The organism is Burkholderiales bacterium (genome assembly GCA_015075645.1).
GTDB lineage: Bacteria > Pseudomonadota > Gammaproteobacteria > Burkholderiales > Casimicrobiaceae > VBCG01.
Map to the genome: position 1 here is coordinate 1 of JABTUF010000004.1, position 56009 is coordinate 56009.

The following is a 56009-nucleotide window of genomic DNA, read 5'->3' on the forward strand; positions in this document are numbered from 1 at the left end:
TGCGAGGCCACGACGCGGATGACTACGAGCGCCGTTGGCGTGCCGGAGCGGCCGGGGTGCGGCCTGGATCGGAGGCACCGTGGCGCGGCAAGCGGTCACCGTTCGCTACAGCTCCATCGCGCCGACGCTCGCCGCGCGGGCGAACTCGCGAACACGTGTGATCGAGCGCGATATGCAACGATTCTCGCGCCCTAACGTGACAGGTAACCGGCGCGCCGCACCGGTCGTCGCCAAAACTCAAGTCGCATCTCGGCGCGTCCGGTTGACCGGCAGGTTAGCCGTCGTCAGGGAATGCGAACCTCGACATAGCTGCCGGGCTCGCAGCCGGCAATCGTTTCCGCGACACCAACGGCGACGCGCTGAATCCGGGGCCAACTCGTCGAAAGCAAACATACGATTGCGATCCTTCGACCTGCCAGATTCTGCTGGTATCGAAGTCGGGCATCCGTGGTAACGAAGACCTCGAAGCCCTCCCGTTCAGCCGCGTCGAGCAGCTCGCCGTTCGTCAGCTTCGACCAGCCGCGCTCATAGGCCGTCGATACGTCGTGCCGCCGCAGCGATTCACGCAACGGAGCCGGTGTACCTTGATCGAAAAGGACTCGCACTCAGACCGGAGCGAGTGCACTACGCGCGGCGTGCTCGAGGACCGCCCGTACCTGATCTAGCGATACGCCTGGAAAGAGCTCAACAAACTGGCTGGCCGACACACCGTCCTCGAGATTCTCGAACAGGGCCGATACGGGCACGCGCGTACCACGAAACACCCACGCCCCGCTAACGCGATCAACATCGCGCTCGACGGCCGAGCAGGAGGACCAATCGATCATCCGGCAATCCTAGCACTCCCGCGGCAGGACAGCTAATGTTTCCGTTCAGCGGCGCGCCGCTTGCGGCGCGTCCGCTGCAGCGGATTGTTCGGCGTCTTCGCCATCATGAGTGGTCGCGTTCAACGGCGAAGCGCTCGCAAGCGGTGCTCGGACATCGGGCGCCGGAAGCATGCTGAAGAAAGCGTCGCCCCGCTTGACCAAAGTATCCAGAGCGTCGCACTCGAAAACCTCGTTAAGTATCAGCCGGCACCCTTCGCGTGTAAGGGCGTCAATCGCTGTCAATTCCCATGGGCGCTTGCATGGCCATGCACGCAGCACACGCGCAGTTGGAGCTGCAGTCCGGTGCTGCGATAGTCTCTGCTCCAAGCTCTCTGCGAACCCGAGCTTCAACCTTTTCGGGTCAAGGTCCGGCACGAGCTGAATGACATAGAAAACGCCAACATCAGAGATGGCGACCACCGTCGATGCGGTAAAACCCTTATCCGCTCTCAGTGACACGATTTCGTCAGCCTCGGCGTTCGTCACGCAGAGCGTCAACTGGCTTCCCGAATCAGGAGTCCGCCGCTTGTGGAACGAATAGCCGAGCTTCATGACATAGCGACGCGCATGGGAACGGTCCATCCCCAAGCGCTTCGCAAGGTCCTTGATCGACAGGTAATCGTCGCTCACCACTTCAGGCCTCAAGACGCCGAACGCTCAAGGTGACCGGCGCGCCGCCACCGACGCGAACGAGGAAGAAGCCGCGTACCGGCGCGTCCGGTTGACCACCCTGTTAGGGCGCGATAGTTGCACGGCGACATCGTGCACCGAAGGCTTTCCCTTCGCAATGCACGACCGACGACCGGACCCGCGCGCCACCGCGTGGTGTGATGCCACCCGAAGCCACCGGCGCGCCGCCGCGCGGGACCTGCATGGGGGCGAGCTCTGGTGATCGCGAGGCCACGACGCGGATGACTACGAGCGCCGTTGGCGTGCCGGAGCGGTCGGGGTGCGGCCTGGACCGGAGGCACCGTGGCGCGGCAAGCGGTCGCCGTTCGCTACAGCACCATCGCGCTGACGCTCGCCGCGCGGGCGAACTCGCGAACACGTGTGATCGAGCGCGATATGCAACGATTCTCGCGCCCTAACGCAAAGTAGGTCGTTTGGATGATGTGTACCCGGTTAGTCTGCGCCGGACAATCGGAGGCGGTCAACGGACAACCCCCCGTCCCGACACGATTCCAGCCTTCCGATATGGCCGGGCGAGACGATACGTACGATCGCGGCCAGCCGCGCCCCGCCCGGGCGCCAGGTCCCGCCTTTTCGCCGCGCGCCGCCGTGGCACTACCTCCCGCCGTGGCACCGCCTCCTGCCGCGGCCCCGCCCGCACGCCCCCGCCTCCTCGACCAGGTTCGCGACGCGATCCGCTACCGGCACTACAGCTACCGCACCGAGCAGGCGTACGTCGAGTGGGTGCGGCGCTTCGTGCGCTTCCACCGGTTGCGGCATCCAACCGAGATGGGCGCGGAGGAAGTCGTCGCGTTCCTGTCGCATCTCGCGATCGAGCGCAGCGTGTCCGCGTCGACGCACCAGCAGGCGCTCTCGGCGCTGCTGTTCCTCTACCGCGACGTGCTTTGCGTCGAGTTGCCGTGGCTCGGCGAGATCGAGCGGCCGAAGACGCCGCGCCGCCTGCCGGTCGTGCTGTCGCGCGAGGAGACGCGAAGGCTGCTCGCGCACGTCGACGGCGACCACCGGCTGATGGCCCGCCTGCTCTACGGCACCGGCATGCGCCTGATGGAGGGCCTGCGCCTGCGCGTGAAGGATCTCGACCTCCGCCGGCGCGAGATCACCGTGCGCCAGGGCAAGGGCGGACGCGACCGCGTGACGATGGTGCCCGGTTCGCTCGCGGACGAACTCGCGGAGCAGGCCTCGCGCGCCCGCGAGCTGTGGTCGCAGGATCGCGCCGAAGGCGCTCCGGGCGTCGAGCTGCCGTTCGCGCTCGACCGCAAGTATCCGAAGGCGGGAGAGGCCTGGGGCTGGTTCTGGGTGTTCCCGGCGCGCACGCCGTCACGCGATCCGCGTTCGGGCATCGTGCGCCGGCACCACGTGCACGAGGACGGCCTGGGACGCGCGATCAAGCGTGCGGCGCGTGCGGCGGGCATCGCCAAGCCCGCGACCGCGCACACGCTGCGGCACGCGTTCGCGACGCACCTCCTCGAGTCGGGCTACGACATCCGGACGGTGCAGGAACTGCTCGGCCATCGCGACGTGTCGACGACGATGATCTACACGCATGTGCTGAACCGCGGCGGGCGCGGTGTCGTGAGCCCGATCGACGCGCGCCAGGACTGAGAAGCTGTGAAAGAACCCTGCAGCCCCGCGGTCGAGGCACCGGCCATCGCCGCGCCCGGCAGATGCCGCGATTCGGCGATGCCCTGCGCTCGCGGCACGATCCGCGCCCGCGCGGTCCATGCGGCGCGCGAGGCTCCCGCAGACAGCCGCGCGGGCCTTCAGTGCGCCATGAGCACCGGCACGGTCATCGAATCGAGCATCGTCGCGGTCACGCCCCCCCAGATGAGGCGCGACAGGCGCGGGCGGCTGTAGCCGCCCATCACGATCATGTCGGCGCCGAAGTCGGCGGCGCGCGACAGCAGGTACTCGCCCGCGGCGATGTCCTGCGCGGTCGAACGCTTCACCGTCGCATTGACGCCGTGGCGGCGCAGGAAACCCTCGACCGCCTTGTCCGAGATGAACTCCTGCACCGTCTCGTCGGCGCGCGGCGTGACGGCGACCGCGAGCACCTCCTTCGCGTCCTTGAGGAAGGGCAGCGCGTCGGCGACGGCGCGCGCCGATTCGCGCGAGTCCTTCCACGCGATCATCACGCGTTCGCCCAGCGTGCCGCCCGCGCCGATGTAGGGGACCATGAGCACCGGCCGGCCGGATTCCATCACGATCGCGTTGGCGAGTTCGGTCTGGAAGCCCGTGTCCGGGTTCCTCGGCGCCGGCTGACCGACGATGGCGAGGTCCGCGTAGCGCGCGCGGACCACGGCGGACTCGATCGCGTCTCCCGCCGGCGCCATCCACGTCGATGCGGAGACTCCGCCCTTGCCCATCGCGGCGCGGAAGCGCGCCTCCGCGTCCTCCTGCGCCTTCAGCGCCGAGGCGCGGTGCGACGCGACGATCTCGGGAGGCATCAGCGCAGCCTCGGTCACGCCGAGGTCGCGCGTCGACACGACGTAGGTGCCGAGGATCTCGGCCGGATAGCGCCGCGCCAGGCGCACGGCCACATCGAGGCGTTGGCCGGACTGCGTGGAGTCGTCGACGTGGACGAAGATCGAGCGGTAGGTCATCGCGAGCTCCCGACGGAAGAAGGATGGCCAGAGTGTGCACCCATGCGGCACTACCCGGGGTTAACCCGCGTCAACTCCGATGCGAATGGGGGAGCGAAGCGCGTCGGACCCCTGGGTACACGACTGCGCTCCGTGGCGCCGGAGTCCGTAGTCGACCGGCCCGGCCGGGCAACCGGCATCCAGGTACAGGCACGGGTCGCGAGGTCGCGGAAAGCGCCGCCTCGTGAATGCCGCCGCGGCCGGTAGCGTGCGCGTCGCGGAACGCGCTGCCGCCCACGCGGGGGATCATCCGCGTGCGGCGAGCGCCGCCACCTCGGCCCGCGTCGGACAGCCGGCGCGTCCGCCGGTGCGCGTGCACTTGATCGCCGCGGCGAGCGTGGCGAAGCGCGCCGCCGACGCGACGTCGCGGCCCTCCGCGATCGCAAGCGCGTAGGCGCCGTGGAAGACGTCGCCGGCGGCCAGCGTGTCGACCGCCTGGATCGGCGGTGCGGGCAGGTGCAGCGGGCCCTCGTCTGTGAGCCACCAGGAACCGCGCTCGCCGAGCGTGACCGCGCAGGCGCGTGCGGCGCCGCCTGCGCGCATCGCGCGCCAGGCGCGTTCGAACGCCGCGCGGAGTTCCGCCTCTCCCGCGCCGGATGACAGCGACGCCCAGCGCGCGAGCCCCGGTTCGGAGAAGACGACGTGGTCGGCGAGCCGCATGAGTTCGTCGATCACCACGCCGTCCGCGACGTCGGCGTCGAGCACGCGCGGAACGCCGGCTTCGCGCGCCGCGCCGAACAGGGCGCGCGCGCCGGCAGGCCAGCGCACGTCGGCGAGCACCGCGCGCGCGTCGCGCAACTGCGCGAGCGGCAGCCACGATGCGTCGTCGGGCACGTCGCCGTAGTGGGAGACGATGAGCCGCTCGCCGCGCGCGTCGACCACGATCGCCGACTGCGACGAACGGCAGCCGGGGAGCCGCCGGAACGCGCTCGCGTCGACACCGTAGGACGCGAACTCCTTCGCCATCGCGGCGCCCGCGGCGTCGTCCCCCGCCCGCCCCCAGAACGCAACGCGACCGCCGAGTCGAGCGATCGCGCAGGCCGCGTTCGCGGCCATGCCACCTCCGACCTCGCGGAACGCGCTCGCCCGCACCTTGGTCGGCGTCGACGGAATCGCGTCCACCGTGTAGACGCGATCGAGCGCGGCGTGGCCGAGGCAGACGACATCCATGGCGTCGACGTAGAATCGGGAGACCCCGCGAGTTTACGGCCCCGGCCGACCACACGCGCCGGCGGATCGCCCGTCGCGCATTTCCGGAAGCCCCGTCATGACCACACCTCCCCCGATCGACATCGTCCACAACACCGCCGCCCGGCGTTTCGAGGTGGTCCAGGACGGCGCGCTCGCGCGCTGCGAGTACCGCCGCGTCGGCAACGTGCTGCAGCTCCACCACACCGAGGTGCCGAAGGCGCTCGAAGGCCGGGGGATCGCGGGCAGGCTCGTCGCCGCCGCGCTCGACTGGGCGAAGGCCGAGGATCTGCGGATCGCGCCGTACTGCTCGTACGTGCGCGCGTACATGAAGCGCCATCCCGAGACGCAGCCGCTGCTCGCGCCGGGCCAGGAGGTCTGAACCGCCGCCACTCCGGCGTCACGCGCCGGCGAGGAAGTCGACGAAGGCGCGAACCTTCGCCGACAGGTGCCGCCGCGACGGATAGGCGGCATGGATGGCGATCGACGGCAGCGTCCAGTCCGTGAGGATCGGCACGAGCGCGCCGCGCTCGAGGTCCGGCGCGAGGATGAAGTCGGGCTCGCAGACGATGCCGGCGCCCTCGATCGCGAGCGCGCCGAGCATCCGGCCGTTGTTCGCGTGCAGCGGGCCGCCGATGCGCACGACCTTGTCGCCGCCGTCGGCGCCGATGAACCGCCACTGGTGACGCGTAGCGGCGTACTCGTAGGTCAGGCACGAGTGGCGCGCGAGGTCGTCGGGCGTGCGCGGCGTGCCGTGGCGTTCGAGATAGGAGGGCGCCGCGCAGCACACGAGCGAGGTCGCGCCGATGCGCCGCGCGACGAGGAACTGGCTGCGGATCTCGCCGATGCGCACCGCGAGGTCGAAGCCCTCGTCGACCAGATCCACGACCCGGTCCGACAGGTCGACGTCGACGCGCACCTGGTCGTACTTCGCGGCGAACGCCGCGACGATCGGCGCGAGCACGCGGATGCCGTAGGTGATCGGCGCGGTGAGCTTGAGCGTGCCGCGCGGCGTGACGCCGCCCGCACTCGCGCCCTGCTCGGCCTCCTCCAGGTCCGCGAGCAATTGCACCGCGCGCTCGTGGAAGGCCCGCCCGGTTTCGGTCAGCGACAGCCGCCGCGTGGTGCGATTCAACAGGCGTGCGTCGAGGTGTTCCTCGAGTTCGGCGACGCGCCGCGACACGGCCGACACGGACTGGCCGAGCTTCTCCGCGGCCCGGGCGAAGCTGCCGTTCTCGATGACCGAGACGAACGCGGCAATGCTTTGGAACCGGTCCACGGCTTATTATTGCATATTGCTCAACAATCTATCAATATTTCGAATATTTATCCCGTCATTTGCTGGCAATATGATTCGAGTGCGGCGTCCACCCAGACCGCTCACCCACAGGAGTCACCATGCAAGATCGCCGAATCGACCTCGCCGCGCTGGTGCTGCGCCTGACGCTGGGCGCGGTGCTCCTCGCCCACGGCCTGCTCAAGCTCGTGGTCTTCACACCCGCCGGCACCGCCGCGTTCTTCGAGAAGATCGGGCTGCCCGGCCCGCTCGCCTATGTCGTGATCGCCGCCGAACTCGTCGCGGGCATCGCGATCGTCGTCGGATGGCGCACGCGACTCTTCGCCGCCGCGATCGCCCCGATCCTGTTCGGCTCGGCGCTCCCGCACATCCCCAACGGCTGGATGTTCAGCGCGGCCGGCGGCGGCTGGGAGTATTCGGCGTTCCTCGGCCTCACCGCGATCGCCCTCGCGCTCCTGGGCGGCGGTCGCTACGCCCTTCGCGCCGAGGCGACCGACGGCCGGCTCGCGACCGCCTGACGCCGACACGACCGCGCAACCCTCTCCGGCAGCGCCGCTCCCGGCGGCGCACGACGTTCGACGTAGTTCCGTTCCGATCCACGACTCTCCGAGGATGACCGCATGAAACTCTACTTCTCTCCCGGCGCCTGCTCGTTCGCGCCCCACGTCGCGCTCAAGGAAGCCGGCATCGCCGCGGAGACCGTCAAGGTCGACCTGCGCGCGCACAAGCTCCCCGACGGCACCGACTACTACACCGTCAATGCCAAGGGCTACGTACCGTACCTGGTGCTCGACGACGGCACGCCGCTCTCCGAAGCGCACGTGATCCTGCAGTACATCGCCGACCGCAAGCCGGGCGCCATCGCTCCCGTGTACGGCACGATCGAGCGCTACAAGCTGAACGAGTGGCTGGGCTTCATCGCGACCGAGATCCACAAGACCTTCGGCCCGCTCTGGCACGCCGACGCGTACGGCGAGAAGGCGATCGACACGTTCAAGCAGCGGCTGCACCAACGTTACGCGATCGTCGAGGCGCAGCTCGCGAAGAGCCCCTACCTCACCGGCGACGAATTCACGATCGCCGACATGTATCTCTACACGGTCACCCACTGGGCGGGTTACCTCAAGGTCGACCTGTCGGCATTCCCGAAGCTCCAGGCCTGGATGAAGAAGGTCGCCGAGCGTCCGTCCGTCGTCGCCGCGCTCGCGGCGGAGCGCGGCGTGAAGGAACCCGCGTAACGTACGGGCCGGCCGGCGCCATGCGCGCCGGTCGCGCGCGCCATGCCCGCCGTCCCGCTGCTGCCGACGCTCTTCCTCTCGCACGGCTCGCCGATGCGCGCGGTGGAGCCCGGCGACGCGGGCGCGGCGTGGCGGGCGATCGCGCAGGCGTTGCCGCGGCCGCGCGCGGTCCTGATGGTGTCGGCGCACTGGGAAACCGACATGCCGATGGTCACGGCGAACGCGAAGCCGCAGACCATCCACGATTTCGGCGGGTTTCCCGATGCGCTCTACCGGCTGCGCTATCCGGCGCCCGGCGCACCGCAACTCGCGGCTCGCGTCGTCGAACTGCTGAAGGGCACGGGCATCACCGCGGGGCAGGACGGCTGTCGCGGCCTCGACCACGGGGCATGGGTGCCGATGATGCACATGTATCCGCATCACGACGTCCCCGTCGCGCAACTCGCGGTGCAGCCGGGGCGCGACACCTCGCACCACCTCGCGCTCGGCCGCGCGCTCACGCCGCTCGCGCATGATGGCGTGCTCGTCGTGGGCTCGGGCCACGTCACCCACAACCTGCGCGACTGGATCGGACATCGTGGCGCGAATGAACCGCTGCCGTACGCGGCGTCGTTCGCGTCCTGGCTCCATGACACGCTCGCGAAGCACGACGACGACGCGCTCCTCGCCTATCGGGAGCGCGCTCCCGGCGGCGCGCGCGCCCACCCGTCCGAGGAGCATTTCCTGCCGATCTTCGTCGCCTGGGGCGCGGCAGGACGCGACGCCCTGGCGGAACGCGTCTACGAAGGCTTCGACGGACCCGCGCTCTCGATGGACGCCTACGCGTTCGGTGCGCGCGACGCGGTGCGTGTCGCGCCGGTTTCCGCGGCGATGTGATTCGCTTGCGACCGGCGACGGCGCAGCGCCGGCGTCGGCGGCGACCGGCGGACGCCGATCGACGCCGCGGTACACTCGCCGTTTGTCCCTTCCGGGGCGCCGACCGCGCCCGTGACCGCCATGGCCAGCCCGAACGATCGCACCGACGACATCCAGATGGACGCATCCTCGCTCGCGCGCGAGGAGATCTACACCGACCGCCGCTTCGGCACGATCCGCGTGCTCGTGCCGGTCGACGCGAGCGGCAAGGACGATCCGTCGCGCCCGAAGATCTACACCGGCGAGGCGCAGATCATGACGCAGGTCGGCGCGCTGCCGATCAGCTTCGAGATCGAGGCGGCCTCGCTCGCCGACGCGGTGAAGGGCTACGGCGCCGCTGCCAAGGCCGCGCTGGACCGCACGATGAAGGAACTCGCCGACATCCGCCGCCAGCAGCAGACCGGTCTCGTGATTCCGCAGGCGGGCGCCGGACTGGGCGGCATGGGTGGGTTGACCGGCGGAGGGTTGCCGGGCGGCGGCAAGATCCAGTTACCCTGAGCAGCGCGCGCCGCGCGTCAGCGGGCGCCCGCGCCGACGCGCGCGTGGCGCCGCGAGCGGCGATCACGGCAGCGCGGCTTCCGCGCCGGAAATGACGGCAGCGGACGTCGACGTGACCGGCTTCGGCATCGTCGCCGCGCTCCTCGCCGGACCGCGCTTCACCGATGGCGCAGCGATGCTCGCCGCCGCGCGGGCGGGCACGCCGAAGAGTTCGGCGATCGCCTGGCGGTACTCGGCCGAACCGACCCACGACGTGTTGTAGTGGCCTCCGCCCTCGACGAGCACGAGGCGCTTGGGATCGCTCGCCGCCGCGAAGAGCGCCTCCGAGAAGCGATGCGGCACCATGAGGTCGCCGGTCCCGTGCACGATCAGCACCGGCGCGGGCACCTTGCCGATCTTCGCGACCGTGTCGAATTTCTGCGTGATCAGCCAGTCGATCGGCAGCCACGACGGCGCGAGCGCGTTCGCCATCGCCGGAAGCGACGTGAAGCCGCCCTCGATGACGAGCCCGCCCAGCCCATCGCGCGCCGCCTCGCCGATCGCGAGTTGCGTCGCGACCGCGGTGCCGAGCGAGTGCCCGTACACGAACCGTTTGGCGGGGTCGCGCTCGCGCGCGACGATCCAGCGCCACGCGACCGCCGCGTCCTCGTAGACGCTCTCCTCGGACGGCAACTCGCCGTCGCTCTTGCCGAATCCGCGGTAGTCGATGGCGAGCACCGAGAATCCGAAGCTGCGGAGATTCTCGATGCGGCGCAGGTGCGCTGTGAGGTTCCAGCGCACCCCGTGCAGGTAGAGGAGCGTCGGCGCGGCCGGGTTGTCGTTCGGCCAGTACCAGGTGAACAGGCGCTCCGCACCCGGCGCATCGGACACCGGCAGGTAGAACTCGCGGACGTCCTGCGGCAGGCCCTGGAACCAGCCCGAGGTCTCGCGCACCGGGCGGAACGTGAGCTCACGCTCCTTGCTCGCGAGCGCCGCGCAACCGGCCCCGAAGAGCACGACGAGGGCGAGCGTCGAGAGCGCGGTTCGGCGGCCGGGTCGGAAGCGGGAGGGCATGGCCGGGTTGAGAGCGCCCGCAGCGGCACGAAGTTCCCCGGGCGCGGGTAGGATAGCGCGGCCGTCCGCCATCTCCGCCCGCCGTCGCATCGGCCGGCCGACGAACCGATACCGTGACCAACACCTCGATCCTGCTCGCCTCGGGCATGCTGCTCGCCGCCTACCTGCTCGACACGCTCGGGCGGCGCTTCCGCCTCCCCTCGGTCGTGCTGCTGATCCTGACCGGGCTCGCGATGCGCCAGGTGCTCCATCACGCGGGCATGGAGCTCGACCACATGGACGAGATCGTGCCGATCCTCGGCACGATCGGACTGATCCTGATCGTGCTCGAGGGCGCGCTCGACCTCGAGGTGACCGCGGACCGCAAGCGCGTCATCGGGCTCGCCGCGCTCTCGTCGTTCCTGGGCATCGTCGTGTGCGCCGGCGCGTTCACGCTGCTCTTCGCGCAGGTGCTCGGCCTTTCGTATCCGGTGGCCCTGACCGCCGCCGTCCCGTTCGCCGTGATTTCCTCCGCCGTCGCGATTCCGAGCGCGGCGGGACTCGCCGCGGCGCCGCGCGAGTTCGTGATCTACGAGAGTTCGTTCTCGGACATCCTCGGCGTGCTGGTGTTCTATGCGGCGGTGACCTCGCGCGGCAGCCTGTCGACGTTCGCGGTCGACCTCTTCGGCGGTGGAGCGTTGTCGATCGCCGTCGCGCTCGTCGCGTCGGTCGCGCTCTACGTGCTCATCAACAAGGCCGAGGGCCACGTCCGCTTCCTGCCGCTCCTCGCCGGACTCGTCTGCCTCTACGCGATCGGCAAGGAGCTGCACCTCTCCCCGCTCATCTTCGTGCTGGTGGCGGGGCTCGTCATCGGCAATCCGCACCTGCTCGACGTCGTGCCGCGTCTGAAGCGCGTGCACAGTCCCGACTACGACGAGACGGTGCGCGAGTTCAAGGGACTCGTCGCCGAACTCACGTTCGCGGCCAAGGCGTTCTTCTTCCTGCTGCTGGGCTACTGGACCGACGTCGAGCACCTGCTGCGCAATCCGCTCGCGTGGGCGATCGCCGCCGCGGTGGTCGGATTCGTGTTCGTCTCGCGCCGCGGCCTGTTGCGGCTGCTCCGCATCGGCGACGCGGCCCCGCTCACGTGGATCGCGCCGCGCGGGCTCATCACCGTGCTCCTGTTCCTCGCCGCGAACGAGGGCGGCGCGCTCGCCGCGTTCCCGATCGGCGTGCTGATGCTGACGGTGCTCGCCACGAGTTCGCTCGTCGCGCTCGCGCACCAGGACCGCGACGGGCGCAAGAACGCGCTCGCGAGCGCGGTCGATCGGCGCCATGCGGGCGTTCCGGCGCCGCGCTCATCGCCCGCGACCGACCTTCCGGCGCCCGACGTTGCGCCGGACGCGGGACCTCGGGTCTGACGCACGGACTCTCCCTCGGGGCGTACTCGCGCACCTGTAGGCACCGTCCGACAGGACGACGCGGGGATGTCCTGCCGCCAGCGGTGGCGGCGACGGCTACGCTGACCGAGGTGCGGCGAAGGGCGCCTCGGCCGAACGGTCGAAGGCGCTCACGCCCGCGGCGACGCAGGATCGAGGCATCGTCCGCGGCTCCGGACGAGGGTGCGGCTCCTCCCCTGACGTACCACCGTCCGGAGTCCCGCGGGCGTCCCGACCAGGAGATCCCCGCCATGCCGCACGCGCTCGACCCCAGGACGATCACCAGCCCGCGCCAGTACCTGTCCGCGCTCGAGGAACTCGACGCCCTGATGCTCTGCGACCCGGACACGCCGTCCGGCCGGCGCTTCGACGAACTCGTCGCGCTGATCGACGCCTACGAACTCGCGCATCCGTCGCCGCCCGATCCGGCCGGAGCAGGCACGCGCTGACCGGGGCCTCGCCCGCTGGAGACTCGGCGCGGCGCCACGCTTTGTGGAAGATCCGGACCGGCCGTCGGACGCGCCGGCGCCGATCCTCGGCGTGGCGCGCGACGCGTTCCAGACCCGGCCAAGCCGCGGCGCGTGATCGCGGGTCCAATCGACGCCGGGATACGGTAGAGTAATGAATCCTTGTTTCAAGGATTCGCGATGCTCGCCAAGCTGACGTCGAAAAACCAGCTGACGCTGCCCAAGTCGGCGGTGCAGGCGGTCGGCGCCTCCGGGTACTTCGATGTCGAGGTGCGCGCCGGCCAGATCGTGCTGACCCCGGTGCGCATCCAGCGCGGCGACGCGGTGCGGGCCAAGCTGGCGGCGCTGGGTCTCGAGGATGCCGACGTCGTGGACGCAGTGCAATGGGCGCGCAGGACTCGATCGGCGACGGCGGCGAAGTCGTCACCCAGGGCGGCGGAGCCGGACGTCGCCTGCGCGACCGGCGGGCCGCGCGCGGCGAAGCCGGCGCCGCGCAAGAAGCCGGCGCGCCGCGCGTGACCGGGAAGTCGCCGCCGCGCGTCGTGCTGGACACCAACGTCGTGCTGTCGGCGCTGTTGTTCGGCGGCGGCCCGGCAGCGCGCGTGCGCGCGGGCTGGCAATCCGGGCGTTTCGCACCGCTGGCCAGTACGGCCACGGCGCAGGAATTGGTTCGGGTGCTCGGCTACCCGAAGTTCCGACTGTCGGCCGAGGAACGGGAGGAGTTGCTCGCCGACTTCATGCCTTGGGTCGAGGTCGTGCAGATTCCGGACTCGCCACCCGCCGCGCCTGCCTGCCGCGATCCGTTCGACCTGCCGTTCCTGCATCTGGCCCTTGCGGGCCGCGCGCGGGCCATCGTGACCGGCGACCGCGATCTGCTGGTGCTGGCGCGGACACGAGGACTGTGCCCGGTGCTCGGCGTCGATGCCTTCTGCCGGAAGTTCTTGCGCGCCGACCGGGCGCAGCGATGAACACCTCCGCCCTCGTCCAGACCCCCTGGATCCCCTGCGACGCCAACCGCGGCGACGACATGAGCCACGACGACAGCGAAGAGCAGTTCACCTGCCTGCGGTTCCTCGAGTTGCCCGACGAGTCCAGCCGGACACTCCTGCGCTGATCTTCGGCAAGGCACAAGACAGGTTCCAGAACCTCGGACTCGGTGCGGCGGAATCGGTCCTCTGTCCTCTGTCCTCTGTCCTCTGTCCTCTGTCCTCTGTCCTCTGTCCTCTGTCCTCTGTCCTCTGTCCTCTGTCCTCTGTCCTCTGTCCTCTGATCCCCGCCCCTTCATTCGCCCACCCGCATCGCCCGCCGCTCCCGGGCTGAACGGTAGCCGGCGTCGATCACCGCGAGCGCGCGCGCCATCTCGTCGAGCCCGGCGCGCGGCGCGCGGTGGCACCGCAGGTCGTCGGCGAAGCGCCGCACGTAGTCGGCGTAGTACGCGTCGGTGTCGAACGAAACCGGCAGGCGCGCCACGCTGCCCGCGGCGCCGCGCACGACGAGTCCCGCATCGTCGGTCTCGACCCGCGTGCGCCGCCCGCCCATCGTCAGCCGAAACTCGCGCCACGGCGCGGCGTCGGGGAATCGGTAGCCGACGACGACGTTCGACTGCGCGCCGTTGCCGTGCAGGAGGGTCAGCACCGCGAGGTCCTCGACCGCGCACCGGTGGCCCGCTGAACTCAGCGATGCGCACACCTCGACCACACCGCTGCCGGTGAGCTCGATCGCCAGGTCGACGAAATGCACGGCGAGGTTGATCGCCGCGCCGCCGCCGCTCGCCTCCGGGTCGAGCATCCACGCGTTGCCCGAGCGAACGTAGCGATCGGGCGGACCCGCGATGAACCGCACGGCGAATTCGAGCGGCGGATCGTCGCGCGCGATCGACAGCAGGCGCATCCCGAGGTCGGCGTGACGCTGCACCAGCGGCACGGCCACCGGCACGCCGGCCGCGCGTGCCTCGGCGGAAAGCGAGGCGACCTCGTCCGCGGTGCAGGCGCACGGCTTCTCGAGCGACATCGGCACGCCGCGCGCGAGCACCGCTCGGGCGAGCACGGGCATGTCGCGATGCGGGCCCGACACGAACGCGCAATCGAGTCCGCCGGCGTCGAGCAGCGCGTCGGGATTCGCGAACACAGGAGCATCGTGCGCGGCAGCGAGCCGGCGCGCGCGCTCCGGATCGGGATCCCAGACCCCCGCGACCGCGATGCCCGCGGACGCGAAGCCCTCGAGCATCAGCGGCACGTGCCAGTGGGCGGCGCCCAGGAGCGCCGCCCGGATCATGCGCCCGCCCGAAGGCTCTGCGAGAACGCGCCGCGCGTGCCGTGCAGCACGCCGCGATCGAGGAAGATGCCGGTGATGAGGTCGCTCACCTCGGCGAAGCCCGGCGCGCGCCGGCCCTCGAGGCCGCGCGGGCGCGGCTGGTCGATGCCGATGATCCGCTCGATGCGGCCCGGGCGCGGCGACATCACCACCACGCGGTCGGCGAGGAGCACCGCCTCGTCGATCGAGTGCGTGATGAACATCACGGTCTTGCGGCTCGACAGCCACAGTTCCTCGAGGTCGATGCGCATCTGCTCGCGCGTGAGCGCGTCGAGCGCGCCGAACGGCTCGTCCATCAGCAGGATTCCCGGATCGTGCACCAGCGCGCGCACGATCGCGGCGCGCTGCTTCATGCCGCCTGAGAGTTCGCGCGGAAAGGCATTCGCGAACTCGCCCAGCCCGACCGCGTCAAGCAGCGCGCGGGCGCGGGCCTCGTGGGCGGCAGGGTCGAGCCCGCGCAGTTCGAGCTGCAGCAGCACGTTGCCGAGCACGGTGCGCCAGTCGAGCAGCGTCGCCGCCTGGAACACGATGCCGAGGTCGGTGTGCGGCCCCTGCACCGGGACGCCGGAGATCGCGATGCGTCCGGTCGTCGCGGGAACGAGCCCCGCGACCAGCCGCATCAGCGTGCTCTTGCCGCATCCCGAGGGACCGAGCACCGCGATGAACTCGCCTTCGCCGACCTCGAGGTCGACCCGGTCGAGCGCGCGCACCTCGGTGTTCCCGCGACGGAACACCTTGGAGACGCCCTCGGCCGAGATCGCCGCCGCGGCCCGGCGGGGCGGCGCGCCGGAGCGCGCCAGGGCCACGTCTTCGCTCACTTGCCCGACGCGAAGCTGTAGTCGTAGTGGTCGGCGACCTTCGCTTCGGTCTTCAGGCCCTGATACCTGGTCAGGATCGCGAGCGTCTGGTCCCAGTACGACGCGGGCGCCACGCCGAACGCCATCTGCGCACCGTCCGGCGGCGGGATCAGCTTGAAGCTCGCCTCCATCTGCGCGCGCAGCGCCGTCTCGTTGATGCCGGGCTTGGCCCTGGCCGCCGCCTTGATCGCGGCCTCCGGATCGGCCATCGCGGCCTTCCAGCTCCGCTCGGTCGCGCGCACGAAGCGGCGCACGAGATCGGGCTTCTCGGCGATCACCTTGTCGTTGGTGAAGACGCTGACGGTGAGCGTGTTGAACTTGTTGTCGGCGAACCGGATCACGTTGACCTTGCGGCCCTGGGTTTCGATCGTGACCGCCTGATCGTCGACGCCGCCCAGGAGGCACTCGGTCCTGCCCTGCAGCACCGCGACCGGCTTCGCGGCCGGGTCCATGAACACCAGCGTGATCTGCTTCTCGTCGAGACCGTTCGCGCCGACGAGCCCGGGCCACATCTGGTGCAGCGCGTCGCCCGCCGTGACCGCGACCTTCTTGCCGTACAGGTCCTTGAGGCTCTTGACGTTCGCATCGGCGGCGCAGGTCACCGAGAGGTTCGAGGTGCGGAACAGCGACATGATCACCTTCACCGGCGCGCCCTTCGCGCGTCCGGCGATCACCGCGCCGGTGTCGGCGAGGCCGAAGGTGTCCTCGCCGTTCGCGACGAGTTGCACCGCCGCGCCGGAGCCGCGGCCCTCGTTGATCGTGAGGTCGATGCCCTCGTCGCGGTAGTAGCCGCGTTCGAGTCCGAGGTAGTAGGCCGGATGCTGGCCGATCAGCACCCAGTTGAGTCTCAGGCTCGCCTTGTCGAGCGCGAGCGCGGGGCTCGCCACGAGTCCGAAGAGACCTGCGAGCAGCAGGCGGCGGATGGGGGTCGTCACGGTCATGTCCTCCTTGCGTGGTGTGCTCCGTCCTCGCGGACGGTCGTTCGGGTTCAACGGGGCCCGGTCGCGTCGTCGGACTTCTGCGACACGTGCCAGGGAATGGCGAGCCGCTCCACCGCCTCCACCAGGTAGTAGATCGCGAGTCCGGCGAGCGAGAGCAGGATGATCGCCGCGAACACCTTCGCGGTCTCGATGAAGCCGTTGTATTCGAGGATCAGGTAGCCCAGTCCGGAGTCGGAGCCGACGAACTCCGCGACGACCGCGGCGGTGGCCGCCATCGCCGCGCCGACCTTGAGTCCGGTGAAGATGTTGGGCAGCGACTGCGGGAGCCGGATCTTGAAGAACATCCGCCAGGCCCCCGCTCCGGTCGAGCGCGCGAAGTCCTCGACGTCCGCGTCGAGCGAACGGAAGCCGGCGATCGCGCTGATCACGATCGGAAAGAACGACAGCAGGAACACGAGCATCACCTTCGGCATGAACCCGAAGCCGAACCAGACGATGAACAGCGGCGCCACCGCGATCTTCGGAATGATCTGGAACACCACGAGCAGCGGGTAGAGCGTCGTCTGAACGAAACGCGAGAACGCGATGAGGAGCGCGAGCGGGATGCTGACGACGACCGCGATCGCGTAGCCGACGACGATGATCTGCGTGGTCGCCCAGGTGTTCGCGAGCATGCGCCCGGGCTGCGAGAGGAAGCCCTCCCACACCGCGGTCGGGGCCGGCAGGATGTAGCGCGGCGCGCGGAACACGTGCACCGCGATCTCCCAGCCGGCGAAGAGGAGCGCGAAGGTGATGAGCACGTTGCGGTGGCGCGACCACAGCGCGGCGAGGCGCGCCGCGGCGGAGCCGCCCGAAGGCGATGCGGTCCCGGCGCTCACGCGCGCACCTTGAGCGGCGTGGCGGGCTTCGCGCCCGGGCGTGCGGCATTCACCGGCTTCGGGGCCGGCTTCGGGCCGTAGCGCTGCGCACGGGCGCGCTGGCGCACGCGCAGGCGCCACACCGATTCGAGCGCCGCGGCGCCTTCGGCGAGCGCGGCGTGGATCTGCGGATAGCGCTCCGGCGTGATCCGCGACACCGGACCGGCCACGCTCAGCGTCCCGGCCACCGGAGCGTCGGGCCGCGGATCGGTCCGGAACGTCGTCGCGAGCGCGACGATGCCGGGCTCCGCTTCCTCGACCGCGACGGCGTAGCCGCGCGTGCGCGTGGCGGCCAACTGGCGCTTCAACCCCTCGACGGTCGACAGCGCCCGGGGACCGAGGCGCAGGTGCGCGAAGAAACCGCGCGCACAGATCAGGCGCAGCGCGTCCTCCTCGGGAAGCGTCGCGAGCCATGCCTTGCCCGTGGCGGTGGCATGCAGCGCGACCTCCTGGCCCATGTCGGCGTCGTAGCGGAGCCCCGCGGTCGCGCCCTGCGCGCGCGCGACCCAGGCGATCGTCTCGCCCTCGACGACCCCGAGCCTGCAGTACTCCTGCGTGCGCCGCGCGAGGGTGTCGAGGATCTCCTGCGCGACGTCGGTGACCACGCGCGCGTCGAGGTCGCGGAACGCGAGCGTCGAGAAACGGAGCGAGAGGACGTAATGCCCGGTGTCGGCGTCCTGCACGACCCAGCCGCGGTCGACGAGCGTCGCGAGCAGGCGGTGCACGCCGCTCTTCGGCGAGCCGACGCGCGCGGCGATGTCGTGGAGTTCGAGCCCGCCGATCGCGCCGGCGAGGCACTCCAGCACGTCGAGACAGCGATGGACCGCGGCGACCGTCATGGGTCGGGGAGTGTACGAAATGGGACCCGGGTTCTATACTGGAACGGAATTCCAGTTTTGTCGATAGGCCGCGACGGACGGCCGCAACCGGAGACTCCGATGGCGCTCGCGGGCGAAGGCACGGTGGCGATCTGGCACGACATCGCGCCCGAGGGTCGCGCGGACTTCCACGCCTGGCACGGCGAGGAGCACATGCCGGAGCGCGTGGGCATTCCCGGGTTCCTGCGCGGCCGCCGCTACGTGGCGCTCGCGGCCGACCTCGAGTACTTCAACCTGTACGAGGCGGTCTCGCCGCAGGTGCTCACCGGCGCGGACTACCAGGCGCGGTTGAACGCCCCGACGCCCTGGACGCGGGAAGCGGTCCGGCACTTCCGCGCGGTATCGCGTTCGATCTGCCGCGTGGCCGGGACCTTCGGGCGCGGCCACGGCGGCCTCGTCGCCACCTGGCGCTACGACGTCGACGAACGCGAGGCGCCCGCGCACCTCGATCGCATGTGCGGCGAGATCCTCCCCGGCGTCGCGCGGCGCCGCGACGTCGCCGGCGTGCACCTGATGGTCGCCGATGCGGACGCGAGCGCGGTGAAGACCGAGGAGCAGAAAGTCAGGAGCGAAGCCAACGCGGTCCCGCGCTGGATCCTGATGCTCGAGAGCTGGGGCGACGAGTCGTCGTTTCCCGCGCTCTGCGATGCGGTCCTGTCGGACGACCTGCTGCGCGAATGCGGCGCGCGCTCTCCGCTCCCGCGCGGCCTCTACCGCCTGCAGAACTGGCGCTGCAAGACCGACTGGGCGGCCTGATCGCCCCGGCGCCGCCGGGCCCTCGGCGGTGTCTCGATGGCGCGACCGCGGCTCCGGGTTACGATGGCCCTCCGCACGACGCCCCGTCGCCCGCATGAAGCCCCGCCCCACCGTCGACCCCGCCGCCGCGACGACCGTCGTCCCGGGCACCGCCGTGCGCGACAGCGCGACGCGGCTCGACCGGCCGAAGCCCACGCCCGAGCGGCGGCGGCGCTGGCGCGGTTGCCTGATCGGCGGCGCCGTCGGAGACGCGCTCGGCGCGCCGGTCGAGTTCATGTCGCTCGCCGAGATCCGCGAGCAGCTCGGCGCGGGCGGCGTGCACGGCTACCTGCAGGCGTTCGGCCGCTTCGGCGCGATCACCGACGACACGCAGATGACGATGTTCACGGCCGAAGGGCTGCTGCGCGCCTACGCCTGCAGCGCGACGACCGGATCGGCCGATGCGCCCGCGATCGTCGGCCACGCGTACCTGCGCTGGCTGCACACGCAGCGGGGGCGTGCGGGCGTCGCGCCCGCGCTCGACGGCTGGCTCATCGGCGAGAAGGCGCTATTCGCGTCGCGCGTTCCCGGCGCGACGGTGATGCGCTCGCTCTCCGAGCGCAAGGACTTCGGCGAGCGGCCGCGCAACACGAGCAAGGGGTGCGGCGGCGTGATGCGCGTCGCGCCGGTCGGCCTGTGGTGCGCGCGGCTGCACGAGGGCATGTCGGCCGACCGCATCGCGAAGCACGCGTTCGACCTGGGGTCGGACACCGCCGCGCTCACGCACGGCCACCCGAACGGCCAGATCGCCGCGGGCTACGTTGCCGCGCTCGTCGCGCTGCTCGCGCTCGGCTTGCCATTGCCGCAAGCGCTCGAACGCGCGGCCGCGCAGCTCGTGCGCCGGCCGGGTCACGCGGAAACCATGGCCGCGGTCGAGCACGCGCGCAAGCTCGCGGCCGCCGGCCCACCGTCGGCCGAGTACGTCGGGCGACTCGGCGAAGGCTGGGTCGCCGAGGAGGCCGCCGCGATCGCGGTCTACGCGACGCTCGCCGCGCAGGATTTCGACGCCGGCGTCCGCCTCGCGGTCAACCACGACGGCGACAGCGACTCCACCGGCGCGATCGCGGGCAATCTGCTCGGCGCGCTGCACGGCATCGACGCCATTCCGTCGCGCCTCACCAACGGACTCGAACTGGTCGAGGCGCTCAGGGTGCTCGCCGACGACCTCGCGACGTTTCCGTCCTGGCCGATCGGGCAGTTTCAGCCGTCGACCGACGCCTCCGCGTGGTGGCTGGAGCGCTACCCGCCGCACTGAGCGATCGCGGCGCATCGCCCGTTGCGCTCCCGGGTCGTGCCGGCCCGCGACGCGGTCGCACGTCCGTCCGGACGCGAGACCATGCCGTGACGCCCCGCGGCGCCTGAGCGGGCTTCGTTTCCCGGCCGGTTGGCTGCGGCGCTCTCCGTGACCTCGGGACCACAACATCCAGTGTTCCCCCATCCGGGCTCGCCCATTCTGTAGCGCACACGTAGCCCGGCACGCGCCGCAGATCCACGCGCTGTCCTGCACAGGCTGTAGCGCGCGGCCGCCGGAATCCGGCATCATGGGCGGAACGCCGCCCGGACCAGGGGGGATGCAGCGCGGCGCGACGGCTTCGGCGCGATCGATTTCGGAGCGCCGCCGTAGGCAACAGCTCGCGTCGCCCCGACGAGGAACGCGTGCCGACGCCCCTGTTCACGCTCGTTTCGGACCCGACCGCCGCCCGCGGCGGTTGACCGATCATGGCCTTCCGCGACGATCGCCACCGCGGCCGGGCGCCGGCGCCCCCGGCGCACGCCTCGTCGCTCGCGCGCTTCTACGCGCTGCGCTTCGCGGTCACCGCGATGTCGATGCTCTCGCCGGTTCTCCTGCCGTGGATCGTCTGGAGCACGACGAAGCGCATCGACCTCGCCGGCCTCGTGATGCTGGCGGAAGCCGCGGTGCGGCTCGCGATGTCGCTCTACGGCGGACAGCTCGCGCACGCGATCGGCGGCCGCGTGTCGTTCGCGCTGGCTCAGGCGCTGTGCGCGGCGGGTTTCGCGCTGTTCGCCGCCGCGATCGCCCTGCCGCACGGCAACGTCGCATTCACCGTCGCGCTCCTCGCCGCCGCGGTCGTCGTGATGCAGGCGGGCATCACGCTCGGCAACGTCGTGACCGAGGCGTGCACGGTCTCGCTGCTGCAGGCGGGCGCCGCGAACGTGCCCGCGCGGGTGCGCGTCGTCGACCTCGCGTCGACCGGTTGCGCGCTGCCGCTCGGAGGCTGGCTCGTGCTCGCGTTCGACGCGCCGCTCGCGGTGATCGCGCTCGGCTTCGCGCTCGCGGCCGGGGCGGCGATCGCCGCCGCGCGACTGGGCGCGGTCTACGACCACGCGAACGCGCGCACGCCTGCGCGGCTCTCGCTCGTCGACCGCGATGCCTGGCGCTGGCTCGCGGGAGCGCGCCGCGCGCGCGCGCTCACCGGCTTTCTGCTCGTCGCGAGCGTTCCGGTCACGATGATCTTCGGCGCGCTGCCGTTCCTGCTCGCGAGCCGCACCGCGGCGGGCCTGCCGGCCTGGCTCGCGCCGACCGATGTCCTGTTCCTCACCCACTACAAGGCGTTCGAGTCGATCGCCGCCGCGCTCCTGCTCGTCGCGTGGTCGCGCTGGGCCGCGAATCCCCGGCGCAAGCCTGCCGCGGTGCGCTGCGCGTTCGTCGCGTACCTCGCGTCGATGGCGGCGCTCTCCCTCGCCGGCTCGGCGCTCGCCACCGCGCTCGCCGCGATCGCGCTGGCCGCGAGTTTCTCCCCGCTCCTGGTCTGGGTGCGCGCCGAACGCGCCGCGCTCGTGCCCGAGGGGCGCCGGCAGCGCATCGCCGGCCTGCTCGTCGCGATCGACGCGACCTCGTACGTGCTGGGAGCGCTCGCGGTGCGCTACGCGGGGTTCGAACCGCTCGCGCTCTTCGCGATCGCGGCCGCCGCCGCCGCGCTGTTCGTCGCGCTCCACGTGCCGCTGCGCACCGGGTCGACGGTGCACGTGTCGGCGCCGCCGCTGCCGCCGCTCGACGAGAAGCTCGCGCATCTGCGCGCCTGGCTCGCCGCGAACCAGGAGGCGGTCGAGGCGCGGCTCGAGGAGGCGGTGCCGCGGTTGGGCCTCGTGAAGCGCGCGGTCGCGCCGCCCGACTGGTCGACGCCGCTCGCGGATGCGCCGGCGACCGCCCTGAAGCCGATCGGCGTGGGCCTCACGCCGATCGTGCTGCCCCGGGCGTTGCGCGACGCGGGGTTGCGCACGGCGTCGCTCGCCGCCTCGACCGAGGAAACCTCTGCGTTGCGCCGTCCGCTCGACGCGATCTTCGGGGACGCTCTCGCCCAGGGCTGGCATCCGCGCGTGCTCGCGCACCTGTTGCCCTCGTCGGCGGCGGAGTTCGAGAGCCGGATGCGCGCAGGCTTCCACCGGCTGCGCGTCGACACGCTGCTGCGCGCGGGCATGCCGCCGGGCGGCGTCGCGGACGCGGGCTCCGCGGCGCTCGCGACGCGGTTCGCGCCGATCGAGGTCAACAACGGCGGCTCGCAGGGCCACTGGATCTGCTCGGCGGTGAACCACGCGCTGCTCGCGGGTCTCGGGCTCGAGGGCAGGAGGATCTTCGATCGCCCCGACGCGCTCGTCGACGACGTGTACGAGAGCTTCGTCGACTGGCTCGCCGACCGGATGACCGACCGGCGCTTCGCGCACGCATTCCCGCGCGGCCACGTGCCGCTCGCGTTCGTAAGCGGCCCCTATTCGGGCCGGATGGTGAACGACATCGAGGGACCGCGCATCGCCGCACGCATCACCGAACACTACGGTGTCGCCGCCGACTACTTCGTCGGCTTCGCCGATCTCGAACTCGGCCGTCGCGTGCGCGTGCGCGACCGCGACCTCGCGCTGGTGAAGCGCCGAGGCACCAGCGACGCCGACTCGTTCGCGGTGTGGAGCGACCTCTACGTCACCGACTCGATGGACTACGTGGCGGCCGCGGTGGACTGCCCGGACACGGCGACCCGCGATCTCGCCCGCGCCTTCCTCGAGGGGCGCGTGCTGGGGATCAGCGCCTGGCCGGGGCGGGAGCTGTGCGAGAACGACAAGCTGCACGCGGTCGACAAGGCCAACGCGCACGCGCTGCGCGCCTCCCTCGGCCTGTCGGCGGGCGACGCAGCGGTGCTGCAGCAGGCGGCGCCGCACGCGTTCGCGATCGGCGACGACGTCGCGACCCGGAACGAGCTGTGCGACGCGCGCGATCGCTGGGTGATCAAGGCGCGCTTCGGCTGCGGCGGCAGCTCCGTGATCGTCGGCGCCAAGCCGTCTTGGCCGACGCAGCGCCTGCCATGGGTCGAACATGCCGGCGGGACTTCAGTGGTGCGTCGCGTCGCGATCGCCGATCTCGCCGACCAAGCCGGCGTGACGTTCGCCCTCGACCGCGAGGGCCGCATCGACGGCGCGAGCTGGTCCGCGCTGTGGCCTCACCTCGTCGCGTTCGTCGCGCGATCGCCCGGACACTACGTCGCCCAGCAGCGGGTCGAGCCCGCGGCCGTGCGCGCGATGATCTTCGACGGAACCCGTCTCGACGCGTTCGACGCGACGACGGACTTCGCCGCGGCGTTCACGCTCGGCTGGCGGCGCGACGGGCCCGCGCTCGTGCCGTCGGGCACGCTCTGCCGCGCGGTGCCCGTCGGCCACCCGCACACCAACATCACGACGCGCGGCGCGCTTCTGCCGGTGATGTGCGAAGACGAGTTCGACCGCCTCTACGTGGCGCTCGGCCTCGATCGCGCCGGCGAGCCGGCGGCGAGGCGTCGCGGCGAGACGCGCGACGCGGGCGCTCCGCTTCCCGCCTGACGCTCGCGCGGGACCGCCGCTCGCGCAGGACGTCCCGGCGCGATCGGCGCCGGCACGACATCTTCCCTCACGTGCGGCATCAGGCGAGCGTGATGACCGTCTCGAGGTAATCGGCGGACACCACCAGCGTGTCGCAGCCGGGCCGGTTCCAGCGCCCGAGCAGTTCCAGGAGCGCACGCTCGAGTTCGCGCTGGCGGTCCGCGGGCAGCGCTGCGAACGCCTTGTGCGTCGGGCCGTACCAGCTGCGGAACATGTCGATCCAGTGCTGCGCCGAGCGGTAGCGGAACATGAACGGCACCGTCTCGCAGCGGATGTCCGCGGCGTGCTTGCCGAAGAGCTGGACGATGTGCGGCTCGGTGCCCCACAGCATCGGCGAGCGCAGGCCCGCGGGCGGCGGCACGAACGACGCCATCCGCCGGAACAGGTCGCCGATGAAGCCGCCCGGCGTCCAGCACGCGAGGCCGATGCGGCCGCCGCGGCGCACGACGCGAACGAGTTCGGAGGCCGCGCGGTCGTGGTCGGGCGCGAACATGACGCCGAAGGTCGACAGGGCGACGTCGAAGCTGCCGTCGGCGTACGGCAGCGCCTCGGCGTCCGCCTCGCGGAACGCCATCGGCAGCCGGTCGGCCTCCGCGCGGAGCCGACCCTGCTCGAGCAGCGTGGGCACGTAGTCGGTCGACGTGACCTTCGCGAAGCGGCGGGCGGCGGCGAGCGAGGCGTTGCCGTTGCCGGCCGCGACGTCGATGACCGTTTCGTCCGTTTGCAGGTCGACGGCTTCGCAGAGCGTTTCGCCGACGATCTGCAGCGTAGTGCCGATGATGCCGAAGTCGCCCGAAGCCCAGGTCGCCTGCTGGCGGGCCTTGATGGCGGCGAGGTCGACGACGGGCGCGGGAATCGCGGCCGAAGCCGCGTGTTCGGTGACGGTAGGCATGACGGGGTTCCTTGGCGTTCCGGTTGACGGTGCCCCGCAGCCCGACGCGGCGGGGCGCAACGAACCCATGGTGCCGTCGATGGAGCCTTCGCGCCTGATCGCGTATCCTTGCGGCTTGCCCGTGCATCCGGCGCGTGCATGCGTCTTGACCGTCCGTCCGTCGCGCCGGGTCGAAACCCCGGCGGGCCCAGGAGTCCCTATGCGCGACATGGGCCAGGACACGCTCTCCGAAGTGCTGCGCGCCGTGCGCCTGCACGGCGCCGTGTACTTCTACGTCACCGGCGAGGCGGATTGGGCGGCAGAGGCGCCTCCGGGACGCGACATCGCCGCCGCGGTGATGCCCGGCGTCGACCACGTCATCGAATACCACGTCGTGGCGCGCGGCCACTGCTGGGCGGCGGTCGTCGGCGCCCCGCCGGTCCGCCTGTCGGAGGGGGACATCGTGATGTTCCCGCACGGCGATCCTCACGTCGTGTCCAGCGCCCCGGGCCTGCGCCCGCCGGTCGACACGCGCGAGGCGATCGTCGCCGCTGCGCGCGCGCCCAAGCCGATCCTGATCGCGATGCGGGGCATGAGTCCGCCGGGACCGGTCCCCGACGAGCGCGCGCCCAACGTCCTCGTCTGCGGCTTTCTCGGCTGCGACCTCCGGCCGTTCAATCCGCTGGTCGCGTCGTTGCCGCGACTGCTCCACATCCCGGCGAACGGCGGAGGCGACTGGGTCGCGCCGATGATGCATCAGGCGGTGCGCGAATCACGAGAGCACGGCGCGGGAAGCGAGGCGGTCCTCGAGCGGCTCTCCGAGATGATGTTCGTCGACGCGGTGCGCCGGCACCTGGGCGCGTTGCCGGAAGGATCGAAGGGGTGGCTCGCGGGATTGCGCGACCGCGCGGTCGGCAAGGCGCTCGCGCTGCTGCACGAGCATCCCGCCGACGCGTGGTCGATCGAACGCCTCTCCGAGCGCGTCGGCCTGTCACGCTCGGCGCTGCATGAGCGCTTCGTGCACTTCGTCGGACAGGCGCCGATGCAGTACCTCGGCCAGTGGCGCATGCAGCTGGCGGCACGCGCGCTCACCGAGTCGCAGGCACCGGTCGCGGCGATCGCGCTCGACGTCGGCTACGACTCCGAGGCGGCGTTCAGCCGCGCGTTCAAGCGCATCGTCGGCGCGCCGCCGGGCGAGTGGCGCAGGCGCCATCGTTTCGCAGCGCCGGCCGCGGCGGGCGGGAGAGGTTGACGCGGTGGGCGCCCCTTCGAACCTGCGCCGGCGCATCCTCGCCGCGATGGCGGGTGCGGCACTGGCGTCCTCCTACACGGCGGCGCACTCGGCGATCGAACTCGGCGCGCCCGCACACGCGTACCTCGCGCTCCGCACGCTCGCCGCGAAGGCGACGGGCGTCGAACAGGTGCTGCCCTACCTGTCCGCGAATTACCGCCGCGTCGTGGCGAACCTGCCGCGCGAGGAGCGCGAAGACTGGTTCGGACGCTTCCGGCGCTTCCCGCCCGGGCCGGTCACGATCCAGGCGCAGGCGCAGGCCGGCGACCGCTGCGCGCTCGGCGCGGTCGCGCGCGACGCCTCGCACGTCAAGTGGTCCGGCCGGATCGAGATGCTGCGCGAGGGCGGCGCCTGGAAGCTCGACGACGAGCGCTGGAGTTCGGACTACCGCTGAGCACGATGGCGCACGAGGTCGCGAAGTGGCTCTACCGGCTCGACGCGAGCTACGCGTGGGCCTCGCCGTTCGACTTCGACACCGACTGCTCGTTCACCGATGCGAAGGGCCGGGTGCGGCTCGTCCTCGAGCGGGGCGGCACGATCACCGTCACGCGCGGCTACGCCTGGAACGGCTGCAGTCCCAAGTTCCGCCTGCTCGACCTCCTGATCGGGACCCCCGAAGGCGTGGTGAACGCGCGCACCGGCGAGCGCAAGACCTACTTCGCCTCGCTCGTCCACGATGCGCTCTACCAGTTCCGCGGCGACGGCCTGCCGCTGTCGCGCGCGCAGTGCGACCGCGCGTTCCTGCTGCTGATGCGCGAGTCGGAGTTCCGCCTCGCGGGCATCTACTGGTTGGCCGTGCGAATATTCGGCGGGCTCGTGCTCGCGGCGACGCGCGGTCACCGCGGCTGGCGCGGGTCCGCGCTGCGGATCGGTTCCGACATCGCGCCCTCGCGCGCGGACGCGAGGCCCGCGCTCCTGTCGGATCCGGCGGGCATGCAAGCGTCCGCGGCAGCCCGCACGTCGACGCCCGCGATGGAGGTCGCGTCGGTCGACCACTTCGTGCTCACCGTCGCCGACGTCGAGGCGACCGTCCGCTTCTACGAACGGGTGCTGGGCATGCGGCGGGAGACGTTCGCGGGCGGTCGCCGCGCGCTGCGCTTCGGGGCGCAGAAGATCAATCTGCATCCCGCGGGGGCCGAGTACGCGCCGCATGCGGCCCGCCCGACGAAGGGCGCCGGCGACTTCTGCCTGCTCTCCCGCGTGCCGCTCGACGATGTGGTCGCGCACCTGCGCTCGGAGGGCATCGCGATCGAGGAGGGCCCGGTCGTGCGCACGGGCGCCACCGGCCCGATCCGCTCGGTGTACTTCCGCGACCCGGACGGTAACCTGGTCGAGGTCAGCAACCCGCAGGAATAGGGGTCAGTGCAGGCGCTCGCGCGTCTTGCGACCGCCGTCCGGCGGTCCGCGGCGCGACCCGCGCTCGCGCGTGGCGTCGGCGCGCCGCCGCTCGTGCCAGTAGCGGTAGATGAGCACCGCTGCGAGCGGCAGTTCGTCGACGAGCGACGCGCGCTTCTCCTTGTCGTCGATCCACTCGGCGAACTCCGGATCCTGGTCGCCGAAGGCGAGCGCCTCGACCGGGAACAGCCAGTCGCGCGCGTCGCGCGCGTCGTAGAGCGGCTGCCAGTCGTCGTCGCGCAGCTTGACGCCTGACATGTAGCCCTCGCACCACGCGGTGGCCTCGCCGGGAGTCTTGTCCGGCCGCGGGCGCTCCGGATCCGCGAGATAGAGCAGCGGCTTGAACCGCGTCGGCGACTCGTCGAGCGTGCGCTGCAGGCCGACGACGTGCCGCAGCATCAGCGCCATCACGCGCTGCGCCTGTTCGGTCGACGCGTACGCGGGTGTGGCCGCCCGCCCGCCTTCGCTCCACACGCCGGGCAGCCATTCGGAGGGCTGGATGACCTCCGGTCCGCTGACGATCGCGCAAAGATAGCCGTCGAGCATCTCGAGGTCCATGCAGTCCTGCGGCACGGCGTCGGAGGACAGGAACGCCTCGAGCTCGTCGAGCTCGGCGTCGGACAGGGGTTCGTCTAGGGCGCGATCGGACATCCGGGGGATCGGGCGATGCTCCGCCCAGAGGATTGGCCGACCAGCATACACGCATCGCCCGGCCCGGCTTCCGCGGCGCTTTCCGGCGCCGTGCTACGCTTGCGCGCCACACTCCGACGACGATGCCACCGAAGATCAAGACGCAGGCGTTCCTCGCGACGCTGCCGCTCTTCAAGGAACTCGCGCCCGCCGAGCTCGACCGGCTCGCGGGCGGCACGACCGAACTGCACGTGCCGCGCGGCGAGATCCTGTTCCAGAAGGGCGACCCGACCACCGGCTTCTTCCTCGTCATCTACGGCCAGGTGAAGCTCTCGTTCGTCACGCCCTCCGGGCAGGAGAAGGTGGTCGAGATCATCACGCCGGGCAATTCGTTCGGCGAGGCGCTGATGTTCATGGGACGCCCGTACATCGTGATGGCGCAGACGCTCGCCGACACGATGCTGCTGCACGTGTCGAAGGAGGTGGTGTTCGAAGGACTCGCCCGCGAGCCGGAATTCGCGAAGAAGATGCTCGCCGGCCTGTCGCGCCGCCTGCATTCGCTCATCTCCGACGTCGAGAGCTATTCGCTCCAGTCGGGGACGCAGCGCGTCATCGGCTACCTGCTCCGCCAGGACGATGCGCTGGAGGCCGACACCGGCCCCGCCAGGCTCACGCTGCCGGTGACCAAGGCGGTCGTCGCCTCGCGCCTCAACCTCACGCCCGAGCACTTCTCGCGCATCCTGCACGAGCTGCAGTCGCTCGATCTGATCCGGGTCGAGGGCCGCGACGTGCACATCGTCGACGTCGGCCGGTTGAGGGCGCACACCGGATAGCGCGCGAGCCGCCGACCGGAGGCGCCCGGCCGGGCAGCGGCGGGGATCGGACCGTCAGTGGCTCGTCCCCGCCTCGCGGGTGATCTTGTTCCAGACGTTGTACTTGCCGACCGGTTTCGACGCCGGGATGCGCTTCACCTCCTCGAGCGTCGCCGCGTCGTAGACGACGATCGCGCCGTCCATCTCCCACACGCTCGCGAGCGCATGGCGGCCGTGGCGATCGAACTCGATGTGGGCGGCCGTCTTCCCCGGCGACGGCGTGACCGATCCGGCGATCGCGAGCGTGCGCTTGTCGATCACCTGCAGCGTGTCCTTGCGCGGACCCATCATCGAGTCGATCCAGGCGTAGGGCGTCGCGTCGTGGCTGCGCATGAAGAAGCCCGGGCCGAGGGTCGGGATCTGCTTCACCGCCTTCCAGGTCTTCGTGTCGATCACCGTGACGACGCCCTCCTTGAGGTTCGGCGTCGCCATCACCGTCCTGCCGTCGTGGACGAAGGTGATGCCCGAGCCCAGGTGCGGCATGCCGGGCAGGTCGAGGTCGGCGATCTTGCGCCGCACGTCGAGGTGCACGACCTGCCCCTTGCCGGCCTCGCGCGACGCGCCCATCACCTCGCTGTAGTCCCGGGTGAAGAAGAAGTCGTCGAGCGTGTCCTGCAGCACCGAGCGGCGAACGTTGAGGAAGCCGGGGACGAACGCGCCTTCGCGGCTGCGGTAGTCGTGGATGACGCCCTCCGCGATCTCCGGCGCCTTCGGGTCGTAGCTCACCTCCCAGACCTCGGCGATGTCCTTCAGCGCCACGACGAAACTCCTGCGCGGCGTGGCGTCGTAGACCGCCGACACGCGCGAGCTGCGCTTGCCCTCGCGGTCGAGCGCCGGAATCACCTTGACGAGCCGGAGGTCCGAGTCGAGGACGACGACGGTGTGCGGCAGGTAGTTGCCGACCATCACGAACCTGCCGTCCCCCGACACCGCGGCATTGCGCGTGTTGAGGCCCGCGCGTACCTCGGCGACCATCGCGAGGTTCCAGAGGTCGTACTTCGAGATCCATCCGTCGCGCGACGCGAAATAGACGAAGCGCCCGTCCGGCGAGAACTTCGGTCCGCCGTGCAGCGCGTAGCGCGTCGGGAACCGCGCGATGCGCTCGAACCGGTCGCCGTCGAGGATCGACGCGTGGTGGTCGCCCGCCTCGACGACGACGAACAGGTTGAGCGGATCCGCGCGAAACGACGGCTTGTCCGCGAGAGAGTCGCGCGTGCGGTGGACGACGTGCGACGCGCGGATGTCCGCCTCGGTCCAGACCGCCTTCGTCGCGGGCGGCGCGTAGATGTAGGCGACGAGAGCGTCGATCTCGGCCCGGGAGAGCGCGGGCGAGAACGCGGCCATCTGCGTCGCCGCGCGACCGTTCGCGATCGCTTCCGACGCGGCCGGCTTGCGCAGGCGCTCGAGGCTCTCGGGCAGCAGTGCGGGCCCCATCAGCCCGAAGCGGTCGGCGCCGTGGCAGGACGCGCAGTGGGTCGCGTAGAGCGCACCCGCGTCGATGGCGGCCGGCGGTGCGGCGTTCGTCTGGGACGCCGCCGCGCCCGAGAACGCGACGACGAGCGCGGCGATCGCGACGTAGACGGCCCAGCCGATCGCGCAGCGCCAGCGCCAGAGGCCGGAGCTTCGGGTCGCCTGCCCGGGGCCCGAACCCGATCCCGGGGTTCCCGGACTCCTGCACCGGCCATCGAACGTCACGTCCTTCCCCCGCCCGCGTGCACGTTCGGCACGGGCTCCGTCGCCGCGTCCGCGCGCCGCACGCGCACGTAGGGCTTCGCGACGAGCCGCTCGCCGCCGCCCTCGATGCCGAGTTCGTCGTCGTCGAGGTAGCAGCCCGGATCCTCCGCCCAGGCATCCTTCGCGATCTGCCAGGCGCGCACCCGCGTGTTGCCGCCGCACACGTCGAAGTACGCGCAGCGCGCGCAGCGCCCCTTCACCGGGCGCGGGCTCGACTTCAACCCCGCCATCAGCGGGTCCGAGGTGTCGTTCCAGATCGCGGAGAACGGCCGCGACTCGACGTTGCCGAGCGGGTAGTCCCACCAGAACGTGTCCGGATGGACGTTGCCCAGGTTGTCGATGTTCGCGATGTTCACGCCCGAACTGTTGCCGCCCCACTGCGCGAGCTTCGCGCGCAGGTGATCCACGCGCTCCGGAAAGCGGTCGCGCGCCCAGCGGAGCAGGTAGACGCCGTCGGCGTCGTTGTTGCCGGTGACGAACTCGCGCCGCCGTTCGTACACGACCGACCGCCACGCGGCCTCGAGGATCAGGTCCATCGCGCGGCGCGTCGTCTGGAACACCGCGTCGGTCTTGCGGTTCACGTTGCCGCGCCCGCCGTAGTTGAGGTGCGACAGGTAGAACTTGTCGATGTCCTCCGCCTCCATCAGCGCGAGCAGCGCCGGGAGGTCGTGCGCGTTGTCCTGCGTGAGCGTGAACCGGATGCCGACCTTGAGGCCTGCGTCCCGGCAGCGGCGCAGCGCCGCGAGCGACGCCGCGTAGGCGCCCGCCTTGCGGCGGAACCGGTCGTGCGTCGCCTCGATGCCGTCGAGGCTGATGCCGACGTAGTCGTAGCCGATCGCCGCGACCTTCGGCAGCATCGCCTCGTCGATCATCGTGCCGTTGGTCGACAGGCCGACGTAGAAGCCCATCGCCTTCGCGCGCGCGGAGATCTCGAAGATGTCCGGGTGCAGGAGCGGCTCCCCGCCCGAGAGGATCAGCACCGGCACGCCGAACGCCTTCAGGTCGTCCATCGTGCGGAAGATCCCGGGGGTCGGGAGCTCGCCGGGGAAATCGACGTCCGCCGAGATCGAGTAGCAGTGCTGGCACGCGAGATTGCAGCGGCGGATCAGGTTCCAGATCACGACCGGCCCGGGCGGGCTGCGCTTCGGCCCGAAGGGCGTCGGCCGGCGGATTTCCTCGAGGTACTGGGTCACGCGGAACATCGTGGGCGCCTTGGGCGGGTCGGACCGCAGTATCGCGCGGGGCGGGCCGCGAAACCTTGATCCCGGTCGAACGGAGTCAACGGAACCTGAGGCCGGTCTTCTTCAGCACGCGCGTGCTGTAGAGGACTTCGTGGGCGCGGGCGGCGTCGCCGAGCACCGCGGCGATCGCATCGACCTGGCGCTCCACCTCCGCGCGGTCGCGCCCGTGGACCATGGCGAACAGGTTGTAACGCCACGCCGGAAGCCGGCGCGGGCGGCGGTAGCAATGGGATACGCCGTCGATCGCGCCGATGCGCTCGCCCAGTTCGTCGACGCGCGCGTCGTCCACGTCCCACACGCTCATGCCGTTGGCGGTCCAGCCGAGGCGGTAGTGATTCGGCACGACACCGATGCGGCGGATCGCGCCCGACGCGAGCATCGCGCGCATGCGTTCGATCACGACGTCGGGAGGCGCGCCGATGGCCTCCGCGACCGCGTGGTACGGCCGGGGCACGCGCGGCAATCCGGCCTGCGTCGCGCGCAGGATCGCGCGGTCGAGCGTGGCGACGTCGATCGGCGCGTTCACGCCTCGAGCCTCAGTTCGACGAAATACTCGCGCTCCTTCGGAAACGCGAGCACCGGCAGGCCGGTCGCGGACTCGATGCGTCCGACGACGCGATCGAGGTCCTCCGGCGCAGGCGTCGCGACGACGAACCACAGGTTGAGTCGATGGTCGCGCGCGTAGTTGTGCGCGACCTCGGGGAAGGCGTTGACGATGCCGGCGACGCGGTCGAAGTCCGCCTCGGGCACCGACATCGCCGCGAGCGTGAACGCGCCTCCGAACCGGGCGGCGTCGTACAGCGGGCCGAAGCGCGTGAGCGTGCCGTCCGCGAGCATGCGGTCGATGCGTGCGATCAGGTCGTCCTCGGTGATCCGGAGCGCCTCCGCGGCGGCGGCGAACGGCCGCTCGCACAACGGGAAATCGCCCTGCAACGCGTTGACGATCGCGCGGTCGACGGGGTCGGCGAGTCCGCTCACGCCGGCACCGTCCGCGCGATCGCGCCCTCGCCCGTCGGCGACACCCGGCGGTCGCGCGCCGCGTAACGCGCGCCGCGCTGCTTGAACGCCGCGAGCGAGAACAGCACCTCGTGCGCGTACGCGTCCAGGCCGACCGACGCCGCGATCGCGTCGCGCCGCGCGCGCACCGTGCCGCGGTCGCGGCCGTGGATCATCGCGTAGAGGTTGTAGCGCCACCCGTCCGCGCGGCGGCGCCGGTACGCGAGCGTCACCGCGTCTTCGACCGCGAGGGCGGCACCCAGCGCGTCGGCGCGGTCGTCGGGCACGTCCCAGACGCACATCGCGTTGGCGGCGTAGCCGAGCGTCCGGTGGCGCACGACCAGCCCGAAACGCGAGACGACTCCGCGGTTCAGCCACTCGGAGAGCCGGACCGTCAGCATCGCCTCGGAGACGCCCGCACGGCACGCGACTTCGGCGTAGGGCCGCGGAACGGGCGGCAGACCCTCCTCGAGCGCGCCGACGATGCGCCGGTCACGCTCCGAGAGCACCATCGGCGCGACCGGCGCGGCGACGCGGCGCGCGGGCGGCACGTGCATTCCCGTCGCGTGGACGTCGAAGCCGAGGTCGATCCAGTAGTCGCGCACCAGCGGCACCCGGATCGCGCGCGTTCCGCTCTCCTCCTCGATCGCCGCGAGCGCGGCCTCCAGTCGCGCCGGATCGGCCGCCGCCGCGACGAACCACAGGTTGAACGCGTGCTCGCGCTGGTAGTTGTGGTTGACTTCCTCGCGCGCCGACACGATACGCGCGACCTCGGCGAGACGCCGCTCGGGCACGGCCATCGCGGCGAGCGTCGACGCACCGATGACGTTCGGCCGGAACACCGCGCCCACGCGGCTCAATACCCCGTCGGCCAGCCGGCGCGACACCGCGCCGATCACCTCGGCCTCGCTGGCGCAAAGCCCTGCCGCGATTCGCTCGAACGGCCGCGCGCAGATCGGGAAGCCGCGCTGGAAGCCGTCGACGAGCCGGCGTTCGAGGGCGTCGAGCGGGGCGACCGGCGATCGCGCGTCCACGCTCAGAACCCCATGCGCGCGGCGCGCGAGGTGAAGAAGATGCCCGCCGGACTGTCGGACGCGAGCGTCGCGACGGTTTTCAGCGACTCGGTGTCGACGACGACGACGCGGTGGTCGTCGCGCGCGGAGATCCAGACCTCTTCGCCGCGCGGCGTGAACTCCAGGTGCAGCACCGCGCGCCCCGGCTCGAGCGTCGCGGTCACCTCGCGCTTCTCGGTGTCGATCACCTGCACGCGGCCGTTGTCGGGGAACGCGAAGTTCACCCACACCTGACGGCCGTCCGGCCGCGCGATGACGAACACCGGCTGCCCGGCCACCGCCACGCGGCCGACTTCGCGCCAATCGCGCGTGTCGACGACCAGCACCTCGTGACGTCCGACCGCCGGCAGCCACGCGTAGCCGCCGCCGATCGCCCACCCGCGCAGGTGCGGCATCTTGTAGACCGGCAGCTTCTCCTCGCCGCGGCCGTAGTTCGGCAGGATGCGCCGCACGCCGCGCTCGGTGTGCCACAGGTCGACGAGGGCGAGCCCGTCCTCGCCGAACAGGCCGGCGAGATACCAGCGGCCGTCGGGCGTCACCAGTCCGTCGTACGGCTGCCTGCCGATGTCGCGGAAGCGCTCGACCTTCGGGGCGCGCGGATCGCGCGCGTCGATCACCCAGATCTCGCCCGCGTCGAACAGGCTCGCGACGAACCGGCGTCCCGGCGCGTCGGCGAGCCCGACGACCTTCGACGGCTTGCCGTCGGGACCCGGCACCGACGGAATGTCGGCGAGCAGTTCGAGCGTGACCGCGTCGAACAGTTTGATGCCGCCCGGCGTGTAGTTCTGCGCGGCGACGATCCGGCCGTCCTGGCTCACCGCGCCGCCGATCGAGTTGCCGGCCTGGATCACGCGCCGCGCGATCTTCCGCTCGAGCAGGTCGACCTTGGTGAGGCCGCCGTCGCGTCCGAACACGTAGGCGTAGCGGCCGTCGCGCGAGTAGACGACCGAAGCGTGCGAGAGATCGCCCAGGCCGTCGACGGTGCCCAGCACGCTGCGCGCGGTCGTGTCGACGACCTGCACGCGTCCGGCGGCGCGCTCGATCACGACGCCGAGGTCGCCGGTTCCGCGCAGGTCCGTCGCGGCCGCCGTCGCCGCGACGAACGCGGCCGCGAGCGCGATCAGCGTGCCGGGGAGACGGATTCGATGAAACGGCCTACCGCAGATCGACATCGGTCGCCCCGCTCATGATCCGGGCCGCGAGCCACTGCGCCTCCGCCTCGGATACGAATCGCCGCCATGGCGGCATCGCGGTTCCGGTTCGGCCGTGATAGATCGTCGCGGCCAGGCTTTCCGCCGGTTTCGCGCTCATTGCCTCCGGCGTGAGCGCGGGACCGAGACCGCCGGTCAACCGCATGCCGTGGCAGGAACCGCAGTCCTGCTTGAGGAGCACGAGCAGTTCGCGCTGCCGCTCCGGACCGGGATCGGCGGCCGCTCCTGCGTGCGACACCAGCGCCGCCGCCGCTGCGATCGCGACGGCGAATATCCTGGGTCGGCCGGCGTTCACGTCGATCCTCCTCGAGTGCAACCATGATCGGGCAAGGGGCTCCGTAGTGCTTTGACGCACCTCAAGCGGCCGCCTCGACCCGTCGGAGGCATGTGCGCGAGGCCGGGTCGTCCGCGCTCCACACCTCGTCGCCGACGCGAAAGGCGTCCGGTTACTGAAGCCGGACCCGCGAGCAACCCGCGGCGCCCCGCAGCCTTCGTGGGTCAGACTTCAGTCTGACGGGGTTCTTCGAATCGAAGCGAAAGGCGTCCGGCTTGAAGCCGGACCCACAGGCGACCCAGACGCTCGCGTTCCGGGTAGGTCGGACTTCAGTCTGACGGGGTTCGTGGACGGACGCGGAAAGGCGGCCCGAGGGCCGCCCTTCGCCGGTCGCTGCCGAAGCCCGGATCAGTAGACGTCGTGCTGCGTGTTGTAGACGTTGAACTTGCCGGTCGGCGTGATGAGCTTCGGGTTCCTGATCACCTTCTTGAGCTTGAGCGTCTTGTCGTCGACGACGACGAGCGCCGACTCCTGGTTCTTCGCGCTCCAGACCGAGAACCACACCTCGTCGCCCGCCTTGTTGTACTCCGGCTGCACGACGCGCTTCGCGCCCTCGCCCACGCCCGACCACTCGGCGATCGGCAGCACCTTGAAGCCGGCCTTCAGGTCCTTCGTGTCGAACACCGCGATCGAGCCCGCGATCTTGGGATCCGGGTGCAGCGGCGTGTCGACCCACAGGTTGCGCGACTTCGGGTGCGTCTTGATGAACAGATTGCCGCCGCCCTGCGCGTCGATCGTCTCGCAGACCTTCCACGCGTTCTTCGGGTGCTTGACCGGATCGGTGCCGATCAGCGAGATCTTCTCGCTGCCGAGGTGCCCGGTCGCCCAGACCGGTCCGCAGACCGGGTGCACGAAGTTCGCGCCGCGGCCGGGGTGCGGGATCTTGTCCACGTCGACGATCGCGGTGCGCTTGCCGTCCTTCGTGTCGACGATGGCGATCTTGTTCGACTGGTTCGCCGCCATCAGCACGTAGCGCTTGGTCGAGTCGTAGCCGCCGTCGTGCAGGTACTGGGCGGTCGGAATCTCCTTGATGGCGAGGTTGTCGAGATCCCGGTAGTTGACCAGCAGCACCTTGCCCGTCTCCTTCACGTTGACGACGAACTCGGGCTTGTAGTGCGAACCGACGATCGCGGCGACCCGCGGCTCGGGGTGGTACTCCTGCGTGTCCACGGTCATGCCGCGCGTGCCGACGATCTTCAGCGGCTCGAGCGTGTCGCCGTTCATGATCACGAACTGCGGGGGCCAGTAGCTGCCGGCGATCGCGTACTTGTCCTCCCAGCCCTTCGCCTTCGACGTCTCGACCGAACGCGCCTCGAGGCCGGTGCGGATCTCGGCGACCGTGTCGGGCTTCTCCATCCACAGGTCGATCATGTTGACCTTCCCGTCGCGCCCGATCACGAACAGATAGCGGCCGGAAGCCGACATGCGCGAGATGTGCACCGCGTAGCCGGTCTTGACGATGTTGATGATCTCCTTGGTGTCGCCGTCGATCAGCGCGATCTCGCCGGTGTCGCGCAGCGTCACCGAGAAGATGTTGTCGAGGTTGTACTTGTTCAGTTTCTTCTTCGGCCGCTTCTCCGGCGGGACGACGACCTTCCAGGTCGCCTTCATCTCCTTCAGGCCGAACTCGGGCGGTTGCGGAGGCGTCTGCTGGACGTAGCGCGCCATCAGGTCGACCTCGGCGTCCGAGAGCTCGCCGGAGGTGCCCCAGTTCGGCATGCCGGCGGGCGAGCCGTACTTGATGAACACCTTCAGGTACTCGCTGCCCTTGTCGATCGTGATGTCGGGCGTCAGCGCCTTGCCGGTCGCCCCCTTGCGGAGCACGCCGTGGCAACCCGCGCAGCGTTCGAAGTAGATCTGCCGCGCCTTGTCGAACTCGGGTTTCGACATCGGAGGCGCCTTCGGATTGATGTCCTGGTACATCTCCACCGCGCCGAGCGGCGAGCTGCCCGCCTGGTATGCGGTCTCGGGAGCGGTCAGTTCCTTGTGCGGTGACGTCGGTTGCGCCTGTTGCGCCGATGCGCCGCCGGCCGCGAACGCCACCGCCGCCATCGCCAGCGCCAGCGAGTGGGTCCAGCCTCTGTTGCTCGAAGTCATGATGCCTCGTGGAATCGTCGCCGCGGCAGGCAAGCCTCGCGATCGAGGGCCGCGGCGGGGAGTCTCCATGACGCGCGCAGGGTCGGCCTTGATGCCTGTCAAACGTTCCAAGTGCAGCCGTCGAACGCATCGCGCGACCACGGCGAGGAACCGTCCGGACGGCCGTCGGCCGCCGACGCGCGGCAAAGCAACGCCGACAGGGGCGCGAGGCCCCCGTCGAACGGTCGCGGCCGGAGCGGCGTCGCTCCGGCCCGGACAGGCTACTTCGCCGCGGTGATGTCCGCCTTCGCGTCGATGCCGAGCGTGTAGCCGAGCGAGACGTGGTGAAAGCGTCCCGCCGCGTAGTCGTCGTGGATCGCGAAACCGAAATTGTAGGTCTTGCCGGGCACGAGCGCGATGTCGCCCTTGCCGCCGCCGGCGAGCTTGCGCGTGAGCACGACCGTCCAGGTGTCGCCGTCCTTCTTGCCTTCCGCGGACACGAGCGCGGATCCGCCCTCCATGACCCGGGCCTCGGCGACGTAGCCGTCGGCCGGCTTGCCCTTGCTCTTCCACTGCAGGAGGTCGTAGTACTTGCCGCTCGCGAGACTTCCGTCCTTCACGTACTTGGTCTTCCTGTCGTCCTTCGCGCCCGGCATCGTGCGCGAATCCTCGTGGCAGGCCATCCAGCAGCCGGCGAGGTTCGCCATCTCGACCTTGTGGTCGTCGAGCATCAGCGCGAGCTTCACCTGGTTCTCGGCGTCCATCTTCGCGCCGCCGGCCGAAGGCGGCTGCTTCCACTGGAAACGCAGGTAGAGGTTCGTCCCGTCGTTCGCGGCCTGCACCGAGACCGGGATCGCCGCGGCCTTGCCCTTCGGGGGCGCGGGCTCGAGCTTCTGGCCGCTCACCATCTTCTTGCCCATGTCCGCGGCCTCGTCGTTGTGGCACGACGCGCAGGTCTCGCCCTTCTTGAGCGCCCGCGCGCCGCCGTGCTCGGTGCCCTTCATGATCCACTCCATCGGCGAGGCGCCCGGATAGAACGCCGTGATCTGCTTCGCCGGCACCTTGCTCCAGTCGGGCGCCGCGGCCTGCGCCGCGCCCGCGGCGGCGAACGCCGCGGCCAGCGCGGCAGCCAACATCGTCTTCCTGCCCATGCTCGTGCTCCTGTCGGTGTCGTGCGCGGAAGGTCGGGCCGGTCAGCCCTCGTCTTCCTCGGTCATGCCCTGCGGCTTGCGATGCGCGATGCCCTTGTGGCAGTCGATGCAGGTCTGCCCGTCCCGCTGCCCCAGTTCGTGCGCCTTCTTCGCGCGCGGCTTCTGCGCCTCGGTGTTCATGCTCTCGAATCCGTGGCAGTTGCGGCACTCGCGCGAGTCCGCCGCCTTCATCCGCTTCCATTCGCTGCGGGCGAGTTCAAGCCGCTTCGCCTCGAACTTCTCCTTCGTGTCGATCGTGCCCATCACCTTGCCGTACAGCTCCTTCGTGGCCTGGACCTTGCGGATCATCTTGTGCGTCCAGTCCCGCGGCACGTGGCAGTCGGCGCACACCGCGCGCACGCCGGTGCGGTTCGAGTAGTGGATCGTCTGCTTGTACTCGGCGTAGACGTTGTCGCGCATCTCGTGGCAGGAGATGCAGAACGTCTCGGTGTTGGTCGCCTCGACGACGGTGTTGAACCCGCCCCAGACGACGATGCCGGCCGCGGTTCCGACGGCGAGGAGCGAGAGCACCGAGATCGTTCGGCTCGGACGGCGCAACCACGTCCAGAGCCGGGAGAGCGCCCCCCCGCCGCCGGAGTCCTCGCCACCGCCCTCGTTGCTGCCTGTCATCGTCGTTCCCCGTCGTGTCGTCGAATCGGCGGCGCCCCGCGTGTCCACCTCGGCCGAAGACCTCCGGCGGTGACGGCCTCGCGGGACGCCGGGGCGCGCGGCGGGGGAGCGCGACCGGGCGCTCCCGCCGTCCGTGCCGCGACTCAGTAGATGTCGTGCTGGGTGTTGTAGACGTTGAACTTGCCGGTCGGCGTGATCATCTTCGGATCGGTGATCACCTTCTTGACCGCCAGCGTCTTGTCGTCGTAGACGACGATCGCCGACTGGTCGGTCTTGCCGCCCCACAGCGAGATCCACACCTCGGTGCCGTCCGCGCTGTACTCGGGGTGCACCGCGCGCCGGATCGCCTTGGTCTCCGGCAGGCCGGAGTCCTTCGCGACGTTGATCACCTTCTTGGGCTTCGACAGGTCGGCCATGTCCCACACGACCACCGATTCGGCGATCTCGCGCTCGGGGTTCTGCGGCGCGTCGGCCCACAGGTGCTTCGACTTCGGGTGCGTCTTCACGAACAGGTTGCCTGCGCCGACGTGCTTGACCTCCTGCACGACCTTCCAGTTGTGCTTCTTGTACTTGGCGTCGGCAGGCTTGTCGGACGGCGTGCTGATCAGCGTGACCACCGCATCGCCCAGATGGCCCGTCGCCCAGACCGGACCGTACTCCGGATGCTTGAAGTTGGCGCCGCGCCCCGGGTGCGGGATCTTCTTCGTGTCGACGAGCGCCGCGAGCTTGCCGGTCTTGGTGTCGACCGCCGCGATCTTGTTCGACGCGTTCGCGGCCACGAGGAAGTAGCGCTTCGAGGCGTCCCAGCCACCGTCGTGCAGGAACTTCGCCGACTCGATCGTCGTGACCTTCAGGTTCTTGATGTCCGAGTAGTCGACGAGCTGGATCTGCCCGGTCTCCTTGATGTTCACGACCCACTCGGGCTTGAGTTCGGAGGACACGATCGACGCGACGCGCGGCTCGGGGTGGTACTCGCCGTCGACCGTCATGCCGCGCGTGGACACGACCTTGATCGGCTCGAGCGTCTTGCCGTCCATGATCACGTACTGCGGCGGCCAGTACGAGCCCGCGATCGCGTACTTGTCCTCGAAACCCCTGAACTTCGAGGTGTCGACCGAGCGCGCGTCGAATCCGATCTTGACCTCGGCGACGACCGCCGGCTTCTCCATCCACAGGTCGATCAGCGACAGGCGGCCGTCGCGGCCGATCACGTAGATGTAGCGGCCCGACTTGGACAGACGCGAGATGTGCACCGCGTACCCGGTCTTGACGATGCTGCGGATCTCCTTGGTGTCGCCGTCGATCAGCGCGACCTCGCCGGTGTCGCGCAGCGTGACCGAGAACACGTTCTTCAGGTTGATGCCGTTCATCTGCTTTTTCGGCCGCTCGGCGACCGGAACGATCACCTTCCACGAGTCCCGCGTCTCCTTCAGGCTGTACTCGGGCGGCACATCCGGGACCTCCTGGATGTAGCGCGCCATCAGCGAGATCTCCTCCTTGGTCAGGATGTCGTCGAAGTTGACCATCCCGCCCTCGGTGCCGAAGGCGATGATCTTCTCGAGCCTCGGAGTGCCGAGCTTGACCGTGCCGCCTTCCTGGGTCGAACCGTCGGCGAGCTTCTTCGACCAGTGCGGCTCGAGGTTCTTGCCCGTCGCGCCCTTGCGCAGCACGCCGTGGCAGCCGGCGCAGCGCTCGAAGTAGATCTTCTTCGCCTGCTCCTTCTCGGCCGCGGTCAGAGCCGCTCCCGCGGCTTGCTGCGCGTATGCCTGCGAAACGGCGAACGGCAACGCGGCGACGGCCGCCGCGCCCAACCACCAGCGAATGCCCATGCCCATCTCCTTCTCCCTGGTCCTAGCGTGTCAGGAACGGAAAACCGCCCATTGCCTGACGTCATTGTGAAAACCGGGACCGGCGGAACCTTGACGTTCATCAAGGGGGTCAGGGGAAACCCTAGGAGCGGGGTGGATACTTGATCTACCTCAGGAAAACCCCAGGTGTTCGCTCGGGTACCCCCGCGGGGGAGCATCAGGCGCAGGCGGGCCACTGCAACATCGGCGGGGCCGGCGTCAGCCGGACGCCTTCTGCTTCGATGCAGCGTTGACCCCGTGGGTCCGGCTTCAGTAACCGGAAGTCGTTCGCTGCTACGCGGCCAACCCCGTCAGACTGGTCTGACCCACGAGGAACACGGGGCGTCGCCGCATCTTCGCGGTCCGACGTCAGACGGAAGTCTGTCCCGGTCCGCCTTCGCGCGCGGGTTCGCGCGACGCCTCGATCAGGCAGCCGATCTGCTGCAGCAGCGGCGCGGGAATCGGCACCTCGCCGGCGAGCGCGGCTTCGACCCACGCCGCAACGGTGGCGGCGTCGCGCGCGGCAGGAAGCGCGGGTGCCGGTTGGGCCGGACCTTCGTCGGCCTCGACGCTTCGCGTGAGTTCGCCGTGCCGGTACATCTCGATGCGCGGGCAATGCAGCGGGTTCGCGTACGGTTCCCCCTCGGTGTCCTCGAGCAGCATCGCGTCGGCGCCGGTCGCCGCGATCATCTCGCGCATGCGCGCCTGGGCGTCCGGGTGCGTCACGCCCACCACGCGCACCCCGCGCCCCCGCCACGGTGCGAGCAGGTGCACGAGCGTGTGCGCGACCGAGCGCAGGCCGAGCCGCGCGCGCAAGCCGACCAGGCGCGCGAGCCCGGGCGCGAGCAGTTCGAGCGGCGCGTAGGCGACGCGCGAATGCACGAGCCGCGACTCGACCTCGCTCGCGGACCGGCAGGACACGATTCCGAGCGCCGCGAAGACCTGCGCGCTGCTGACGACCCCCGCGGAGTCCCCCGACGCGCGCCCCGTCGCGTCCTCGTCGCCGTCCGCGTCGCCCTCGCGGGTGTCCACGCCGTGCACCAGCACCGGCACGCCGTAGCGTGCGAGCAGGAGCGCGAGCAGCGGCGTGAGGTTCGCTCCGCGCCGCGCGCCTCCGTAGCTCGGCAGCACCACCGGCCGAGGCAGTTCGGGAGGAAGGGCGAGCCGCACGACGCGGCCGTCGAGCGCGTCGAGGAAACCGAGCGTCTCCTCGGTGGAGGCACCCCGGACGCGCAGGCCCAGCAGGATCGCGCCGGTCTCGAGTTCGCCGGCTTCGCCGTCGACGAGCGAGGCGAACAGCGCGCCGGCCGCCGCGCGATCGAGCCCGTGCGTTTCGCAGGTACCGCGGCCGAGCGTGCGGATGGCCGCGCGGAGATCGACCGCCATCGCGACCCCCACTACTCGCGCACCCAGATGGTGATTTCGTGGAGCGAGATCTCGCCCGGCACCATGCGCCAGGCGTAGCCGTTCGCGTCGAGGATGCGGAACAGCGGTTTCGGTTCGCAATCGATCACGAGCTTCAGCGTGTCTCCCGGACGAAATCCGTCGATCGTCTCGAGCACGCGCGCGATCGGCTCCGGCGGCTGCATGCCGCGGACATCGAGGATCTCGTGGCGTTGGGTCATGCGCTGTCCCGCTGTCGAGCGACCAGCGCGCATTGAACCGGGCCGGACCGGGCCATCGCCTTGATGCCGGTCAATGGCCGGTCAGGACCGGCGCGTGACGTGCGCGGCGTTCAGGGCGAGGGCGAGCAGGATCACCGCACCCGCCTGATGCAGTGCCGCAAGCGAGAGCGGCACGACGTAGAGCAGCGTCGCGATGCCGAGTCCGATCTGCACCGCGAGCATCGCGAGGGTCAGCGCACCGGCGCGGCTCACGTGCGCACCGAGCCGCGCGTGGCGGAGCTTCCACCACGTCACCGGAACCGCGAAGGCGAGCAGCCATGCGCCGAGACGGTGGTCGAACTGCACGGTCGCCATGTTCCAGACGAAGTTCCGCCACCACGGCTCGAGCATCATGATCTCGGGCGGCACGATGCTGCCGTTCATCAGCGGGAACGTGTTGTACGCGAAACCGGCGCGGATGCCGGCGACGAGCCCGCCCGACAGCGCCATCGCGAACACGAGCAGCGCGGTCCCCGCGCTCCAGCGCCGCGCGCTTCGCGTGCCCTCGTCGTCGCGGCGCACCCGGTCGGGGCGGAGCAGCGACATCGCCACCCAGAGCATCGCGGCGAAGATCAGGAGCGCGAGCCCGAGATGCGCAGTGAGCCGCAGCGGCGACACGCGCGGATCCTCGACCAGTCCGCTCGCGACCATGTACCAGCCCATCGCGCCCTGCAGACCGCCGAGCGCGAAGATGCAGGCGAGCGGCCAGCCGTAGCCCTCCGGGATGCGGCGGCGCAGCAGGAACCCCAGGAACGGCAGCAGGAACGCGACGCCGATCAGCCGACCGAGGAGCCGATGGAAGTATTCCCACCAGAAGATGCCCTTGAACTCGTCCAGGGACATCCCCGCGTTGACCAGCCGGTACTCCGGCGTGAGCTTGTACTTGTCGAAGGTCGCCTGCCACTCCGCGTCGTCGAGCGGCGGCAGCGTCCCCACGATCGGCTGCCACTCGACGATCGACAGGCCCGAATGGGTGAGCCGGGTGACGCCGCCCACCACGACCATCGCGAACACCAGCGCACAGCACGCGAAGAGCCACGCGGCGACCGCGCGGCGCGCATCGCCGGCGCGTGCGCTCGCGCCGCGCGGCGCGGCGGAAAAGGAAGTCGCGTGAGCCACCGCCCGCATTCTACCGCCGCGTCCCGCGCGGTCTTTGACCTGGATCGAACGGCGCCCGGAGGGCCGATATCCGAAGCTTGATGGGTATCAATTACGCCATGCGCGTGCGACCCCGAGAATTCCCGACATCGCCGCACCTGCGCGAGCTTCGTGCGCCGCGGCGTTCAACCAGGGGGCACGACCATGGCCAGCACGAACCACCCGCCGCGCGACAGCGAGGACGAACCCGTCCCCGCGATGCAGCAGATCCTCGACAACCCCTTCCTCCTGCTCTTCATCGGCGTCGCGATGCCCACGGTGCTCTACATCGTGTGGGGCGTGATGGAGATCGTCGGCATCCCCATCGCCAAGTGACCGGCCAGCCCAAGGAGAACGCCGCATGAGCGCCCTCTCGTCCCCCACCGATCCCGTATGGTGGAAACAGCCGCTCGACCGTGTCGAGGGCACCTGGATCGGCATCGCCTTCATCTGGTGCATGGTGATGTTCTTCATGATGCCGTACTGGCACGTGTTCGGTAAGCAGAACCTCAGCAACGAGGCCTACCGCACCACGCCCGAGGCCTACCAGGCGAAGACCCAGGCCATGGTGGACAAGTACACGATCCGCGAGGAGACCGAGCAGAAGATCCCCGTGGTCGCGCCGCCGCCGGGCAGCGACGTCTACCTGATCGCGCGGCTGTGGCAGTGGTGGCCGATGGTCGAGCTCGAGGAGGGCAAGACCTACCGGCTGCACCTCGCGTCGATGGACTGGCTGCACGGATTCTCGCTGCAGCCCGAGAACATCAACGTCCAGGTCCACCCCGGCTACGAACACATCATGACGGTGACGCCCACCCGGGCCGGCACCTATTCGATCATCTGCAACGAGTACTGCGGCATCAACCATCACACGATGGCGAGCCGGCTGTACGTCGTCAAGGCCAAGTGAGGGGATGAACATGGCCGTCAACCGGATGTTCCGCACCTGCCCGTCCAGCGGGCTCGTCTACCACGCGCCGGCGGAGAAGCTCATCCGCTGGAACGCGGTCGCCGCGGTGGTCTCGCTGCTCGTCGGCGGGATCCTCGCGCTGCTGGTCACGCTCACGCGCTGGCCGGCCGTCCACCTGCTGCCGCCGGACTGGTTCTACCTGACGCTGACCGCGCACGGGCTCAACATGCTCGTGTACTGGATCATCTTCTTCGAGATCGCGGTGCTCTACTTCGCCGCCAGCGTGCTGCTCAAGTGCCGGATCGCGACCCCGGGCATCGCCTGGGCCGGATTCTGGCTGATGGTGATCGGCGCGCTGGTGAACAACGTCGCGGTGTTCCGCGGCGACTCGTCGGTGATGTTCACCTCGTACGTGCCGATGGGCGCGCACCCGGCGTTCTACCTCGGCCTCATCCTGTTCGCCGTCGGCGCGCTGATCGCCTGCTTCGTGTTCTTCGGCACGCTCGTGATCGGGCGCGCCGAGCGCACCTACAACGGCTCGGTGCCGCTGGTCACGTTCGGCGCGGTGACGGCCGGGATCATCGCGGTCTTCACGATCGCGTCGGGCGCGATCATCCTGATCCCGACCTTCCTGTGGTCGCTCGGGCTGATCGACCACGTCGACTCGCTGATGTACCGGACCGTGTGGTGGGGCTTCGGCCACAGCTCGCAGCAGATCAACGTGTCCGCGCACGTCGCGGTCTGGTACGCGATCGCCGGCGTGGTCTTCGGCGCGAAGCCGATGTCGGAGAAGGTCTCGCGGGTGGCGTTCTTCCTCTACATCTGCTTCCTGCAGCTCGCGAGCGCCCACCACCTGCTCGCCGACCCCGGTCTCACGTCGAACTGGAAGATCTTCAACACCAGCTACGCGATGTACCTCGCGGTGCTGGCGTCGATGGTGCACGGGCTGACCGTCCCCGGCGCGATCGAGGTCGCCCAGCGCGAGAAGGGCTACAACCGCGGCCTGTTCGAATGGCTGCGCAAGGCGCCGTGGTCGAATCCGAGCTTCTCGGCGATGTTCATGTCGCTGATCGGCTTCGGCTTCCTCGGCGGGATCTCGGGCGTGATGATGGGGACCGAGCAGTTGAACCTCATCATCCACAACACGATCTACGTCCCCGGCCACTTCCACGCCACGGTCGTCGTCGGCACCACGCTCGCGTTCATGGGGCTCACCTACTTCCTGATCCCGACGCTGTTCCGGCGCGAGCTCATGTTCCCGACGCTCGCGAAGTGGCAGCCCTACCTGTTCGGGCTCGGCATGATGGCGTTCACGCTCTTCATGATGGGCGCGGGGACGCTCGGGGTGCCGCGGCGCCACTGGGACATGTCGTTCGCCGGCAACGCGCTCGGCTACGAGTTCCCGGGAACCGCGTACCTGATGATGGGACTCACCGGCATCAGCGGCGTCATCGCGATCGTCGGCGGCGCAGCATACCTCCTTATCACGGTGTGCAGCGTGTTCATCGGCAAGCGCATCGAGACGCCGGACTTCAAGTACGTGCCGGTCAAGGAAGGCCGCGCTCCGGCGCCGGTGCCCGCGCCAGCTCCGGTCGCGCACACCGGCATCGGGACGGCGGGCTTCGTGGCGCCGGGGACCTTCGTCCTCGCGCTGGTGTTCCTGACGGCGTTCATCCTCTACTACTTCGTCAACTGGAAGTACCTGTCCACCGTGTGGCCGATGTCCTGACCACGCGGCTCGCGTCCGCGCGCGGCGGGCGGCCCTCCGCCCCCGCCGCCCGCCCGCGGACCCCCGCGCAAGGACTTCCGCGATGAGCACCACGACACCCGCCCTCTCCCGCGCGCCGCGGTCGATGTCCGGCTGGCGGCTCGTCTTCGACCTGTTCAAGCTCCGCATCGGCGTCGCCATCGGCGCCACGGCGCTCGCCGGCCTCGCGATCGCGCCAGGCGCCGTTTCCGCATGGCGTGCCGCCGCGGTCGTGCTCGCGGTGACGCTCGCCTCGGCCGCCGCCGGCGCGTTCAACCAATACGTCGAGCGGGACATCGACGGCTCGATGCGCCGCACCCGCCATCGCGCGTTCGTCACCGGCCGCCTCGCCGCCGGTCCGTTCTGGCCGTTCGTCATCGGCGTGGTGGCCTCCTCGGGCGTCGCGCTCGCCTGGGTCGCCGCCAACGGTCTCGCGGCGCTCTACACCGCGCTCGGCGCGTTCACCTACGGCGTCGTCTACACCGTGTGGCTCAAGCGCCGGACCGCCTGGAACATCGTGATCGGAGGACTCGCCGGCAGCTTCGCGGTGCTGGCCGGCGCCGCCGCCGTCGCTCCCGGGATCCCCGATCCGGTGACGCTCGCCTTCGCCGTCGTCCTGTTCCTGTGGACGCCCCCGCATTTCTGGAGCCTCGCGATCGCCTACCGCGACGACTACGCGGCGGCGCGCGTGCCGATGCTCCCGGTGGTGGCGGGTGACGCCGCGGCCGCGCGCGCCGTGTTCTCCGGCGCCGCGATGCTCGTGATCGCATCGGTGGTTCCGGGCTTTCTCGGCATGTCCTGGTTCTACGTCGCATGCGCGCTCGCCGGTGGGACGCTCCTCCTCGCGCGTGCCGGACAGCTCGCGCTCGAGCCGACGCGCGCGCGCGCGCTCGCGAGCTTCCACGCCTCGCTCGTGCAACTCTCGTTCCTGATCGTCGCGGCCTGCGCCGATCCGCTGTTCCGTGCCTGACGCTCCCGACCCCAAGGCGCTGAACCGGCTGCTGCTCGCCGCGTTCCTCGGGCTCGTGTTCCTGATCGCCTGGGGCGTGGTGCAGGGACAGGCGCTGCCCGCCGGGACCGCGCTCGACCAGCGCCGGGCGCTCGAGACGAGTCAGCGGGCGATCGGCGGCACCGTCGGCGACCACGTGCTCACGACCTCCGACGGCCGCCGGATCCGCATGTCCGAGTTTCGCGGCCGGCCGCTCGTCGTCTCGTTCATCTACACCGGCTGCTTCCAGGTCTGCCCGGTGACCACCGGCTTCCTCGCGGAGGCGGTGGCCGCGGCGCGCCGCGCGGTCGGCGACGACAGCTTCCGCGTGCTGACCATCGGCTTCAACCTGCCGTTCGATTCGCCGACCGCGATGCGCGAGTTCGCGCGCAAGCACGCGGTGATCGACCCGCGCTGGACCTTCGCCACGCCGACGCCCGAGTCGCTCGATGCCCTCGCGCGCGAGACGGGTTTCCAGTGGGTGTCGACCGGCGGCGGGTTCGACCACCTGACGCAGGCGACGATCCTCGACCGTGACGGCCGCGTCGTGCGCCAGGTCTACGGCGACCGCTTCGAATTGCCGATGTTCGTGGCGCCGATGCGAGCGCTCGTGCTGGGCGACCCGGCGCCGGCGGTCGATCTCGCGAGCCTCGTCGAGCGCGTGCGGGTGCTGTGCACGATCTACGATCCCCGTTCCGGCCGCTACCGTCTCGACTACGGACTCTTCATCGAGCTCTTCACCGGGACCACCATCATCATCGGCACCCTCTGGTACCTGATCGCGGCATCCCGCCGCCGCGACCGCCGCGGTCCGCCCGGTCCGAACCCCGCCTGAGCGCCCGGTGGCGCGTTCTCGCGGTGGCGTGATCTAGATCATTACGCGCGTGCATGCCCTGGGTCACCATCGCGGTGACGCCGTCCATTGGTGCGTCCCCGGCCCGGGCGACATGCCTCCGCCCGCGGCCGGGATCTTCTCGCCTGATTCGACTTCCCCCACGCGATGCTGAGCCTCATCCAACGCTCCGGACAGGCCGTGTTCCTCGCGGTCGAACGGATCTTCAACCGGGCCTTCGGCGAGGCGTCCAACCCGTTCTACCACCTGGGCGCGATCAGCCACTTCCTGCTGTGGATCGTCGTCGCGAGCGGACTCTACCTGTACGTGTTCTTCTCCACCGGCGTCGTCGAAGCCTTCAGTTCGGTCGAGGCGATCACCCACGGACAGCGCTGGGTCGGCGGCATCATGCGAAGCCTGCACCGCTACGCTTCCGGCGGCATGGTGCTGACGATGCTGCTGCACGTCGTCCGCCATTTCACCTTCGACCGCTACCGCGCGTTCCGCTGGTTCTCGTGGGTGTCGGGCGTCGTCCTGCTGTGGCTGGTCTACATCTCGGGCATCAACGGCTACATGCTGCCCTGGGACCGCCTCGCGCAGTTCGTCGTCGTCGCGACGACCGAGTGGCTCGACTGGCTGCCGATCTTCCGCGGAACGCTGGTGCGCAACTTCATCACGCCCGAAGCGGTCAACGACCGGCTCTTCTCACTGCTGTCGTTCCTGCACATCGGGCTGCCGCTCGGCGTGCTGGGGCTCCTGTGGGTGCACACGCAGCGGGTGCCGGGGGCCAAGACCCGCCCGCCGCGCTCGATCGCGATCCCGCTGACGGTCGCCCTCGTCGTCCTGTCGATCGTGCGGCCCGCGGTGTCGCTCCCGCCGGCCGACCTGATGACGGTGCCGACGTCGATCTCGTTCGACTGGTTCTATCTGCCGGCGCTCGCCGCGCACGACGTGTGGGGGCCGGCGCTGGTGTGGGCGGTGGTCATCGGCGCCACGGTGTTCGCGCTCGCGCTGCCGTGGCTGCCGCCGAAGCGCGAATCGAAGGTGATCCGCCACGTCGCGGTGCGTCCGGACAACCGCATCGTTCCCGCGCGGGGCGGCGAATCGCTGCTCGAGGCGCTGCTGCGCGAGTCGATCCCGATGCCCTACGACTGCCGCAGCGGCGGCTGCGGGCAGTGCAAGTGCACGGTCCTGTACGGCGACGTCGAACTCGCCGCGTACCAGTCCGACGTCCTCACCGACGACGAGCGCCGCGCCGGCAAGGTCTTGGCGTGCATCGCCACGCCGACGACCGACGTCGAGATCGAGTATCAGCCGGTCGCGCTCCCCGGCGGCAACGTCCCCCGCGTCTGGCACGCCAAGGTGGCCTCGATCGCGAAGGCGGCGGAGGACGTGATGATCGTCCACCTCGCGGTCGACCGCGGTGAGGAGTTGCACTTCTACGCCGGCCAGTACATCAACGTGCTGCTGCCCGACGGGCAGAAGCGCAGCTTCTCGTTCGCCACGGCGCCGGGCGACGGCCGCCGGATCGAACTGCAGATCCGGCGCGTGCCCGGCGGCCGCTACACGACGCACGTGTTCGAGGAAATGCGCGTCGGCGATCCGGTCGAGTTCGAGGGCCCGCTCGGGTCGTTCTTCCTGCGGGAGAACTCGAAGAAGCCGATCGTGTTCGTCGCGGGCGCGACCGGATTCGCCCCGGTCAAGAGCATGGTCGAGTACGCGTTCGCCAAGGGCATGAAGCGGCCGATGGTGCTCTACTGGGGCACGCGCAAGGCGCGCGACATGTACGCGCGCGAACTGTGCGAGCGCTGGGCGCGCGAGCACGAGAACTTCACGTTCGTGCCGGTGCTCTCCGATCCCGGTCCCGACGATCGCTGGACCGGGCGCACCGGCCTCGTGCACGAGGCGATCCTCGCCGACTATCCGTCGCTCGCCGACCACCAGGTGTACGCCTGCGGCTCGGTCGCGATGGTCGAGGCCGCGCACCCGGCGTTCCGCGCACGCGGCATGGATCCGAACGACTGCTTCTCCGATGCCTTCCGCCTCTCGCCGCATCTCGCGCGCGAGACGCCGGAGGAAGACGCCGTCCGCCTCGGAGGGGCGTGAGCGATGGGTGCCTATCCGGTCAACCGTGTCGTGAGCTACGCCGGCCAGGCGGTCGGCTACGCCGCGTTCTGCGTCGCGCTCGCCTACTTCGCCGTCCGCCCGGAATGGCATCCGATCCCTCCGGACACCGCGCTCGTGAAGGTGTCGCTGCAGCACGCCGGACAGCGCAAGGAGGCCTGCCGCGAGCGCACACCCGAGGAACTCGCGAAGCTCGCGCCCAACATGCGCGCCGCCAGCGTCTGCCCGCGCGAGCGCGTCCCGGTCGCCGTCGAGATCGCGCTCGACGGCCGCACGATCGTCTCCGAGGTCCTGCCGCCTTCCGGGCTCGCGCGGGACGGCAGTTCGACGTTCTACCGCCGGGTCGCGGTGCCCGCGGGCGAGCATCGCGTCGTCGCGAAACTGGGCGACTCGCCGGAGCCGGGATTCGGGCACGTGAAGGAAGCCACGGTCACGCTCGCGCCCGGAGCGATCCTGCTGCTCGATTTCGACGCGAAGTCCGGCGGCTGGCTGTTCCGTTCCTGAGTCGCGGCGGGGGCGCGGGACCGGCCCGGGCAATCTTTGGCGCACGTCAATGACGCGCGCGCGCGGTCCCCGTAGAGTGGATTCATGCGGTCGCCCGCTTCCGACGAGCCATCCGACGCCGGCGGCGCCGCGCGCGGCGGAGTGCGATCGGTCGCCCGCGCCGCGTTCGACCGCATCGAAGTCGCGTTCGACGCCGCGTTTCCTCCGCGCGCGAATCCCTGGCGCACGCTCGGCGGGCTCGCCTGGATCCTCTTCTGGATCGCCACGGTCAGCGGCATCTACGTCTACGTCCTGTTCGACACCCGCGCCGACGGCGCCTGGGCCTCGGTCGAGCGGATGTCGGCGAACGCGTGGCCGGGATCCGCGCTCGCGCGGAGCCTGCACCGCTACGCGTCGGACGCGTTCATCCTCGTCACGATGCTCCACCTCGCGCGCGAATGGGCGCACGGACGCTACGCGCACGTCCATCGCTACGCCTGGATCACCGGGGTGGCGCTCGTCGCGTTCGTCTACGGATCGGGCCTGGTCGGATTCTGGCTCGTCTGGGACCGGCTCGCGCAATACTCGATCGTCGCGACGACCGAGTGGCTCGACGTGCTGCCGATCTTCGCCGAGCCGCTCGCGGGCAATTTCGACGCCAACGCGCGGATCGACGACCGGCTGTTCTCGCTCCTGATCTTCCTGCACATCGGCATCCCGCTCGCCACGCTCGCGCTCATGTGGGCGCACGTGCAGCGCCTGAAGCGCCCCGCGACGCAGCCCGCGAGAACGGTCGCGTGGGGCACGCTCGCCGCGCTCGTGCTCGTCTCGCTCGCCGTGCCGGTGACGAGTCACGCGCCCGCCGATCTCGCGACGGTTCCGGAAACCCTCGCCCTCGACTGGTTCTACCTGGCGCCGCACGCGCTGCAGGACGCGTCCTCGCCGCAGGCGCTGTGGGCGGTGGTCGCGGCCGCGGCGGCGCTGCTGCTGTCGCTGCCCTGGCGCTCGCGCGCGGCGCGCGCACCGCGGCCCGAAGCCGCGGTCGTCGCGCTCGAGTTCTGCAACGGCTGCCGCCGCTGCGTCGCCGACTGCCCGTACGACGCGATCGAGATGGTGCCGCGCTCCGACGGCCGGGCGCATCCGTTCGAGGCGCGCGTCGCCGCCGACCGCTGCGCCGGCTGCGGCATCTGCGCCGGCGCGTGTCCGTCGTCGGTGCCGTTCCGCTCGGTCGCGGACCTCGTGTCCGGCATCGACATGCCGCAGAAGCCGATCGGCGCGATGCGCGAGACGCTCGAACGCGAACTCGCGCGCATCGCCGCCTCCCGGCGGGAGGGCGCGGCGCGCTCGCCGCGCGTGGTGGTCGTCGGCTGCGAGGAGGCGATCGACGTCCGCTCGTTGCGCGACCGCGACACCGCCGCGCTCCCGCTCCTGTGCACCGCGCAACTCCCGCCGTCGTTCGTCGACTACGCGCTGCGCAGCGGCGCGGACGGCGTGCTCGTCACCGGATGTCGCGAAGGCGACTGCGTCTGGCGGCTGGGCCAGGACTGGGTCGGCGAGCGTTTCGCCGGCGACCGCGCGCCGAAGCTGCGCGCGGTCGTGCCGCGCGAGCGCGTGCGCATCGCCTGGGCCGGTCCACCGGACCGCGCGGCGCTCGACGCCGCGCTCGCCTCGTTCCGCCGCGACCTGGCCGCGTTGCCCGATGCGGAACACCGGTCGGTGGTCGCGCCCAAACGCGAGCCGTCTAGAATGGCGGCCTCGCCATGACCGCCGCCACCGCGCCCGACCGCGGCCGCGCGACCGCCGTGCGCTCCGACGCCGTCCCCGACTCCGGCCGCTACACGATCGACGTCCCGCACGACGCACGCGCGGCGCTCGCGACCGGATGGTTCGCGCTCGGGGTGGGCGCGCTCGCCGCGTCGGGCCTCCTCGCCGTCTTCCTCGCCCTCGCGCGCACGCCGGGTGTCGGCCGCTTCCTGCCTGCGGGCGATTTCTTCCGCACCGTGCTGGTCGCGCACGTCGACCTCTCGGTGCTCGTCTGGTTCGTCGCGTTCGCCGGCACGATCTGGAGCCTCAACAGCACCACGCGCGGGATCGTCGCCGGCCGCATCGCGCTCTCGCTGGGCGCGATCGGCGCCATGCTGATCGCCGTCGCGCCGTTCCTCGATCCCGCCGCCCCGATCATGGCGAACTACATCCCGGTGATCGACGGCCCGGTGTTCCTCGCCGGACTCGCGACCTTCGGAGCCGGCGCGACGCTGCTGGTGCTGCGGGGACTGTCGGCCTCGCCGCTCGTGGGCGTGCGCCTCGACGGGTCCGGCGCGCTCCGCTTCGGCATCAATGCGTCGCTCGTCGCGGGCGCGGTGGCGATCCTCGCGTTCGCGTGGTCGATCGCCGCGGTGCCGCCCTCGCTCGAACCGCGCGCGTGGTACGAACTCGCGTTCTGGGGCGGCGGCCACGTGCTGCAGTTCGCGTGGACGCTCCTGCTGCTCGTCGCCTGGCTCGTGCTCGCGGATGCCGCCGATGTCCGCGTGCCGATCTCGCCGCGCGTCGTCGCGCTCCTGTTCGGGATCCAGCTCGTCGCGGTCTTCGCGACGACGATCGTCTACCTCGCCTGGGACGTCACGTCGGTCGAGCATCACCGGATGCAGACCTGGCTGATGCGGATCGGCGGCACGCTCGCGATTCCGGTGGTCGCCGCCGCGATCGCGGTGGGTCTCGCGCGGCGCCTTCGTGCCGCCCCGATGGCCGCGGAGGCGAGGCCGCTCGTCGCCGCGCTCGTCGTGTCGATGGTCCTGTTCGGCGCCGGCGGCGTCATCGGCTTCCTGATCCGCGGCAGCGACGTCCGCATCCCGGCGCACTACCACGGCGCGATCGTCGGCGTCACGATCGCGATGATGGGGCTCGCGTACTGGCTGCTGCCGCGGCTCGGCGCCGCGCCGCCGCGTCCGCGGCTCGCGGTGTGGCAATCGGTGCTCTACGGCGCCGGGCAGCTGATGCACGTCACCGGGCTCCTCTGGTCGGGCGGCTACGGCGTGCAGCGCAAGGTCGCAGGCGGCGAACAGGTGCTGCGCTCGGCCGGCGAGATCGCCGGGATGGGGCTCATGGGCGCGGGCGGACTCGTCGCGGTCGCGGGCGGCGTGCTGTTCATCGTCGTCGTCGCGCTCGCGGTGCGCGACCGGAAGCGCCCCGCGTGAACGGCGTCGTCCTCGCGCGGCGGCTCGCGATCGGCGCGGCCGGCGCGGTGTTCATGGTGATCGTCGCGAGCGCGTGGCTGCGGCATTCGCTCGCCGGCCTCATGTGCGCCGACTGGCCTGCATGCTATGGCGTCGTCGATCCGCCGCAGGCGATCCCCGGGGCGTTCTTCGCGCGGCTCGTCCACCGCTTCGCGGCGTCCGCCGCGCTCATCATGGCCGCGCTCATCCCGTTCCTGGCGCTGCGTGCGCGGAGCGGGTTCGACGCCGAGCGGAGGCTGGCGTGGCTCGCGCTCGCGATCGCGCTCGGCCTCGCCGCACTGGGCATCGCGACGCCCGGCGCGCGCGTGCCGGCGATCGCGCTCGGCAATCTCGTCGGCGGCTTCGCGCTCCTCGCGACGCTCGTCGTACTCGCGGTGCGGATCGCCGGCATCCGGTCGTCCGGGAGCACGACGCTCGCGCTCATCGCGCTCCTCGTCGTCTTCGCACAAGTCGCGACCGGCGGCATGATCGGCGCGCAGTACGCGCTCACCTCCTGTCCGGCGGCGTTCGATTGCCCGGGCGCCGATCTCGCCTCGGTCGCGGGGTCGGGCGCGCTCGATCCGCTGCGGCGGATCGAGGTGGTCGCGGGACGCGTCCGCCCGCCCGACGGCGCCGCGGCGCTCGTGGTGCTCCATCGCCTGCTCGCGATCGCCGCGCTCGCGACTTCGTTCGCGGCCGCGTGGTCGTTGCGCAGGCAGCGCGCGCTCGCCGGCGCGACGGTCCTGACGGCGCTCGGCGCGGCCGTGTCGGGGGCGGCGGCGGCCTTCGCGCAGCCCTCGCTCCCCGCCACGCTCGCGCACAACGCGTTCGCCGCGTTCCTCGTCGCCGCGCTCGCCGCGGCCGTGTTCCGCCGCCGTTCCGGTTGACCGGCCGCGGCCCTCGCGTGTAGCGTGCGCCGCATGCTACACCCCGCCCCCGACGAGGAACGATGATGGCCGCACGCAAGCCCGAGGACGTCCACGCATTGTTCGGCCGGCACTTCGCCGCCGGTGACATGGACGCGCTTCTGTCGCTCTACGAGCCCACGGCGATTCTCGTCCCGCAGCCGGGCAAGGTCGCGCGCGGGCCTTCGGCGATCCGCGAGTCGCTCTCGGCGTTCCTCGCGATGAAGGGCACGTTCCGCTTCGAGTCGATCCGGACGCTGCAGGCCGACGACATCGCGGTCGTCTTCGCGCGCTGGACGCTCGACGCGAAGGCGCCCGACGGCAGCCCGATCCACCTCGCGGGCGAAACCTCCGACGTCATCCGCCGCCAGCCGGATGGCTGCTGGCTCCTCGCGATCGACAGCCCCTTCGGTTCGGCCGGCGCTCCCTGAGCGACGTCGCGGCCGGGCTCGCGCCGCCACCCACGCCTCGAGCTGCCGGGCGCGAATCCGGCATCGGGGAGCTACGCGCGCACGGTGGTGTCCGGTACCCGAAGGCGCAATTGCGCGAGGAGCGCCGCGTCGATGCGCGCGCCGCGCGGTGCCGCGGCGACGAGCGCGGTGTCGGCGCAGCCGGTCGGACGGAACGGCTGCAGCACCCATTGCCGCACGAACAGCGCGGCGAGTTCATCGGCGAGTCGCAGCAGCGCATCGTCCGGCACGAGCGACGGATGCACGGTCGTGCGGATCTCGTGCGCGACGCCGGAATCGACGACGCGCCGCAGGCTCTCCGTCGCCGCGG

General features: G+C 70.8%; 57 protein-coding genes and 1 pseudogene (1 of these 58 running past the window's edge). 29 read left to right on the plus strand and 29 right to left on the minus strand.

Annotation, left to right across the window (positions count from 1 at the left end; all coding sequences use genetic code 11):
- Positions 1-284: 284 nt before the first annotated feature.
- From HS109_10330 to HS109_10340, 3 genes are read right to left on the minus strand one after another with little or no spacing between them, the layout of a single operon-like run.
- Entirely contained in the window at positions 285-605 is a 321-nt protein-coding gene (locus HS109_10330) for a hypothetical protein (protein ID MBE7522766.1), read from the minus strand.
- Complete coding sequence (locus HS109_10335) at positions 606-827, minus strand: DUF433 domain-containing protein (protein MBE7522767.1); 222 nt, start codon at positions 825-827, stop codon at positions 606-608. It abuts the gene before it with no gap.
- A gap of 45 nt (positions 828-872) precedes the next feature.
- Complete coding sequence (locus tag HS109_10340) at positions 873-1496, minus strand: hypothetical protein (protein MBE7522768.1); 624 nt, start codon at positions 1494-1496, stop codon at positions 873-875.
- 564 nt (positions 1497-2060) lie between these two features.
- Here HS109_10340 and HS109_10345 point away from each other — a divergent pair.
- Entirely contained in the window at positions 2061-3158 is a 1098-nt protein-coding gene (locus HS109_10345; GenBank protein ID MBE7522769.1) for an integron integrase, read from the plus strand.
- A gap of 158 nt (positions 3159-3316) precedes the next feature.
- Here the strand turns inward: HS109_10345 and HS109_10350 are convergent, their stop codons facing one another.
- Together HS109_10350 and HS109_10355 are read right to left on the minus strand one after the other, a co-directional pair.
- The gene (locus HS109_10350; protein MBE7522770.1) at positions 3317-4156 is read right to left on the minus strand and encodes a universal stress protein; all 840 of its coding nucleotides are present in this window, start codon (positions 4154-4156) and stop codon (positions 3317-3319) included.
- 285 nt (positions 4157-4441) lie between these two features.
- Entirely contained in the window at positions 4442-5365 is a 924-nt protein-coding gene (locus tag HS109_10355; GenBank protein MBE7522771.1) for a sugar kinase, read from the minus strand.
- 97 nt (positions 5366-5462) lie between these two features.
- Here HS109_10355 and HS109_10360 point away from each other — a divergent pair, with 97 nt between their 5' ends.
- Positions 5463-5765: an N-acetyltransferase gene (locus tag HS109_10360; GenBank protein ID MBE7522772.1), complete on the plus strand. Its 303-nt coding sequence runs from the start codon at positions 5463-5465 to the stop codon at positions 5763-5765.
- 18 nt (positions 5766-5783) lie between these two features.
- Here HS109_10360 and HS109_10365 read toward each other — a convergent pair whose 3' ends face one another.
- Positions 5784-6662, minus strand: coding sequence for a LysR family transcriptional regulator (locus HS109_10365; GenBank protein ID MBE7522773.1), 879 nt, complete (start codon positions 6660-6662; stop codon positions 5784-5786).
- Between the two features lie 119 nt (positions 6663-6781).
- Here HS109_10365 and HS109_10370 point away from each other — a divergent pair, with 119 nt between their 5' ends.
- The 4 genes from HS109_10370 (at position 6782) to HS109_10385 (ending at position 9331) form a co-directional block, all read left to right on the plus strand.
- Positions 6782-7198, plus strand: coding sequence for a DoxX family protein (locus HS109_10370; GenBank protein ID MBE7522774.1), 417 nt, complete (start codon positions 6782-6784; stop codon positions 7196-7198).
- Positions 7199-7300: 102 nt separating this feature from the next.
- Positions 7301-7918, plus strand: a complete 618-nt coding sequence (gstA, locus tag HS109_10375) for a glutathione transferase GstA (protein MBE7522775.1) — start codon at positions 7301-7303, stop codon at positions 7916-7918.
- Between the two features lie 42 nt (positions 7919-7960).
- The gene (locus tag HS109_10380) at positions 7961-8794 is read left to right on the plus strand and encodes a dioxygenase (protein MBE7522776.1); all 834 of its coding nucleotides are present in this window, start codon (positions 7961-7963) and stop codon (positions 8792-8794) included.
- A gap of 120 nt (positions 8795-8914) precedes the next feature.
- Entirely contained in the window at positions 8915-9331 is a 417-nt protein-coding gene (locus tag HS109_10385) for a hypothetical protein (protein ID MBE7522777.1), read from the plus strand.
- A 63-nt stretch (positions 9332-9394) separates the two neighbouring features.
- Here HS109_10385 and HS109_10390 read toward each other — a convergent pair whose 3' ends face one another.
- Positions 9395-10384 carry an alpha/beta fold hydrolase gene (locus HS109_10390; GenBank protein ID MBE7522778.1) on the minus strand — a complete coding sequence of 330 codons (990 nt, stop codon included), beginning with the start codon at positions 10382-10384 and terminating at the stop codon, positions 9395-9397.
- Between the two features lie 113 nt (positions 10385-10497).
- Here HS109_10390 and HS109_10395 point away from each other — a divergent pair, with 113 nt between their 5' ends.
- From HS109_10395 to HS109_10415, 5 genes and pseudogenes are all read left to right on the plus strand, one after another.
- The gene (locus HS109_10395; protein MBE7522779.1) at positions 10498-11784 is read left to right on the plus strand and encodes a cation:proton antiporter; all 1287 of its coding nucleotides are present in this window, start codon (positions 10498-10500) and stop codon (positions 11782-11784) included.
- A 269-nt stretch (positions 11785-12053) separates the two neighbouring features.
- On the plus strand, positions 12054-12251 hold the full coding sequence (locus tag HS109_10400) for a hypothetical protein (GenBank protein MBE7522780.1): 198 nt from the start codon (positions 12054-12056) through the stop codon (positions 12249-12251).
- Between the two features lie 198 nt (positions 12252-12449).
- Positions 12450-12665: pseudogene (locus tag HS109_10405) on the plus strand (AbrB/MazE/SpoVT family DNA-binding domain-containing protein).
- Entirely contained in the window at positions 12653-13237 is a 585-nt protein-coding gene (locus HS109_10410; protein MBE7522781.1) for a putative toxin-antitoxin system toxin component, PIN family, read from the plus strand. Before HS109_10405 ends, HS109_10410 begins: the two are co-directional and overlap by 13 nt.
- Entirely contained in the window at positions 13234-13383 is a 150-nt protein-coding gene (locus tag HS109_10415; GenBank protein MBE7522782.1) for a hypothetical protein, read from the plus strand. The genes HS109_10410 and HS109_10415 overlap by 4 nt, the downstream gene beginning before the upstream one ends.
- A gap of 167 nt (positions 13384-13550) precedes the next feature.
- Here HS109_10415 and HS109_10420 read toward each other — a convergent pair whose 3' ends face one another.
- From HS109_10420 to HS109_10440, 5 genes are read right to left on the minus strand one after another with little or no spacing between them, the layout of a single operon-like run.
- A complete protein-coding gene (locus HS109_10420) occupies positions 13551-14543 on the minus strand; it encodes a Gfo/Idh/MocA family oxidoreductase (protein ID MBE7522783.1) in 993 nt (330 codons plus the stop codon).
- Complete coding sequence (locus HS109_10425) at positions 14540-15382, minus strand: ABC transporter ATP-binding protein (protein ID MBE7522784.1); 843 nt, start codon at positions 15380-15382, stop codon at positions 14540-14542. The genes HS109_10420 and HS109_10425 overlap by 4 nt, the downstream gene beginning before the upstream one ends.
- A gap of 14 nt (positions 15383-15396) precedes the next feature.
- Entirely contained in the window at positions 15397-16374 is a 978-nt protein-coding gene (locus tag HS109_10430) for an ABC transporter substrate-binding protein (GenBank protein MBE7522785.1), read from the minus strand.
- A 53-nt stretch (positions 16375-16427) separates the two neighbouring features.
- Positions 16428-17201 carry an ABC transporter permease gene (locus tag HS109_10435; GenBank protein ID MBE7522786.1) on the minus strand — a complete coding sequence of 258 codons (774 nt, stop codon included), beginning with the start codon at positions 17199-17201 and terminating at the stop codon, positions 16428-16430.
- A gap of 53 nt (positions 17202-17254) precedes the next feature.
- The gene (locus tag HS109_10440; protein ID MBE7522787.1) at positions 17255-18136 is read right to left on the minus strand and encodes an IclR family transcriptional regulator; all 882 of its coding nucleotides are present in this window, start codon (positions 18134-18136) and stop codon (positions 17255-17257) included.
- 99 nt (positions 18137-18235) lie between these two features.
- Between HS109_10440 and HS109_10445 the strand changes: the two genes are divergently transcribed.
- The 3 genes from HS109_10445 (at position 18236) to HS109_10455 (ending at position 23797) form a co-directional block, all read left to right on the plus strand.
- A complete protein-coding gene (locus HS109_10445) occupies positions 18236-18931 on the plus strand; it encodes a hypothetical protein (GenBank protein MBE7522788.1) in 696 nt (231 codons plus the stop codon).
- 94 nt (positions 18932-19025) lie between these two features.
- The gene (locus HS109_10450) at positions 19026-20225 is read left to right on the plus strand and encodes an ADP-ribosylglycohydrolase family protein (protein MBE7522789.1); all 1200 of its coding nucleotides are present in this window, start codon (positions 19026-19028) and stop codon (positions 20223-20225) included.
- A 464-nt stretch (positions 20226-20689) separates the two neighbouring features.
- On the plus strand, positions 20690-23797 hold the full coding sequence (locus HS109_10455; protein MBE7522790.1) for a hypothetical protein: 3108 nt from the start codon (positions 20690-20692) through the stop codon (positions 23795-23797).
- Between the two features lie 79 nt (positions 23798-23876).
- Here HS109_10455 and HS109_10460 read toward each other — a convergent pair whose 3' ends face one another.
- Positions 23877-24728, minus strand: a complete 852-nt coding sequence (locus HS109_10460; GenBank protein MBE7522791.1) for a class I SAM-dependent methyltransferase — start codon at positions 24726-24728, stop codon at positions 23877-23879.
- A 208-nt stretch (positions 24729-24936) separates the two neighbouring features.
- Here HS109_10460 and HS109_10465 point away from each other — a divergent pair, with 208 nt between their 5' ends.
- The 3 genes from HS109_10465 to HS109_10475 all read left to right on the plus strand — a co-directional run bounded on the left by HS109_10465 (position 24937) and on the right by HS109_10475 (position 27354).
- Positions 24937-25959 carry an AraC family transcriptional regulator gene (locus tag HS109_10465; protein ID MBE7522792.1) on the plus strand — a complete coding sequence of 341 codons (1023 nt, stop codon included), beginning with the start codon at positions 24937-24939 and terminating at the stop codon, positions 25957-25959.
- 4 nt (positions 25960-25963) lie between these two features.
- Positions 25964-26392 carry a hypothetical protein gene (locus tag HS109_10470; protein ID MBE7522793.1) on the plus strand — a complete coding sequence of 143 codons (429 nt, stop codon included), beginning with the start codon at positions 25964-25966 and terminating at the stop codon, positions 26390-26392.
- A gap of 578 nt (positions 26393-26970) precedes the next feature.
- Positions 26971-27354 (plus strand): VOC family protein, encoded by a 384-nt coding sequence (locus tag HS109_10475; protein MBE7522794.1) that lies wholly within the window; start codon positions 26971-26973, stop codon positions 27352-27354.
- A 3-nt stretch (positions 27355-27357) separates the two neighbouring features.
- Here the strand turns inward: HS109_10475 and HS109_10480 are convergent, their stop codons facing one another.
- The gene (locus tag HS109_10480; GenBank protein ID MBE7522795.1) at positions 27358-28044 is read right to left on the minus strand and encodes a YecA family protein; all 687 of its coding nucleotides are present in this window, start codon (positions 28042-28044) and stop codon (positions 27358-27360) included.
- A gap of 122 nt (positions 28045-28166) precedes the next feature.
- Here HS109_10480 and HS109_10485 point away from each other — a divergent pair, with 122 nt between their 5' ends.
- Positions 28167-28856: a Crp/Fnr family transcriptional regulator gene (locus tag HS109_10485; protein MBE7522796.1), complete on the plus strand. Its 690-nt coding sequence runs from the start codon at positions 28167-28169 to the stop codon at positions 28854-28856.
- A 54-nt stretch (positions 28857-28910) separates the two neighbouring features.
- Here HS109_10485 and HS109_10490 read toward each other — a convergent pair whose 3' ends face one another.
- The 14 genes from HS109_10490 to HS109_10555 all read right to left on the minus strand — a co-directional run bounded on the left by HS109_10490 (position 28911) and on the right by HS109_10555 (position 44019).
- Positions 28911-30488, minus strand: coding sequence for a c-type cytochrome (locus tag HS109_10490; GenBank protein MBE7522797.1), 1578 nt, complete (start codon positions 30486-30488; stop codon positions 28911-28913).
- A 98-nt stretch (positions 30489-30586) separates the two neighbouring features.
- Positions 30587-31831, minus strand: a complete 1245-nt coding sequence (gene nirJ / locus HS109_10495; protein MBE7522798.1) for a heme d1 biosynthesis radical SAM protein NirJ — start codon at positions 31829-31831, stop codon at positions 30587-30589.
- 76 nt (positions 31832-31907) lie between these two features.
- Positions 31908-32396 carry an Lrp/AsnC family transcriptional regulator gene (locus tag HS109_10500; protein ID MBE7522799.1) on the minus strand — a complete coding sequence of 163 codons (489 nt, stop codon included), beginning with the start codon at positions 32394-32396 and terminating at the stop codon, positions 31908-31910.
- Entirely contained in the window at positions 32393-32848 is a 456-nt protein-coding gene (locus HS109_10505; protein ID MBE7522800.1) for an Lrp/AsnC family transcriptional regulator, read from the minus strand. The genes HS109_10500 and HS109_10505 overlap by 4 nt, the downstream gene beginning before the upstream one ends.
- Positions 32845-33900: an Lrp/AsnC family transcriptional regulator gene (locus HS109_10510; protein ID MBE7522801.1), complete on the minus strand. Its 1056-nt coding sequence runs from the start codon at positions 33898-33900 to the stop codon at positions 32845-32847. The genes HS109_10505 and HS109_10510 overlap by 4 nt, the downstream gene beginning before the upstream one ends.
- Positions 33901-33902: 2 nt before the next feature.
- On the minus strand, positions 33903-35111 hold the full coding sequence (locus HS109_10515; GenBank protein ID MBE7522802.1) for a protein nirF: 1209 nt from the start codon (positions 35109-35111) through the stop codon (positions 33903-33905).
- Positions 35095-35424 (minus strand): cytochrome c, encoded by a 330-nt coding sequence (locus HS109_10520; protein MBE7522803.1) that lies wholly within the window; start codon positions 35422-35424, stop codon positions 35095-35097. The genes HS109_10515 and HS109_10520 overlap by 17 nt, the downstream gene beginning before the upstream one ends.
- Before the next feature lie 408 nt (positions 35425-35832).
- Complete coding sequence (locus HS109_10525) at positions 35833-37581, minus strand: c-type cytochrome (GenBank protein MBE7522804.1); 1749 nt, start codon at positions 37579-37581, stop codon at positions 35833-35835.
- 260 nt (positions 37582-37841) lie between these two features.
- On the minus strand, positions 37842-38696 hold the full coding sequence (locus HS109_10530; protein MBE7522805.1) for a hypothetical protein: 855 nt from the start codon (positions 38694-38696) through the stop codon (positions 37842-37844).
- A 57-nt stretch (positions 38697-38753) separates the two neighbouring features.
- Positions 38754-39380 (minus strand): NapC/NirT family cytochrome c, encoded by a 627-nt coding sequence (locus HS109_10535; protein MBE7522806.1) that lies wholly within the window; start codon positions 39378-39380, stop codon positions 38754-38756.
- Between the two features lie 143 nt (positions 39381-39523).
- A complete protein-coding gene (locus HS109_10540) occupies positions 39524-41209 on the minus strand; it encodes a c-type cytochrome (GenBank protein ID MBE7522807.1) in 1686 nt (561 codons plus the stop codon).
- A 387-nt stretch (positions 41210-41596) separates the two neighbouring features.
- On the minus strand, positions 41597-42613 hold the full coding sequence (gene ybiB, locus HS109_10545) for a DNA-binding protein YbiB (protein MBE7522808.1): 1017 nt from the start codon (positions 42611-42613) through the stop codon (positions 41597-41599).
- Between the two features lie 11 nt (positions 42614-42624).
- Positions 42625-42852 (minus strand): DUF2249 domain-containing protein, encoded by a 228-nt coding sequence (locus HS109_10550; protein ID MBE7522809.1) that lies wholly within the window; start codon positions 42850-42852, stop codon positions 42625-42627.
- A gap of 81 nt (positions 42853-42933) precedes the next feature.
- The gene (locus tag HS109_10555) at positions 42934-44019 is read right to left on the minus strand and encodes a COX15/CtaA family protein (GenBank protein MBE7522810.1); all 1086 of its coding nucleotides are present in this window, start codon (positions 44017-44019) and stop codon (positions 42934-42936) included.
- Between the two features lie 174 nt (positions 44020-44193).
- Between HS109_10555 and HS109_10560 the strand changes: the two genes are divergently transcribed.
- The 11 genes from HS109_10560 (at position 44194) to HS109_10610 (ending at position 55660) form a co-directional block, all read left to right on the plus strand.
- A complete protein-coding gene (locus HS109_10560) occupies positions 44194-44364 on the plus strand; it encodes a hypothetical protein (GenBank protein ID MBE7522811.1) in 171 nt (56 codons plus the stop codon).
- 25 nt (positions 44365-44389) lie between these two features.
- On the plus strand, positions 44390-44938 hold the full coding sequence (locus HS109_10565; GenBank protein ID MBE7522812.1) for a cytochrome C oxidase subunit II: 549 nt from the start codon (positions 44390-44392) through the stop codon (positions 44936-44938).
- A 10-nt stretch (positions 44939-44948) separates the two neighbouring features.
- Positions 44949-46667 (plus strand): cbb3-type cytochrome c oxidase subunit I, encoded by a 1719-nt coding sequence (locus HS109_10570; protein MBE7522813.1) that lies wholly within the window; start codon positions 44949-44951, stop codon positions 46665-46667.
- A 124-nt stretch (positions 46668-46791) separates the two neighbouring features.
- Entirely contained in the window at positions 46792-47655 is an 864-nt protein-coding gene (cyoE, locus tag HS109_10575) for a protoheme IX farnesyltransferase (protein ID MBE7522814.1), read from the plus strand.
- On the plus strand, positions 47648-48508 hold the full coding sequence (locus HS109_10580; GenBank protein ID MBE7522815.1) for an SCO family protein: 861 nt from the start codon (positions 47648-47650) through the stop codon (positions 48506-48508). Before cyoE ends, HS109_10580 begins: the two co-directional genes overlap by 8 nt.
- A 165-nt stretch (positions 48509-48673) precedes the next feature.
- Positions 48674-50611, plus strand: a complete 1938-nt coding sequence (locus tag HS109_10585) for a cytochrome b N-terminal domain-containing protein (GenBank protein ID MBE7522816.1) — start codon at positions 48674-48676, stop codon at positions 50609-50611.
- Between the two features lie 3 nt (positions 50612-50614).
- Positions 50615-51133: a hypothetical protein gene (locus HS109_10590; GenBank protein MBE7522817.1), complete on the plus strand. Its 519-nt coding sequence runs from the start codon at positions 50615-50617 to the stop codon at positions 51131-51133.
- Between the two features lie 84 nt (positions 51134-51217).
- Positions 51218-52876, plus strand: a complete 1659-nt coding sequence (locus HS109_10595) for a hydrogenase iron-sulfur subunit (protein MBE7522818.1) — start codon at positions 51218-51220, stop codon at positions 52874-52876.
- Positions 52873-54306 (plus strand): cbb3-type cytochrome c oxidase subunit I, encoded by a 1434-nt coding sequence (locus tag HS109_10600; GenBank protein ID MBE7522819.1) that lies wholly within the window; start codon positions 52873-52875, stop codon positions 54304-54306. The genes HS109_10595 and HS109_10600 overlap by 4 nt, the downstream gene beginning before the upstream one ends.
- Positions 54303-55211: a COX15/CtaA family protein gene (locus tag HS109_10605; GenBank protein ID MBE7522820.1), complete on the plus strand. Its 909-nt coding sequence runs from the start codon at positions 54303-54305 to the stop codon at positions 55209-55211. The genes HS109_10600 and HS109_10605 overlap by 4 nt, the downstream gene beginning before the upstream one ends.
- Positions 55212-55276: 65 nt before the next feature.
- Entirely contained in the window at positions 55277-55660 is a 384-nt protein-coding gene (locus tag HS109_10610; GenBank protein MBE7522821.1) for a DUF4440 domain-containing protein, read from the plus strand.
- Between the two features lie 71 nt (positions 55661-55731).
- On the opposite strand, the gene HS109_10615 is transcribed toward HS109_10610, so the two are convergent.
- Positions 55732-56009 carry the end of an anaerobic ribonucleoside-triphosphate reductase activating protein gene (locus tag HS109_10615; GenBank protein ID MBE7522822.1) on the minus strand. It continues 412 nt past the right edge of the window, so 278 of the gene's 690 nt are visible here — the last part of the coding sequence; the start codon falls outside the window, past its right edge; its stop codon occupies positions 55732-55734.

What these genes read in the sequence shown, in the direction of transcription:
- HS109_10335 (MBE7522767.1), bottom strand. Translation starts at nt 827, where the DNA reads ATGATCGATTGGTCCTCCTGCTCGGCCGTCGAGCGCGATGTTGATCGC.
- HS109_10345 (MBE7522769.1), top strand. Translation starts at nt 2,061, where the DNA reads ATGGCCGGGCGAGACGATACGTACGATCGCGGCCAGCCGCGCCCCGCC.
- HS109_10350 (MBE7522770.1), bottom strand. Translation starts at nt 4,156, where the DNA reads ATGACCTACCGCTCGATCTTCGTCCACGTCGACGACTCCACGCAGTCC.
- HS109_10355 (MBE7522771.1), bottom strand. Translation starts at nt 5,365, where the DNA reads ATGGATGTCGTCTGCCTCGGCCACGCCGCGCTCGATCGCGTCTACACG.
- HS109_10360 (MBE7522772.1), top strand. Translation starts at nt 5,463, where the DNA reads ATGACCACACCTCCCCCGATCGACATCGTCCACAACACCGCCGCCCGG.
- HS109_10370 (MBE7522774.1), top strand. Translation starts at nt 6,782, where the DNA reads ATGCAAGATCGCCGAATCGACCTCGCCGCGCTGGTGCTGCGCCTGACG.
- gstA (MBE7522775.1), top strand. Translation starts at nt 7,301, where the DNA reads ATGAAACTCTACTTCTCTCCCGGCGCCTGCTCGTTCGCGCCCCACGTC.
- HS109_10380 (MBE7522776.1), top strand. Translation starts at nt 7,961, where the DNA reads ATGCCCGCCGTCCCGCTGCTGCCGACGCTCTTCCTCTCGCACGGCTCG.
- HS109_10385 (MBE7522777.1), top strand. Translation starts at nt 8,915, where the DNA reads ATGGCCAGCCCGAACGATCGCACCGACGACATCCAGATGGACGCATCC.
- HS109_10390 (MBE7522778.1), bottom strand. Translation starts at nt 10,384, where the DNA reads ATGCCCTCCCGCTTCCGACCCGGCCGCCGAACCGCGCTCTCGACGCTC.
- HS109_10400 (MBE7522780.1), top strand. Translation starts at nt 12,054, where the DNA reads ATGCCGCACGCGCTCGACCCCAGGACGATCACCAGCCCGCGCCAGTAC.
- HS109_10410 (MBE7522781.1), top strand. Translation starts at nt 12,653, where the DNA reads ATGGGCGCGCAGGACTCGATCGGCGACGGCGGCGAAGTCGTCACCCAG.
- HS109_10415 (MBE7522782.1), top strand. Translation starts at nt 13,234, where the DNA reads ATGAACACCTCCGCCCTCGTCCAGACCCCCTGGATCCCCTGCGACGCC.
- HS109_10420 (MBE7522783.1), bottom strand. Translation starts at nt 14,543, where the DNA reads ATGATCCGGGCGGCGCTCCTGGGCGCCGCCCACTGGCACGTGCCGCTG.
- HS109_10440 (MBE7522787.1), bottom strand. Translation starts at nt 18,136, where the DNA reads ATGACGGTCGCCGCGGTCCATCGCTGTCTCGACGTGCTGGAGTGCCTC.
- HS109_10445 (MBE7522788.1), top strand. Translation starts at nt 18,236, where the DNA reads ATGGCGCTCGCGGGCGAAGGCACGGTGGCGATCTGGCACGACATCGCG.
- HS109_10450 (MBE7522789.1), top strand. Translation starts at nt 19,026, where the DNA reads ATGAAGCCCCGCCCCACCGTCGACCCCGCCGCCGCGACGACCGTCGTC.
- HS109_10455 (MBE7522790.1), top strand. Translation starts at nt 20,690, where the DNA reads ATGGCCTTCCGCGACGATCGCCACCGCGGCCGGGCGCCGGCGCCCCCG.
- HS109_10460 (MBE7522791.1), bottom strand. Translation starts at nt 24,728, where the DNA reads ATGCCTACCGTCACCGAACACGCGGCTTCGGCCGCGATTCCCGCGCCC.
- HS109_10465 (MBE7522792.1), top strand. Translation starts at nt 24,937, where the DNA reads ATGGGCCAGGACACGCTCTCCGAAGTGCTGCGCGCCGTGCGCCTGCAC.
- HS109_10475 (MBE7522794.1), top strand. Translation starts at nt 26,971, where the DNA reads ATGGAGGTCGCGTCGGTCGACCACTTCGTGCTCACCGTCGCCGACGTC.
- HS109_10480 (MBE7522795.1), bottom strand. Translation starts at nt 28,044, where the DNA reads ATGTCCGATCGCGCCCTAGACGAACCCCTGTCCGACGCCGAGCTCGAC.
- HS109_10485 (MBE7522796.1), top strand. Translation starts at nt 28,167, where the DNA reads ATGCCACCGAAGATCAAGACGCAGGCGTTCCTCGCGACGCTGCCGCTC.
- nirJ (MBE7522798.1), bottom strand. Translation starts at nt 31,831, where the DNA reads ATGTTCCGCGTGACCCAGTACCTCGAGGAAATCCGCCGGCCGACGCCC.
- HS109_10515 (MBE7522802.1), bottom strand. Translation starts at nt 35,111, where the DNA reads ATGTCGATCTGCGGTAGGCCGTTTCATCGAATCCGTCTCCCCGGCACG.
- HS109_10525 (MBE7522804.1), bottom strand. Translation starts at nt 37,581, where the DNA reads ATGACTTCGAGCAACAGAGGCTGGACCCACTCGCTGGCGCTGGCGATG.
- HS109_10530 (MBE7522805.1), bottom strand. Translation starts at nt 38,696, where the DNA reads ATGTTGGCTGCCGCGCTGGCCGCGGCGTTCGCCGCCGCGGGCGCGGCG.
- HS109_10535 (MBE7522806.1), bottom strand. Translation starts at nt 39,380, where the DNA reads ATGACAGGCAGCAACGAGGGCGGTGGCGAGGACTCCGGCGGCGGGGGG.
- HS109_10540 (MBE7522807.1), bottom strand. Translation starts at nt 41,209, where the DNA reads ATGGGCATTCGCTGGTGGTTGGGCGCGGCGGCCGTCGCCGCGTTGCCG.
- ybiB (MBE7522808.1), bottom strand. Translation starts at nt 42,613, where the DNA reads ATGGCGGTCGATCTCCGCGCGGCCATCCGCACGCTCGGCCGCGGTACC.
- HS109_10550 (MBE7522809.1), bottom strand. Translation starts at nt 42,852, where the DNA reads ATGACCCAACGCCACGAGATCCTCGATGTCCGCGGCATGCAGCCGCCG.
- HS109_10555 (MBE7522810.1), bottom strand. Translation starts at nt 44,019, where the DNA reads ATGCGGGCGGTGGCTCACGCGACTTCCTTTTCCGCCGCGCCGCGCGGC.
- HS109_10560 (MBE7522811.1), top strand. Translation starts at nt 44,194, where the DNA reads ATGGCCAGCACGAACCACCCGCCGCGCGACAGCGAGGACGAACCCGTC.
- HS109_10565 (MBE7522812.1), top strand. Translation starts at nt 44,390, where the DNA reads ATGAGCGCCCTCTCGTCCCCCACCGATCCCGTATGGTGGAAACAGCCG.
- HS109_10570 (MBE7522813.1), top strand. Translation starts at nt 44,949, where the DNA reads ATGGCCGTCAACCGGATGTTCCGCACCTGCCCGTCCAGCGGGCTCGTC.
- cyoE (MBE7522814.1), top strand. Translation starts at nt 46,792, where the DNA reads ATGTCCGGCTGGCGGCTCGTCTTCGACCTGTTCAAGCTCCGCATCGGC.
- HS109_10585 (MBE7522816.1), top strand. Translation starts at nt 48,674, where the DNA reads ATGCTGAGCCTCATCCAACGCTCCGGACAGGCCGTGTTCCTCGCGGTC.
- HS109_10590 (MBE7522817.1), top strand. Translation starts at nt 50,615, where the DNA reads ATGGGTGCCTATCCGGTCAACCGTGTCGTGAGCTACGCCGGCCAGGCG.
- HS109_10595 (MBE7522818.1), top strand. Translation starts at nt 51,218, where the DNA reads ATGCGGTCGCCCGCTTCCGACGAGCCATCCGACGCCGGCGGCGCCGCG.
- HS109_10600 (MBE7522819.1), top strand. Translation starts at nt 52,873, where the DNA reads ATGACCGCCGCCACCGCGCCCGACCGCGGCCGCGCGACCGCCGTGCGC.
- HS109_10610 (MBE7522821.1), top strand. Translation starts at nt 55,277, where the DNA reads ATGGCCGCACGCAAGCCCGAGGACGTCCACGCATTGTTCGGCCGGCAC.